This is a genomic window from Dendronalium sp. ChiSLP03b (genome assembly GCF_034531165.2).
GTDB lineage: Bacteria > Cyanobacteriota > Cyanobacteriia > Cyanobacteriales > Nostocaceae > Dendronalium > Dendronalium minutum.
On the sequence record NZ_JAVRBR020000036.1, the window covers coordinates 1 to 57,671 of the forward strand.

The window sequence follows — 57,671 nt, forward strand, 5'->3', positions numbered from 1 at the left end:
TAATCAAGCAATGAGTAATGACTATAAAACTAACGCTCTAATCATCATTTCTTCTACCCCTACACCCTTACACCCCCACACCCTTACACCCTAAAACCAGGGTTTTAGGAACAAAACGTAAAAAACCTACACCTGTCAGCCTACTTCCCCTGCCCCTCTGCTTTCCTACTCCCTCACTTCCCTAAATCCGCGAGTAACCGCCGAATCACCATTGCATCTTCAGCATCAGGAACTTTTGCTAGATAAGTTTGTAAGTCTTCAACAGCTTGCGGATAATGGCCAAGTTGATAATAAAGCAGACCGCGATCGCGCACTTCTAAGGACACGCCAGGAAACAGCAGCAAAATTCTTTCAACCGCTGCCAGAGTTTTTTCTAAATCTTGCTGTTTCAGGTAAATAAATTTTAAATTTGTCAGCATTCGTGCCAAAAATTGCCGTTTACTTACGGGTGCTAAATATTCTGGTTGTAAACTCACAGGTTGTTGAAACATTTGAGCAAGCCGTTCTTGGCAATCTTGGGCAAACATCACCTCACCGTGATTATATGCATCGACAAAAATCTCTACATCTGGAATATCCGGACGGATTAAGAAGTGTCCTGGCATTCCTATTCCCACCATAGGAAAATCGATTCTGTGGGCAACTTCTAGGTAAACCAACGCCAAGGTAATGGGAATCCCTAATCGGCGATCTATAACATCATTTAAAAAACTGTTGCGAGGGTCGTAGTAATCTGTTTTATTTCCAGCAAATCCCAAGTCATCGTAGAAATACTGGTTTAAACTTTGAATCAGCCGTAGAGGATACCTTGAGGAAGGTAAGCGTTCTTGAACTTCACCTGCCATTGTGTCAAAGGCATTGAGGTATTCCTCTGGCTCAAGGTATGGATATTCTTCCTGTGCAATATATAAAGCTGCCTTTGCTAAGTCGATATGCTCGTCAAGCTGATGAATCTCCTGATAAAAATATTGCCGTGCTGACGAGAATTTCATAAGCAATTGCTCAATAGAAATATAAAGATGAAGAGGATCAACTGACACATATTTTGTGTATCTATCTTTATTTTATAGTTATTAAGAGGATTTGCAAATTTAATTTTTGCAAAGGTTTCAGGATTTTTAAATCTACTAAAATATAGACTTATTGTAAAAGAAGTAAATAATTTTATCTCAAGATTAATTATATCTGCGATTGCAGTAGTAGGTTGAACTATAAATGTTATAAAAAAGCTTTGTTGACAATTTTATATTCGTATTTTTCAGGATTTAAAAGTATTTATAACAGCAACCGCATTTTGTAGAAAAGCGTTTCGTAACTATTTTAATAACTTTCCTATACCCACTTACAAGTCAGCCATTCACGAGAAAATCTTACAATCAATCATGAAAAAGGAATATCCCCTACTCCCCAGTGCCCATTTCCAAGTTAGGCTCCCACAGGCAATTGCCCACAACGAGGGCATGAAAATGTCTTTCTCTTACAACCCTACACCAATTTTCAAGACAGTGAATGGAGTGTCTTGCGATCGCCAAATATGGCATTCATTCCTGAGTAATTGATTCTTGGTGTAAATATACGTATAAACACTAGCCACATAACCAATTACCTAGTACTCTATATAAGTACAATAAAAAACGCGGTTAAAAATTCTGCTAATTCATTTACAAGGAAAATCGTCAGTATAATATGTATTATTTTTAACAAAAATTTATTTTCAGTATCTACTACAGGTTGAACTAAACCTGACGCACTTGAGGCGTGATGTGCAATTTCGCCGAAACGATTACCTTTATAAATTGGGATTATTTCCACTGTCAACATTCAGTTCTTGGGAGAAATTCAGTTACACGGCTATGTTTATCCAAAAATTAGGTTTAAAAATTGGTGTGGGATTGACTCTGGGTTTTTTACCCCTAACTCTGGCTACTAAACCAGCCGCAGCTGTGAATCTTGTTACCAATGGCAGTTTTGAAAGTCCAGATATACCTACAAAGAGTTATAGATTTTTGTCTTCCATCCCCGGATGGAGTTTGGTAACTGGCTCTAAGGGCCGTATTGAAGTACAAGATCGGGTAGCTGGAAGCCCATTTGATGGTTTCCAATTTGTAGAATTAGATAGCACAGCAGTTACTGGTATCTTTCAAGACTTGGCAACTACAGTTGGTCAAAAGTACGAATTAACATTTGCTTTTTCACCCCGTCCAACAGTAGCTCAGAATATCTTGAATATTAATTGGGGGGGAAACTTGGTTGATTCTTTCTCTGCCAGTGGAGTCGGATTCAGTAATACAAACTGGAATACTTATACTTATGAGCTAGTTGCAACAAGTGCAACAACTCGCCTGAGTTTCGACAACTTAAATGAGATATCCAATAGTTTTGGTACTTACATAGACTATGTTAGCGTCACTAGTGTAACTACTGTTCCCGAACCTGCTTCAATTATGGGAGTTCTGGCTTTAGGAACTGTTGGCGCTACTTCACTTTGCAAGCGCCAAAAACAGAAAGTATCAGCTAAGGCATAAATTCATAGCTAACCGACTTTGAACGCTGCTGTGTTTGCACTCGCCAAACACAGCAGTTTTGTATTTTAAGTGTTGTTTGGAGCATTGTTCTGACCTTAACTAAATAAACCAAGAGCGCGTGCAATCGAGAAATGCTCTAGTCTTCTGGCAATCTATTCTCTAAAAGCATAATATTTATTTATAGCCATATCCACGCATAAACACGTAGATAAATTTACCTTAAAGTAGCAGCTAATTTTTACAAAGTTTTATCAGGCGATTTATCGTAAACTTTGCCTACAACCTATATCGAATATCTAGTTTAGCTTTTAATTCATCGAATTTTAATTTAATTATTCTGTAAATATACGTATAAAGACTAGCAACAGAAGCAATTTCCTAGTAACTTATATAGATATTAAGAACGAGGAAACCCTGAGTCACAACCTCGCTGATACATAAAATACAACATAGAAGTTAAATGCTATAAGCATTTTCACTATATTTTTATCTGCGATATCTGCGATAGGCGAATTCATAGCCTGTTGCGATTGAGGCGTTGTGTGCGATCGCGCCTGAACTTTTGCACTCATCAATCGCGATCGCTTCCATCGTTAAATACACCTGCTTGGAGAAATGAGTTTTGTGACAACAGCAACTGTGGTTAAAAAGTTATCAATGGCGACTGTCGGGGCAATGTTTATTGCACTAGGAATACTAAACCCAGGACAGGCGAAGGCAGCTACCATCGGGTCGGATAGTTTTGGCTACAAAGCTACAGACGATATCCATTTCACCTTTGAAGATATTTCAACGACAGGGACATCAGTATTAGCTGGCACTGATGACACCTTGAGTTCAGCAAATATCGGTTTCGACTTCCACTTCTACGGCATCAACTATAACAACGTATCCTTCACCGCCAACGGACTTTTGACATTTGCAGGCACAAACGTTTTATTTACTAATAAAAACTTGACCACAACTGCCCCATTAGGTAACCATCCCAGTATCGCCGTTCTGTGGGACGACTGGAAGTTCTCTAGCTCAGGAAACAGTGCTGTCTATTATCAAACACTTGGCCAAACGGGTAATCGACGGTTCATCACCCAATGGAACGCTGCCTTAGGATACCCAACTTCACCCAGTCCTGTAACCTTCCAGTCAGTTCTTTTCGAGGGTAGCAATGATATTCTCTTATCTTATCTAGACGTAGATGCTGGAAATAACAAATCCTTTGGCGGCAATGCAACAGTAGGCATTCGTGACATCGATGGACAGCTGAATGGTCGCAATCTCCAGTGGTCATTCGATTCACCAGTTATCAAAGACAGTCAATCTATCCGCTTTTCCTATTATTCTCCAGTCATCAAAGACAGTCAGTCTAGCCGCGTACCCGAACCTGCTTCTCTGGTTGGCTTGCTGGCATTGGCTGCTTGCAGTACTAGTTCTTCACTCCTGAAACGCCAACACCAGATCAATACTTAATTCATCCCCAAAATCCTTGCTTTGACGATCGCTGTATCCACTGCTGTTATACACAGCAGTTTTTTATTGCTAGTTACCATCAAGCTGCTTTTTAAGGAATTACTAAGGGAGTTGTGTCCCCTTGCGGTGCTACAGTGAAAGATGACATTGCTTAATCTTATGTCTTCTACGACCCTATCTGAAATATAGCTTCAATCATTAGGCGCAGCATGGTCACAACCGCAGAAAAAACAAACATTGGTTACATTACCCAAATTATTGGTCCTGTTGTAGACGTTAAATTCCCTAGCGGAAAATTGCCGCAAATCTACAACGCTTTGACCATCAAAGGCACCAACGAAGCTGGACAAGAAATCAACCTTACCGTTGAAGTACAGCAATTGCTGGGCGACAATCAGGTGCGGGCTGTTGCTATGAGCACCACCGATGGCTTAGTGCGTGGTCTGGAAGTCGTTGATACTGGCGCTCCCATCAGCGTGCCAGTTGGTAAAGCCACCTTGGGTCGCATTTTCAACGTCCTTGGCGAACCCGTAGATAATCAGGGGCCTGTAAATGCTGAGGCAACCTTACCCATCCACCGCTCTGCTCCCAAATTCACTGAACTGGAAACTAAACCTTCCGTGTTCGAGACTGGGATTAAAGTTGTTGACCTTCTGACTCCCTATCGACGCGGCGGTAAGATTGGTCTGTTTGGCGGTGCTGGTGTCGGTAAGACCGTGATCATGATGGAGTTGATTAACAACATCGCCACCCAGCACGGTGGCGTGTCTGTTTTTGCTGGTGTGGGTGAGCGCACCCGTGAGGGAAATGACCTCTACAACGAAATGATTGAATCTGGGGTGATCAATAAAGACAACCTCAATGAGTCGAAGATTGCTCTAGTCTATGGTCAGATGAACGAGCCACCTGGAGCCAGAATGCGGGTTGGTCTGTCAGGGTTGACCGTAGCTGAGTACTTCCGGGATGTTAACAAGCAGGATGTGCTGCTGTTTATTGACAACATCTTCCGGTTCGTACAAGCAGGTTCGGAAGTATCAGCGCTACTGGGTCGGATGCCCTCAGCGGTAGGATACCAGCCCACTCTCGGAACCGACGTAGGTGAACTGCAAGAGCGAATTACCTCGACTACAGAGGGTTCGATTACCTCCATTCAGGCAGTATACGTACCCGCAGACGACCTCACCGACCCCGCACCTGCAACCACCTTTGCCCACTTGGACGGAACAACAGTGCTGTCTCGCGGTTTGGCAGCTAAGGGTATTTATCCAGCTGTGGATCCCCTTGGTTCGACTTCCACCATGCTACAGCCCAACATTGTGGGTGACGAACACTACAATACTGCGCGTGCCGTGCAGTCAACTCTGCAACGTTATAAAGAACTGCAAGACATTATTGCTATTCTCGGTCTGGATGAACTGTCTGAAGAAGACCGTCTGATCGTGGCGCGGGCGCGGAAGGTTGAGCGTTTCTTGTCTCAGCCGTTCTTCGTGGCAGAAGTGTTCACAGGCTCTCCTGGTAAGTATGTGAAGTTGGAAGACACCATCAAAGGGTTCCAGAAGATTCTGTCTGGTGAATTAGACGATCTACCAGAACAGGCCTTCTACTTGGTAGGCGATATTAACGAAGCGATCGCCAAAGCCCAAAAGCTCAAGGGTTAATTAGTTAGTAGTTAGTAGTCAGTAGTCAGTGGTTAAAAATACCTAACAACTGACAACTGGCAACTCACAACTCACAACTCACAACTCACAACTCACAAATGACATTAACCGTTCGTGTAATTTCCCCAGATAAAACAATTTGGGATGCCCCAGCTGATGAAGTAATTTTGCCCAGCACAACTGGTCAGCTAGGTATCCTGAGTGGACATGCGCCACTTTTGACTGCCTTAGATACAGGTGTTATGCGAGTACGCGCCAGTAAAAATCAGCCTTGGCAAGCGATCGCCCTTTTGGGTGGCTTTGCCGAAGTTGAGGAAAATGAAGTGACAATTCTAGTGAATGGCGCTGAACGCGGCGATAAAATAAACCTTGAAGAAGCTCGTGCTGCCTACAGCCAAGCAGAAGCACGTCTGAATCAAGTGCCACAAGGCGATCGCCAAGCCCAAATCCAGGCAACTCAAGCCTTCAAACGCGCCCGCGCTCGCTTTCAAGCAGCTGGTGGTTTGGTCTAAAATCTTAATTACTTCTTACTTTTACTTTGTGGGGTGGGCTGTTTGTCCACCCCATAGTATTTACAGTAGTTTTCAACTGTCTGCCATTATAAAAATGAGGAATTTTCTGTATTCTGAACGCCAGTTGCTCTACTTGGGGAAACCCCTACGTACCCGTCACTGGCTCCTCCTAACTCCTGACCGCGATATAAATTTTGCGAACGAAATTACACCAAGTTTAAGAAATCTCGCATAGCCAAAGTGAAGTGTTAACTTAGGTAATTAGTTGCCCAGAAGGGCACAAATTATGAAAAATTTTCCATCTTCCATTGGTAAGCGTAAACAAAATAAATTAACTTGTTTCGCAACATCTTTAATAGCAACATTGGCGCTAGCTAGCACTGTTAATTCTGCCAATGCTACTACTTTAAAAACAACTATTGTAAAAGAAATTAGCTCGGTATCGGTGCAACTGAGCCAGACAAAACCCAGCACTACTCAGTTACCAAATAGCAGGATTCAATATCAAGCAATGCAACTGTCACCGTGGGGACTTGTCCCCATTGCGGTGGTTGGCGGTTTTGTCATATTCGTCCCCCTGTTCTTTGGTGGGTTGGTAGTTATCGGTGAGCGTGAAGTCGGCATTGTAGTAAGAAAATTTACCCTTTCCGGGCGTGGCCTTCCAGCCGACAGACTTATTGCCCTCAACGGCGAAGCAGGCTTACAGGCAGACACTCTGGCTCCTGGTTGGCACTGGGGTTATTGGCCTTGGCAGTACTCGGTTCGGAAAGAGTCGGTAGTGGTTGTCCCCCAAGGTGAAATTGCCTTAATTGTTGCGGCAGATGGTGCATCTAACCCACCAGAGCGTATCCTGGGTAAAATTGTTGCTTGTGACAATTTCCAAGATGCTCGAAAATTCCTGACTCAAGGCGGCGAAAAAGGTCGGCAGATGGGTTTTCTCACAGCTGGTACTTACCGTATCAACACTGCCTTGTTTAAAGTTATCATGGCAGCCAATGCCACTGCTCATGGCATGAGTCCCGAACAGTTGCGAGTGTACAGCGTTGCATCTGACAAAGTTGGCGTAGTTACTACCCTAGATGGTGTGCCAATATCCGGTGGTGAAATTGCCGGATCTGTAATTGAAGGCCACGATAACTTCCAGAATGGTCAAAAATTTCTGGATGGACGTGGGCGACGAGGCTTGCAAGAGCAGATTTTGCTTTCTGGTTCTTGGAATCTAAATCCTTGGTTTGTCAGCATTGAGCAAGTGCCAATGACGGAAATTCCCATTGGGTATGTGGGCGTGGTAATTTCTTTTGTGGGTAAAGCTCAAGAAGATGTTAGTGGTGTGGCTTTCACCCACGGTAATTTAGTGAATCCTGGGCATAAGGGCGTGTGGGTTGAACCTTTGTATCCTGGTAAACACCCGCTGAACACGCGCATCATGAAAGTAGAATTGGTGCCAACCACTAATATAGTGTTGAACTGGTCAGGGCGTACTGAACGGCACAAATACGACGCTAATTTGGAAGCTTTGACAGTACGCTCTACAGATGGGTTTGCCTTTGATTTGGAAGTATCGCAAATCATCCATGTTGGTGCTTTGGATGCTCCGAAGGTGATTTCTCGCGTTGGCTCGATGCAAAATTTGGTTGATAACGTGCTGGAGCCAAGCATCGGTAATTATTTCCGTAACTCGGCTCAAGACTACACTGTACTAGACTTTTTGAATGCCCGCAGTGAACGTCAAACTGAAGCATCTGAGTATATTAAGGCGGCATTGCGGGCTTATGATGTGCAAGCGATTGACACCTTGATTGGTGATATTCAGCCGCCAGCATCGTTAATGCAGACACAGACAGACCGCAAAATCGCCGAAGAGCAACGCAAAACTTATGAAGTCCAGCAGATGGCTCAAACGCAACGGCAACAACTTGTCCGGGAAACAGCGCTGGCTGATATTCAACAAGAAATGGTGAAATCAGAGCAGAGTGTACATATTGCTGATTTGAAAGCGCAAGCGCAAATCAAGCAAGCGAATGGTGAAGCTGAGGGTATAAAACTGCGAGCAATTGGTGAGGCTGAAGGCATTCGTGCTACAGGTAATGCCAAAGCTGAAACTTACCGTGCTGGTGTGGAAGCTTTGGGGTCATCTGGTTATACAGCAATGCAAATAATGCAGATTATAGGCGATCGCAATGTCCGTCTCATCCCTGATGTTCTTGTCGGTGGCAGCAATGGCAGCACCAACGGCTTAGTAGATGGTCTACTATCGATGATTTTATGGAATCAAACAGCTAAGCCAGGTGAAATAACACCAACACCTTTGCATCCGCAACCGATAGTTCCCAAAACACCACCAGCCCCGCCAAACGGTGCTACTCCGCTAGTTGTAGAATTTCCTACGGATAAGTAACCTCATTGGCAATTAAATAGAATTTAGGAGCTAAGAGAAAAATGATTCTGGCTCCTCTTGACTCCCTTCTCTAAAGTAGAGAAATTTTGCTGTTACAAGAACGTTATCGTTTACTCAAACTAATTGGTAAAGGGGGATTCTGCAAAACCTTCCTCGCTGTAGATGAGGGACAGTTTCCTCCAGCTCCTTGTGTAATTCAAGAATTCTCTTTGCAAAACGAAAAGCCCGAATTATTTAAGCAAAAGGCACAGCTTTTAAAGGAATTAGGGAAGCATCCCCAAATTCCTAACTTACTAGTATATTTCCAGCAAAACCAGTATTTTTATTTAGTGCAAGAGTTTATCGAGGGTAGCAATTTAGCTCAAGCAGTTGAGGAAGAAGGTGCTTTCAATGAAACTCAGATTTGGCAACTTTTAGAGGATTTATTACCAGTTCTCAAATTTATTAGCGATCGCAAGATCGTCCACCGCGATATTAAACCCCAAAATATCCTTCGTTCGCGAAACCAAGAGAATTTAATCTTAGTTAATTTTGGTAATGCGAAAATTGTCACAGGGCTAGAACAGTTAACAGATGAAAACAGTATTGGTAGTCCAGAATATACTGCACCAGAGCAAACAAGGGGAAAAGCAGTTTTTGCAAGTGACCTTTATAGTTTGGGTGTAACTTGTATTTATCTGCTAACCCAGATTTCTCCTTTCGATTTATTTGATATTGCTAATAATTGTTGGGCTTGGCAAGAATATCTTACCAATAGAGTCAGCGATCGCTTGGCGCAAATACTTGACAAGCTGCTACAAAATGCTGTTAATCAGCGCTTTCAATCAGCTGCTGAAGTCATGCAAGCGATAGGTATAGAATTCAAAATCCAAAATCCAAAATCCAAAATTCAAAATACTCTGTGGAAATGCTTGCACACTCTCAGAGGACATTCTGATAATTTGAGTAGTGTTAATACCTTGTCCATAAGTCCCGACGGGAATCTTTTGACTAGTGGCAGTGATGACAAAATCATCAAATTGTGGGATTTAAATACTAAAAAAATAGTGGCTAATCTAGCCTCACATTCCCAAGCAGTAACATCAGTTGCTTTTAGTCCAAATGGTGAAATTCTGGCAACAGCTAGCGATGATAAAACTATCAAATTATGGCAACTTAATACATTGAGAAAGACATTTACTTTATGCGGTCATTCACACGCTGTAAAATCAGTTGCTTTTAGTCCTGATGGGCAGATTCTTGCTAGTGGCAGTTGGGATAAGAAAGTCAAACTCTGGCATGTAAACACTGGGACAGAAATTTGCACTTTAACGGGGCATCAATTACAAGTAAGTTCAGTAGCTTTTAGTCCCAAAGGACAGCTTTTAGCTAGTGCAAGTTTCGACAGAACGATTTGCTTGTGGCAGTTAATTACTATCGAAGCAGCGGGGACAGAACTGCAAAACCGCCCATGCTATGCCTTATTAGGCACCCTTTCGGGTCATACACGAGCGGTTTTGACAATCGCTTTTAGTCCAGATGGTAAAATTCTGGCAACAGCTAGCGATGATAACACTATTAAATTGTGGGAGGTCAACACTGGTCAGCTGATTAGTACAATGTCAGGCCATTCGTGGTCAGTAGTAGCAATCGCTTTCACTGCTGATGGCAAGACGCTGATAAGTGCAAGTTGGGACAAGACAGTTAAACTCTGGAGGGTAAGCACAGCAGAAGAAATTGCTAGTCTCTGTGGTCATGTAGACTCAGTATCTGCCGTTGCTGTTAGCCCTGTTGCACAACTGATTGCTAGTGGCAGCAGGGACAAGACCATTAGACTGTGGAAACTTGTAGAACAGCAAGGAAGCTAACTGTGCAATATCAAGCGCTACCCGTAAAGGCAACTTCCGGAAATTTTAACTGGGCTTCTGCCATCGGGCGGTTTCTGCCTTCTTCTTGCCAGTAGTTAATCACTTCGGTTGCCTTATTTAGCAACTCGACGCGATCTAGGTCAGTAATCCAGTGCTTGGATTCTAGTTCCTTTTTTAACTCTTCCCAGGCATCATTTCTGGGCCAGAAAAAGTACTTGGTTAAAGGACTAGTGCCTTTTCCTACAACTTGATCGACTGCTAGGGCAACGTTCTCGTCTAACCACAAAATTTTTAAAATGAACTTGGTCAATCACACCTCCGGGGAATAACCGGGCATTAGTTATTAAGATTGCGATCGCTTATTTTAACGCAATACCTCACCCGATGGCTAATGGCACTTTAAGAGCCTAACTCACAGATGATGGAGGTGAGGAGATCGGAGGAGCAGGGGGACAAGGGGGAGAATAATAACTTTTAACTCCTGCCTCCTGATACCATTTCACGAAAATAATGAAACAGATCTAACCCCTGAAAGCCGGACTAGGTAAGACTTTATTGATTACGAATTACGTTAGCGCAGCGTTAGCGACGCAGGAGCGTCACTACGAATTACGAATTGGTATGACAACTGATTCCTCACTTTAGTTGGTGGTTGGTTGTCGCTGACTGGGTATAGCTTCTGCAATTGCTTCTGCTAGAGGTGGACGCACACATAAATAAATCAAAGGGCCGAAGAGTGGAATTAAGGCTATTAACCAGAATAACTGCTGATTTTTCCAATCGCGACGCACCATATCATCTCCTAGCAATGTTGGAAACAATAGGCAAAGTAGGCAAAAATCTAAACTCATCACATGAATAAAGCGATTAGTTTGCCACTGTTGCACAAAATTTCCCCAGTCTCCTCCTTGTAAACCAAAGGCAACTAAGAGAACTGAGGCTAAAGTCAGAATAAAGCCAGTTACACGGGAATCTAGCAGCTTAAGAAAGGTATTCTTTTTACCAATAAACTGCTGATTTGGTTCTCTTAGCCCTAGGTACGGTAACAGAGCAAACGCACCAACTGCGAAAGAAGTGGTAGCAAATAGCCAAGCAGGTATTTTTTGTCCTCTGCCATCAATAAAAATTACTGCGCTGTATACTAGAGGCCAGATGCCCATAATGTTGAATAGTGCTATTACTAGCGGGTTAATGCCTTGCCACTGACCAATGGACAAGTTTTTAATCAACTCAAATGTACCGGGCTGTTCGGGAGGGGCAAAGAGAAAAGCATAGGCAATAAATCCCAGCCATATCACCCCAAAGGTAATTTTTCTCAGCATCAATAATTAAAAAATTTAAAAACAAATTTATTTTAACGTCCTATAGTCTTTAATAATTTCTTTGCTTTACCAATAGAATGACGATTGCGTTTATAGTGAAAATAAGACGACCCTTGAACTTTTGCAATCATAGTTTCTAAATAGCTACGAGCCGTTTGAGTATCGCCTTGTTGCGAAAGAATTTGTGCCAGTACAATATACGCTTCTGGATGACTCCAATTTTTTATATGTTTTGCTAAATGGAGTTTAGCGGTATCGAGTTCTTTTAAAGCAAAAAGTGTTTCTCCATAAGCTAGAGAAGCATCTCCATACTTGTAATTTGGGTCTTTGTTTAAAAGTGTTTGCAAATGCCGTTGGGCATTAACAAAGTTCTTTTTCTTAATATCAATCAATGCTGCACCCCAAAGGGCTTGAAAATTGTCCGCCTCCTTTTCTAAAGCCTGCTTGTAAGCCTCTTCTGCTTTATCAAACATTCCCATATCAGAAAGCAGATTTCCTAGAAGAACGTACTGATGAGCTTTGCCGATATTCCTAGCTTGTGACTCTGCTATCCATAGTTCGCGGCTACGTGTCCAGCGAGTGAAATAATTGGGAAGTGGGATATCTCCTCGCGGTATCCAGCGTGTCAAGAAGTAGATGAACGCGCCAGGAAAATTAATCAAAATTAAAATCCAAAGCCATAATTGCCTCTCTGGCTCGTTGCGAATACAGTCATAAATCATGAATAACCAAAATCCAGTCATCAAAAATCCTATAACTTCTATCATTGACTAAATATCCTTTTACCAAAGCTTAAAAGTTTAACTATCTCTTTGAGATAAATGATGCATTTCTTCTTTCTAGAAATACATTAGCTACAAAAAATTAGGGTATTATGGATGAATACCACATATGTTTCTAAAATATAAAGCTTTAAAGAAGAATCTCTATTTAAACTCAGTTTGAGCTAGTTCATCAAGGGGAATTCACACAGAGATAAATTCAATTACAGGAACTAGCAGTCGAGAGTTGTACCAATTCTCTCAAATGCGGCAACAGATTCAAGCCTGGAAACCCAGAGATAGACTTTCTTAATTACGAATTAGTATTAGGAATCAGAAGGGATACAAAGCTTTGGGTTTGTCAGAAATTAGGAAAACTCCACCCATCAAAGGACGGAGTTTGATTACAGAAAAAATTTTTACTAGTTTCGTCCCTAATAAATCGAGTCACAAACCAGTAATCATTTACCAGTCAGATAGAAACCCTCCTGTATCCAGTACGGGCGTTCCTTAGTGTTGCCGTACCCTTACGCAGAAGCAAGCTACGCGCAGGGAACCTATAAAAGAAGGGTATGGTTGTTCGTTCCTACTCAACTGAAAGCCTCCGAGAGATAATCAGCAGCAGCAGCTACAACTGCGATCGCACTTTCGTAGTCTAAGCGTGTTGGCCCCAAAACACCCACACTCCCGACTGGTACTGAACCTCGGCGATAAGTGGAAGAAATCAAGCTACAGGTACGTATCGGTTCTAGTGGGTTTTCTGCACCAATGCGAACTGTTACCCTTGGTTTACCCGCTTCTTCAGCCTCCGGCTCATCAAAGATTAATGGCCACAGTTGGTCTTGTTCTTCTTCTAACAGATGGATAAGCGTTTGCACTTGCTGTAATTGAGAAAATTCTGGCTGACGCAAAACCTCTGCCACACCCCGAACCATAATTTGTGTGGCAGCTGGTGCAATAGTCCTACGAGTTAATTCTGCAACTGAATTTTTCAAAAATTCGCCATAGCGTTGGAATTCCCGATCTAATTGACTCCAGTCTAGGCTGGCTAATTCCAACAAACTTCGCCCCCGCAAATGGCTATTCAAAAAGTTAGAAACAATCTGTAACTCGCGATCGATTACTTCTGGATCTGGTTGTTTTTCTTCCTGCACTGGCGGCAAATCCATCAATTTGGAATGGGTTTCATAACCATCTGTTACCACAATCAGCACAATCCGTCCCGCTTCAATTTGCACTAATTGCAGATGTCGCAAAATTGCTGTAGTGGTTTGCGGCATGGTAATCAAGCTAATACACCCACTCAAGGTTGCTAAGATTTGGGCAGCTCCTTGCAGCAGAGATTCCAAACTCCAATCTTCCCAATGTAGGCGCTGTTGTAGTGTCAGTTCCACCTCTTTTGCTAAAACTTCTGAAGGTGTAATCAGCTGGTTAACATAAATGCGATAACCTGAGTCTGAAGGTACTCGCCCAGCAGAGGTATGCGGTTGGTAAAGTAACCCAGATTTTTCTAATACGCCCATCACATTGCGAATTGTCGCTGAACTAACACCCAGGTTGTACTCCTCGACTAAAGCTTTTGAACCAACAGGCTCTGCCGTAGCGATATAGTGACGTACCGTTGCCCAAAGTATATGCTGTTGTCGATTTGTCAACTGGACTTCCATAAGGTATGTTTTGCTGTAGGCAAATTTTAATCAAACTTTGAAAAATTTGAGATTTGAAACCAAAATAGATTAATAATAGTTAATTAAAATAGCAGAATATTTAGTTATATATCTAGTTTCTATAATAAGGCTTAAATATTGCTATTTCATCAAGCTTGACTTGTGTCAGCAAAATCACTGCTGTCATTTACAAATTATTTAGTCTATACTTAAGTATTTTTGCATATTTATAAAATATTTTTGTATCTTAAAATACTAGTTTTTAGAACTGTTTGAGATATATACAGGGTAGAGAAATTCTCCATTTTAACTAAGTCGCAAACTTTTGCAGTGGGACTTTTACCTTTGCAATGTTGTATTAAGAGTAGCATTGTTCGGATGAAAGCGTCAGTCCCAAATGAACAATGCTGGGGTTTATGAGACAATGAGCTAATATTGGGGAACTGAAGGGTCAACTAATAGTGAATAGGCATCTATGCCGCCCGCAATATTCTTAACATTTGTAAATCCTTGAGCAACTAACCACTGACACATCTGGGCAGAACGGACACCGTGGTGACATAGCACAAGGGTTTCAGCATGAGGATTGAACATAGTCGGGACTTCATCGCCCCATTCGACAAATTCACTCAGAGGCAGGTTTACAAAGCGCTCAAGGCTGGCGATCGCCAATTCTTGTGGTTCTCGCACATCGACTAACTGAATACTTGCATCATTAGAAGCCAGCTTTTGTGCCAGTTCTTCTACACTAATCTGAGTAATGGGTGGATCGAAAGATTTCCCAGTCATAAGGTTTTTGTAGACAATCCTATATTATTTATGGTGGCAGAAAATCTGTACCATAGCATGAGCATTTATTAAAGATGACTAATGAATGTTGGTCTTGAGTTCATCTGTAACTTTTATGGCTGATAACTTATGAAGTACAAATTTTCAAACTTCATCCTTTATCCTTAATACTTTTTTCTAATATGTCTAATGTGAATAGGCAACGCTCATTCTTAGGTTTTGTGGTAGCTGGTGCGATCGCCCTACTAGTAATTGTTATCTTCGGCTTTTACTGGTTTTTCGTCAAAAGTCCAGTTAATTTGACTGCCTCTAATTCTCAATCTGGTGCTGCCATATTTGTATCGAAACTTGCGCCTGTGATGGTGTCATTGCTGACAAATCCCGACCGTTTGCAGGCTTTGGAACGTGAAGGAGAATTATCTAAACTCAAAACCAGTTTATTGGCTAAGAGTGGCATAGATTACAAACAAGATATTCAACCTTGGTTAGGAAATGAAATTACACTAGCTGTCACCACTTTAGACATAGATCGCGACTCGGAAAACGGCAAACAGCCAGGATATTTGATGGCGCTAGCAACCGATAAACCAGAGAAAAGCCGCGAATTTGTAGATTTGTTGTTTTCCAAGCGGGTGTTAGCTGGAGCCAATCTATCTGTGGAACAATACGAAGGAGCGAAACTGCTTTACGATAATTCTCAACCGCAACAAGATTCACTCGCTGGCGCAGTTGTTGATGGGTTTGTATTGTTTGCTAACGATCCGAAAGTGCTGCGAGACGCAATTAATAACGTCCAAGCGCCCGATCTTAATTTAACTAGTTCTCCCCAATACCAAAAAGCTACTCAAAAATTGCCCAAAGGCTCTGTAGCGGAGGCTTTTCTCAATCTCCCCACCGTGGCAAAATGGCAAGGATTAGAACTGCCAGAACCAAATTACGACAGCGAAATTATTTCCCTGTTATTAAACCCCAAAGGCGTTTTAGCAGAAACGAGCTTTTTGGCTTCATCGGCAATTGTTCCGCCATCACCGCTATTATCTAAACCTGTGGAGGCACTGAAATATATTCCAGCGTCGGCAGGTTTGGCAATTTCTGGTGCGAATTTGAGCGATTTGAGTAACAGCAATTTAGCTCAACTCTGGACACAAGTGAAAACAGCTATATCTAGTTCTTCTAGGACAGATGTAATTTCCAGATTGGTACAACCTTTAGCAGATATTCAAAAAAGCAAAGGCATTAACTTGCAACAGGATATCTTTAGCTGGGTAGAAGGGGAATACGCCGTAGCATTGTTACCCCGTGAGGATAAAATAACTCCCGATTGGCTTTTTGTCGTGGAAAAATTAGAGAGTGTACCAGAAGGCATTTCTCGTTTAGATGCGATCGCTTCCTCAAATGGACTTAGTACTAGTTCCTTGAATCTAGATAAGCAAAAAATCTTTGCTTGGACAGAGTTAATACCTACTAAACAAAGCGATACCAAAGACCGTTTATCATATAGTATCGAGGCAAAAGTACAGGGAGTGCATACAACTCTAGGCAATTATGAAATTTTCGCCTCAAACTTGGAAACACTAAATGAAGTTATTACAGTCAAAGAAAATTCTTTAAATAACAATCGTAGTTTCCGAAATAGTATCGCTGCTATTCCCCAACCCAACCAGGGATATCTTTATCTCGACTGGACGAAAAGTCAACCTCTGCTAGAGCGTCAACTACCTATTCTCAAGCTAGTAGAAGTAGTAGGCAAACCGTTTTTCAACAACCTGCGATCGCTAACAGTCAGTAGTTACGGTAGCGAACCAGAATCAATCAAAGGTGGACTTTTCTTTCAGTTCCATCAATAGTTATTGTGCTTTTTATGTTTGAAGAAGGGACATAGTGATAAGACAGCTAGGTTAATATTATTTAGCTCTTAATAAAACATAAAACTTATGTAGAGTGTAAAGGTTAAAGGTGACGCGCCATTCACATATGGCTCATTGCGTTACGGCTTCGCCGAAAACACCCTACATCATTTTTTGTAGTTGAACTACTTAGCATTATTAACCCAGACATCGTGTAAAAATCTAGTAAAGCAGAGGATTAAAATGTAAAAAATTTGCTTTTGCTTTCGCTTATCTTGCTTTCCAATTTATTAGCTGTGGCACATGATAATGTGGCACAAAAAATGACAATTTGTTGGAAAAGTTTTTACTAAAATATGTATATATCATTACTATTTTAACAGCCCGATGGAGGGCTATTATGAAATATTGTCGTCCCCGACTTTATTTTCGAGGCGGTTGGCTCTTAGCTATACTCGCTGTTGTCAATGCTACACCTGTAATAGCAGAGACATCAAATTTTGGTGCATTCAACCTGTCCCCAGGTTTTGAGCAAGGCAAGGGAAAAGTAGCGGGTTACACGGGTGGTTCTTACCCCTTGTCTGCTATGAGTAACCGCGATCGCGATCGGCAAGCTTGTATTGGCTTTGCCGATCCTAAACCAGACCACATCATGATTTTGGAGAAAGACTTTTCTCACCTAAAAGTATTAGTTAACAGCCGGGGCTACGATACTACTTTACTCATTCAAGGGCCAGACGAAAACAACATTCGCTGTGGTGATGACACTGGAAAGAAGAAAGACGCTAGCGTTGACGATGAAAACTGGAAAAAAGGAACCTATAGGATTTGGGTAGGAAGTTTTAACCCTGGAGTCGAACGTAAGTACACTTTGATTGTGCAGCAATAAAGATGGGGATTGGTGACTGGGGACTAGGAAAATCTTTTCCAATACCTAGTACCCAATACCCAGTACTCAATACCAGAGATAACACCTGGGACGATAAGATGAGAGAGTAGCTCGTTTTGCTTTCCGAGGGTACTATCTCGTGCTATCTACACTCCGTGCTGACTTTCGTATCATCTTTGAACGTGACCCAGCTGCTCGTAATTGGTTGGAGGTCTTGTTTTGTTACCCCGGTTTACAAGCCCTGCTATTCCATAGGCTAGCTCACTGGCTGTATGATATCGGTCTTCCCTTTATCCCCCGCTTGATTTCTCACATAGCTCGGTTTTTGACTGGAATTGAAATCCACCCAGGCGCAACAATTGGGTATGGTGTGTTCATTGACCACGGTATGGGTGTGGTCATTGGTGAAACTGCGATCGTGGGCGACTATGCACTGATTTATCAAGGTGTTACCCTTGGGGGGACTGGTAAAGAATGCGGCAAGCGCCATCCCACTTTGGGTGAAAATGTTGTAGTTGGGGCTGGAGCGAAGGTACTAGGAAATATCCAAATTGGCAACAATGTCCGTATCGGTGCAGGTTCAGTTGTGCTGAGAGATGTGCCTTCGAGTTGCACAGTAGTAGGTGTACCTGGTCGCATTATCTATCGTTCTGGAGTGCGGGTTGCCCCCCTAGAACACAACAACTTACCAGACTCGGAAGCTGAAGTAATTCGCGCTTTAGTTGACCGCATTGAGTTGCTAGAACAACAAATAGAAAATCTACAGCGCCTAAATTCTCATGAAAAAACTCCTGTATTAGTAGGTTCTATAGCTACTAAAGAAGGTGATTTATCACAAGAAGCTCCTGTGTGTAGTCTTAGGGATAAGGCAATACAGCAGTTTCTAGATGGTGCTGGTATTTAGCTGCGACAAATTCAGGGCAATGACAAAAGAGCCACCTAGTAAAACTCGTCAGAAAATAATAACTATCCTTCTGGTGCTGGTAAGTGGCTCTTTATTCTATTTGCTTTTAGTTCGACTAGGGTTGATAGTTTCACTGGGGCAAATACCTCAAGTGTTATGTACTCAAGATTGTCAGCTTGAACCACAGTTTCATACTCTCCTCGCTGGGAACCAATTATTGAATTACGACCAGCCTATTGAACAGTTAATTACAAAGGTTAACGATAAAAAGAAAATATCTCTTCTGATCGAGAAATCTAAACACAGGCTGACTCTGTACTATGACCGAAAACCTCTCAAGTCCTACCCAGTGGTTTTTGGCAATAACCCTGTAGGCGATAAGCAAGCAGAAGGGGACAGCAAAACTCCAGAGGGTATTCTGAGAATCAAAGACCTTTATCCCCACTCGCAATGGTCAAAGTTCCTGTGGCTTGATTATCCCAATACCCAATCTTGGCGAAAGTATTTTCAGGCTAAGACTAGTGGTAAGCTAGCTTGGCATCTTCCTATTGGCGGCCAAGTCGGTATACATGGTGTGCCTGTTGGCGCAGATCAGATAATTGACGATCGCAACAATTGGACTTTAGGTTGCCCTTCCCTGAAAAATAAAGATGTAGATGAACTATATCAATGGGTACAAAAAGGCACAGTTGTTGAGATTCTTCCTTAACTAAGGATTAATATCTTCACAAGACCACTGTTGATTTTCATCACGGTTGTAAACTCTTCTATTTTGTGGTTCGCCCCGTAATTCCAAACGATCTACCTGCACGGGATCGAGTAGCAGTAGGCAAAAATTTGCTACTGGTTGCATGGGGTCGGGTGCTAGTGGTGCAAAGGCTTCTGGTGCTTCGACTCTAGGTTTCCCAGGATGGGGCCAAGCAAATTGTAAACGACCTGCATCACTCAGTTCTTGCCAGCTTGTGATGCGCGCTGACTGTAGAGTAGGGTAATTATCACTTTCTACTAAAGTTAAATAGCCATTGATGCGGAATTGTTCTCGTGTATTGGGAAAGTACCAGCAAATCTCTGCCCAAGGTTGTTGCTGTATCTGGTCTGCTTTTTCGCTACGGCTGTCGGTGACAAATTTTAGCTGGTTGGTATCTTCCAGAAAGCCGCGAAAAACTACAGTCCGATTAGCAGGACGACCGTTTGGCCGTATTGTTGCCAGTTGTAGATAACGGGCATAAACAAGGCTGCGGTTGCGATGGAGGGCATGGGCGATCGCACTTCGCCAAGGGGCAAGAGACATATTAATTAAAAATTAAAAATTAAGAAAGTCAGATTAAATCTGGGTTTAAGAGGATGTTTTAAAAGTCCCGCGTGATGTATTGAATATTTTTAAATTCTCCTAAATCCCCCTTCAAAAGGGGGACTTTAAGAAGTTTCCCCCCTTTTTCAAGGGGGGTTAGGGGGGATCAATAAGTGCTTAAAATCACAGCCAAATACTTTTCAAACAACCTCTCAAGTTTGCGTCTGTTGTTTTATTTTAGACAATTGATACAACACAAAGTAAATAATTTAGAAATGCTTTTTTCTTCGCGTCTTTGCGCCTTTGCGTGAGATAAAAATACTGTATAAATTCGCAGATAACTTTATGGCAGAAATTCAAGTGGGAATTGAAGGTGAAGACGCACCAGCAGCAGCCGAGGCTTTGCTAGCAATTCCTGGAATATCGGGAAACTACGAAGTTCCGACGCAAAGAGAGGGAACTCTCGCCGCCATTGCTACCATTATCGGCATTGTTGGCGGTGTTGCTACTTTAGCTGAACAAATTCGCAAATGGTATCAAGAATGGCATAAATCCCATCCAGGGAAGCAATTTGATGTAGTAATTCTTGACCCTGATACAGGCAACAGGATTTTACTCGAAGAAGCTACTATAGAGGAAATCACGGAAATCCTCAAATCTCTCAGCAAATAAAGTGCAAACTATCCGCATTCAACTTCGGGAAAGTACGCAGGAAACAGTTGAACTCAGGTATTGGCTACCTCAAATAAAGGACTATGAATCACGTCGCCTGAAATTAGCAGAAATCGCTGATTTTCTCAAGCAAGGTGAACGAAATTACTATAAACTGCTGCCCAATTTGCTAGGAATCGGGCAGCAGTTATTTTTTTGGTTGGATGGGGATGGACGGTGGTTGAGTCGGGGAATTGCTAACTGTCGCGGTGAGGGGTTGGTAATTGCCATTGATACCGAGCAAAAACTGGCACATCTACCTTGGGAAGTGCTGCATGATGGTGAGGATTTTTTGGTCAAGCGGGTTAATCCAGTGGTGTTACCTCTGCGCTGGATTGAGAAAGAAACGGCAGGGTTTTCTGTGGAACCACGACAATTGCGAGTATTGTTTATGGCAACCGACCCGGAAGATGTGGAACCAAAGTTAGAGTTTGAACAAGAAGAGGCGAGAATTCTGGCAGATACGCGAGATTTTGCTGTAGATTTGCGGGTGGAAGAAAGCGGTTGCGTTAGCGAGTTGGGTAAGGTGTGGAGTCGCTATCTTGATGACTTTGATGTGTTTCACCTTACAGGACACGCCTCAATTAAAGATGAAGCACCTTACACGCCTTACTTTATCACTGAGACGGAAATTGGGGAACGCCACGAAACCACAGCCGCAGAACTGGCCGAAGTCTTCCGGTTTCGCTTTCCCAAGTTGGTGTTTTTATCTGGTTGTCGGACTGGACAAGCACCAGATAAAGGTGCTGTCCCTTCTATGGCTGAGGCGCTAATTGCCCAAGGGGCTAGGGCGGTTTTAAGTTGGGGGCGGCCTGTGGAAGATCGGACAGCCACAGCTGCCGCCGCGCACCTCTACGGCAAATTGGCAGCCGGATATCAATTAGCTGAAGCACTCGCTAGCACTTACCAGCAGTTGTTTAAACAGAAAGTGCGTGACTGGCATTTGTTGCGATTATATGTCCAGGGAGAATGTCCCGGTGCATTGGTGGAAGTGTGGGGAGATTTGCCACCCTCTGCGCCGGAACCTGCTTACGAACAGTTTTTAGACCCCGATACCCAACAGGTGCGGGTGGCGAAACCCTCTGAGTTTGTTGGCAGACGGCGGACTTTGCAACGTTGTCTCAAAGCTATTCGCACTTCATTAGGGGTACTAATTCACGGAATGGGGGGTGTGGGTAAGAGTACTGTGACGGCGCGACTTCTGGAAAGGATGGTTGGCTATCACAGGCTGGTGAACTTTCGGCAATTGGATGAGGACAAACTGCTCAAAACCCTTGCTGAACAATGTACCTCGGAACGGGGGCATGATATTCTCAATGGCAAGTTACCCTTGATGCAGCGCCTCACCAAGTTTTTCACTGAAGGACTGAATACCAAAGAACAGCGCTTTGTTTTTGTGCTGGATGATTTTGAGGCTAATTTGGAATTACGAAATGGGGTTTATGTCTTGCAACCACAAGTTGTGGATGTACTGCTGGCGTTGCTGAAGGCGATTCAAAATTCCCAACTTCCCCACAAGGTAATTATTACCTGTCGCTACGATTTTCAATTGTCGGAACTGAATCATCGTCTGTACTGCGAACCTCTGGCGGCTTTGGCTGGGGCAGATTTAATTAAAAAGTATAATCGTCTGGATTCGTTTAATGGCAGTTGGCAATTTCAGCCAGATTTGCCGGAACGTGCCAAACAAGCAGCAGATGGAAATCCTCGGCTGTTGGAATGGTTAGATAAGATTTTGCAAAATTCCCCGAAGTCGCCGGAAGCGGAGAGGGGAGTTGAGATGATTCTGCAAAAGATGGCAGATAAGGAAAAGGAATTTCGTGAGGATATTTTGGCTGAGGAATTGCTGAAGCAGCAAACTCCAGCTTTGCGTCAAATGCTGGGGAAGTTGTTGGTGTATGAGTTACCTGTTCCTCAAGCTGCTATTGACCCGATTTGTGAGGATATCTCAAGTTGGGAAAGTCATATTCAACGCGCTGAAATTTTGGGTTTGTTGGAAGTTACCCTTACCAACAACACAGAGAGGTTGTATCGTGTTCCCCGGATTTTGTCACCGTTGCTAGAGTTTCCAGAAAACCCCAAGGGTGAAGAGTTGTATAAACAAGCTGCACAAATTTTGTATCGCCTGTGGTGGGAAGAGGCGGAAGGTGCCACAGAAGCACAAAGTTTAGAAATTCATCGCTTGGGGATGCTGGGGAAGGATGAAAATATCGCGGGGAAAATGGGTAATTCATTGGCGGGACACTTGCGGAATAAAAGTCGATTTCGGGAAGCAATACATTTGTGCAAATCAACCTTAGAAATTACTAAAAACCATATTGTTCTGAGAGAGATTGCTTATTGTGAACACCAAATAGGTGAGGTTGATCGAGCATTAAACTATTATCAACAAGCTTTAAATCTTTGTCCCGCAGAAGACCAACAAGAATTAGCATCAATTTATCATTGTTTGGGGATAATGAAAGCTAACAAAGGGGAAGTAGATGATGCGATCGCACTCTACAATCAGTCTTTGGAAATAACTGAACGCATTGGTAATGTCAAAGGCAAAGCGGCGACGTTAAGCCAACTGGGAATTCTCTACGCCAACAAAGGGGAGGTGGAGCAAGCAATCGCACTCTACAACCAGTCTTTGGAAATAAAAGAACGCATTGGAGATGTCCAAGGCAAAGCAACGACGTTGCACTGTCTGGGAATTCTCTACGCCAACAAAGGGCAAGTGGATGAAGCGATTGCATTTTTCAATCAGTCTTTGGAAATAAATGAACGCATTGGTAATCTCCAAGGCAAAGCAATGACTCTGTGGTGGTTAGGAGGTTTGGCAGAACAGCAGGGTGAATACACTAAAGCGATATCCTAGTTTGCAACCAGCTTTAGAGATTTTGCAGCGATTGAAATCACCAGATGCTGAAAGTATGAGTGCAAGCCTTGATAGGGTAATTCGTAATTCGTAATTCAGGACAGAGAATCAGGATCTATGCCAAGCGATCTTAATCTTTGGGCTAATAATTGGGCGCGTTGCTTTGCTTGCTGCGCTTCTTGTTTAGCTTGCTGTGCCTCTTGTTGAGCAAGTTTTTTTTCTTCTTCTGGTGTTAAAAACCGTTGCCCTTCTTGGTTATACCAATACATCCACTCCCTTGGTATGCCTAGATAAGTTCCCTGTTCTATGCCAATTCCTAAACCAATCTCTGGTAGCCAAACAGGATTCCCATCATGTAATTCATAAACATTATTCACTAATTTGTAAACTTCTAAACGAGGCTTGCGGCGACGAAATGGGTTGTAAACCACATAATACAAAATTCCCAATCTTGAGTACTCTGCTTTTTTGGTGGAGTACTCACCGCGATATGTCTGAGATACTACCTCTAGCACTAATACTGGTAGTTTCTTTTCTTCCCAAAGCACGTAACTAGGGCGGAGGTTTTGATCATAAAATCGCTCTACGCCCAGACTCAAAAACCCATCTGGGACGATCGCTGGCAAATCTGGGTCATGATAAATCCCCATATCTATACCAAAAAACCAATCCATCCGTTCTGCCCAAACCATCGCTAAGATAACTTTGAGTAAACCGGGAATCAAATCTTGTAATTCGTTATCCACTGGGGTATCGTCAGAGTCTGGTAGTTCCTCAGATGAAGGCAAGCAAGCTAATGGATTGTACTCTAGCATGATGGGTTTACTCTTCCTCAGTTATTAGTACATCTTTATTTTATAAATGAATTTTGACAGCAATTCAGGTGAGAGAATCAGGATCTATGCCGAGCGATCGCTTTCTCAAAATTCTGAGTACAGAAGTGCGATCGCACTCTACAATCAGTCTTTGGAAATAACTCAACGCATTGGAAATGTTCAAGGCAAAGCGGCGACGTTGCACCAACGGGGAATTCTCTACGCCAACAAAGGGGAAGTGGATGAAGCGATCGCACTTTTCAATCAGTCTTTGTCAATAAAAGAACACATTGGTGATGTCCAAGGCAAAGCAATGACTCTGTGGTGGTTAGGACATTTGGCAGAACAGCAGGGTGAATACACTAAAGCGATATCCTATTTGCAACCAGCTTTAGAGATTTTGCAGCGATTGAAGTCACCGGATGCTGAAAGTGTGAGTGCAAGTCTTGATAGGGTAATTCGTAATTCCTGAAAGATTTTTGTCTCACGCAAAGGCGCAAAGGCGCAGAGAAGAAAGCAAGAGTGGGATTTAAGTAAATGAAAATTGCTGTAATGAGTCTTTTATACTCGTGGATGAGTCTTTGATACTCGCGGACGAGTCTTTGATACTCGCGGACGAGTCTTTGATACTCGTGAATGAGTCTTTGATACTCGTGAATGAGTCTTTGATACTCGCGAACGAGTCTTTGATACTCGCGCGAGAGTTTTTGATATTCGTGGATGAGTCTTTGATACTCGCGCGAGAGTTTTTGATATTCGCGGACGAGTCTTTAATATTCGCGGACGAGTCTTTGATACTCGCGCGAGAGTCTTTGATATTCGCGGACGAGTCTTTGATAAGTAGTCGAACAAAAATATTTACAGTCATTGCGAGCAAAGCGTTCGCGGAGCGTCTCGAAGAGAAGCAATCCCAGCCCCTGCTATGAGGCCTACGGTGTACACACAAGTATGACCAGCATAGGTTTCAACTCTTCTTAAGGCTTGCCACGCCAGTAGGGTGCGTTATGGACGTAAGTCCTAACGCACCGAACATCATTGACGGTGCGTTACGCTGGCGCGATAACGCACCCTACCAAAATCAAATCTTTTGTGGATAAGGTGTTTCCAACTTGTGTGTACACCGTAAGCTAGGAGGCAGAGTGACCCCACCCAAGACCGCGCAAAAGTGGAATGGGTAATACGTGCGCCTCTTGGTAGTACAGTCAAATTGCTAGCTCGTCACGAACGTGCTGGAGTTGTCCGCACTGAGTTGACTGTTGACCATTGATCGTTAACTATTTTGCCAAAAAATACAGTCTTTTTGTTGTTTTGAAAGATTCTTTGCTATTAATAGCAAATCATTATATGGCAGAGAAGAGTTGCAATAAAATAACTGTTTTTGTCGTCTAGAAGTGTAATCAAAAAAAATAGCAAATCTATCTGCAACTACAGGTGGCTTACCCCGATGAAAGATACTACTAGTAGCAGCAAAAATTACTGTGCCTGCAACTCCAGTACACGATTTATAGTTTGCTGGGGATACAACTCCTTGGAAAGTTTGGTCGCGAATGTAGCCAGATGTATATTTCAAAGATTGAACTAATTTTGCAGTTAAAGCCTGTGGAATATATTGAAAGGGGCCTTTATCTTCAGTAATATCATTTAAATAAACTATAATTTTTAGTACTTTGCGGTCTTCTTTGTCTATATGCCACAGCCTTGAGCCTTGCTCTATTTGATTGGCGATATCTCTACGAAAATATGCACCATGATAAGCTACTGATAGACCAAGATAATTTTCTACAATATTGAGTAAACGTTCTTCGAGTCCCCACAAAAAAATTTCTGGATACTCCATGATTTGCTGAGAACTAGCATGAATAGTAAAATCATTTTTACGAGCGGAAATACTTGGTGATATTTTTGGTATAAGATTTTCTGCTGCTTGAAATAATTTAGAATTAGAGGAGATTTTTAAGTTTTCTAATGAAGTAATTACGACCCCTTCATGTTTGATTTTATTGACTAAATCAAGGTCGCTTATTGAAATAATAGGCAGATTTGAAATATGTTTTTCTAATTCTGTTTGATAAGCAAGCTCAGCATAATATCGTATAAATGGGATTGTATCAATCTTTTTTGTGAGTTTGTTACGAGCTTTTTGCAGAATTTTATACATAAAATTTTGAATTAGAACTAATTAACCGGACTTAGTATAAATATTTCATTATCTAAAATCCAAAATAGTATTAGCCTTACTCAAAATAACTGTCTAAGGTAAGTTTAAATATCTTACTTTAGTTATAAATTTGCAGAAACGCTCGCAAGTTTTAACCACTGAGGCCAAGTTGCCAAAATCAGCAATTGGTTTGATTTAGATATGCCCTATGCCCAGACTACAACAAGTCAATGATAGAAAATTGCCGCTGGCGGTCTAGTTCTTGAAGTCGCAGTTTTTCGGCATAGAATGCTTGATAATATGATTGCCATCGTTCTGGTTCTACATCTGGATCGGTTTCCTGCCACAATTCTAGAAAGTGACGATAGCGCTTTTCACGCAACACTCGTTCCATGCAAGCGATCGCAGCTTGAATCACTTGCGGAGTGCGAAGTATTTCTTTTTTGCTTTTCTCATTCAGATGAAACAGATGAGAAACAAAGTCGATTTCCTCAGACAATTCTAAGTATCTGTCTTGCAGACTTGAGATTAAATCAACTTGCTCCCCCGTTGACTCTAAAATCTGTCGCCACAAATATCGATGGTGAGAAAGACTAAATTCCAAATCTCGCTCATCCAAAGTTGCCATAATAACTTGGCGCTGTTCGGGACAATGCAAATAAATCCGCAACAATAAAGCTTCTGCCAAATCTAAAAGGCCGCGATCGCCCTTGGCGTTGGCAAAGCCATCGCTAGTGGGGATTGAGGAGCCAGTCGCGTGCGGGGGTTCCCCCCGTTGAGCGAACTGGCGTGACTGGGAACGTCTTCCACCATTCCACTCTCTCCTACCTGGTAAAGGTTTTATGGAGATTGCCGCAGTTGGAGCAATTTGAGTGAGCAAATTTTCTACTCTTAGAGGTATCAGTCTGCTATCCCCTAAGCTGAGTATTTCGGCACAATAAGAAACGTAATAGTTACGCGTGTCGCTGTTGGTGATATTTTTAAGTAATTTGACTAACTGTTGAGTTACTTGCTGAAAATCAGTAGCCTGTCTTAAATCGCGGTCTTTAATGATTTGTTGAATCTGCCAATCAAGCCAAAGTGGGGCATTTGCCAACAATTCCCCGTAATCTTCTGGCGTATGGGTATGCAAGTATTCATCGGCATCTTTGCCATTGGGCAAGTTGAGAATCTTGAGTTGAACTTCGCCTTTGTATGCTAAATCAGCAATTTCGCTGATCGCACGTTCGGCAGCATTTGTCCCAGCTTTATCGGCATCAAAGTTGAGTATCAACTGCTTCGATTCGGTGTAGCGTAATACCAGCCGTACTTGTTCCAAACTGAGGGCAGTACCGAGAGAGGCGACAGCGTTAGTAATACCAGCAGCGTGGAGAGCGATCGCATCAAAATATCCCTCTACCACGATTGCTTGGTCGAGTTGAGAAATTCCTGTTTTGGCTAGATCGAGGGCAAATAAAGTTTTACCTTTACTAAAAAGTTCGGTTTCTGGTGAATTGAGATATTTGGGTTGTTCATCGGTGAGAGTTCTGCCCCCAAAACCAATGACGCGCCCTTGCACATCGCGGATGGGAATCATTAGGCGATCGCGGAACACATCATAATAACCGCCCCCTTCTTTGCGCGATTTAATCAATCCCGCTTTTTCTACCAGTTGCACCGGATAGTGTCTATCTTCCACTAAATAGCGGTAGAGAGTTTCCCAGCCTGTGGGGGCATAACCCAAGCCAAACTGCTGAATGGTTTCTTCTTTCAGTCGGCGGTTAGATCGCAAATAGTGGCTTGCCTTTTGTCCTTGGGATTGTCTGAGGGCATGTTGATAAAACTGTGCCGTTGAAGCGAGAACTTCATACAACTGTTCGCGCAAAGACAGCTGACGCTGCAATTCTTGCCGTTGTTCGGGTTCGAGAGTTTGCACGCTTACTTGGTAACGCCGCGCTAAGTCCAGCACCACTTCCGCAAAAGAGCGTTTCCCCAAGTCCATCAAAAACTTAATGGCATTTCCCCCGGCTTGACAGCCGAAGCAATAATACATTTGCTTTGTTTGGCTGACTGTAAAACTGGGGCTTTTTTCATCGTGAAAGGGGCATAACCCGACAAAATCTTTACCCCGTTTGCGTAAAAGGACGTGTTCTGATACCACATCTACGATATCAGCACGTTGTTTAATTTCCTCAATTGTGTCTGGGTGTAAGCGGGGAATTTGCATATTAGGAGGCAGAAGTAGAGACGCGATTAATCGCATCTGTACAAGAGTTATTATTTCTCACTTGTCTTCGTCATCTTCCTCTTCAATTTAGAGAAATAACAAAGGACAAATGATAAAGGACTTCCGATCGCTATTATATTGTTGTTGCTAAGCGACTAATTATGTATAGAATTGCTTACCCTTAATTTTATCAGAGGAAATACTGTAGATGGGGCGTATTTTTATTTCAGCGGCTCACGGAGGCAAAGAAGCAGGAGGAATTGACCCAGGCGCGATCGCGGGTGGTACAACCGAAGCGAGGGAGATGATTCTGCTACGGGATTTAATTGTGACGGAATTGAGGGCGCGGAGTTTTGAAATTTTAGCAGTTCCCGACGATCTAAGCGCCGCAGACACGCTCAATTGGATTAATTCTCGTGGTCGTCGGGGCGATGTAGCTTTAGAAATTCAGGCAGATGCAGCTAACAGTCCTTCTGTACGTGGGGCTGGTGTTTACTACATTGCTAATAACAGCGAACGCAAGAGTAATGGCGAACTGCTGCTAGTAGGGCTGTTGCGTCGCGTACCCCAATTGCCTAATCGGGGAGTCAAGCCAGATACAGATAGTGGATTAGGTCGTTTAGCATTCTGTCGCCAGACAACGCTACCTGCATTGGCGATGCAAGTCGGATTTCTCAGCAGTCCCGAGGATCGGTTTTTGCTGCAAACTCGTCGCCGGGATTTTGCTTTGGGTATTGCTGATGGTCTGGCCTCTTGGAGTCGTGTAATTGACCCCAATCCTGGAACTCCTGCGGAACCGAATTATCCGGCAATCAATATCAATATCAATGGGCAAAATTACTCGGAGCAAGGAGTCTTAGTTAATGGTAATGCTTACATCCCCATTGATTTAGTGGATCGCTTGCGGATTGACTTGTCAAAAGCGCCTAATGTCAATCGTATTACCTATCGGAAAGTAGTATATGTCAAAGCCGTGGAACTGCGGGATTTTAATGTTGCGATCGCCTGGGATGCTGCTACTCGCACTGTTAGCTTGCGATCTAATTTGGTAGTTTGTTCTGGTCAATTTGACCGAGTGATATCGAACGGTAATACTTCGGAAGTGCAGTTGCAACTATTTCTGAGAAACAACAATGAAAACGCTTTGGTAAAATTTCCTGACATCCCCAAACTTTATCGAGAAGAAGCCGCCACAGAGGGAGTGAACTATGACATTGCTTTTTGCCAAATGTGTGTAGAAACTGGATTTTTACGCTTTGGCGGCGATATTAGACCCGAACAAAATAACTTCGCAGGCTTAGGTGCAATTGGTGGCGGTTCTGAGGCTGCATCTTTTCAAAGTGCCAGAATTGGTGTGAGGGCGCACATTCAACACTTGAAAGCTTACGCGAGTCTAGAACCCTTGGTGAACGAAGTTGTAGATCCACGGTTTCGCTTCGTCACCCGTGGAATTGCCCCATTAATCGATCAGCTATCAGGGCGCTGGTCAGCAGATTTGGACTATGGTGCAAAGATTACAGCGATGGTTAAACGATTGTATGAGTCAGCAGGGCTATTATAGCGGTTCTCATTTGCATCACAAAAACCTCACCCCATCCTATCAAACACGCTTCTGTTTATGATTGGGCTGAGGTTTTGATATCGTGTCCGGTTAAAGACTTACAGCAGAATTCAGAATTCAGAAGTAAAACAGGCTTTATGCCTGGCTTTGAGACTTAGCTTGGTACTTCACTAACTTGAAATTTGCTGTAATTACTGTTGATGTGGTTTTTGTAGTCTAGATAACAAAATTCTTCACTTTTTGCAGCACAACTTTAAGTTGATTCTTAAGTTTGCGATCTTGAATCGACAAGATTGAGGTAAATGGCGAGACTTAATTTTAGCAGAATGAAAGTCGCTCTTAGGTTTACTGCTTTGAAGCCTGTGACTTTGAACTTTTACACAATTCTTAAAGGAAAGTGCTTTATGTTAACATTCTCTAAATTAAGTAATATTTACTTTATATATAAATTAAATAAAAATTTAATTTTTTTAAATTCAGTAGTAAGATTAACTTTTTTAACTTGTTTGTTTAAAAAAAGCTAATTTCTTTTTAATATTTGGATATTCAACTTAACATGCCAGAATAATTTACTTTGCATATGCGTATTGCACAATGTCTGAAAAAATCTCTTTACAAATTTGTGTGATAGATTATCTCTAAAATATATTTAAAATAAGAAGGTAATATTGATAACTTTGAAGTCGCCAGATTTTTTCTTTTCATAAAACACATGAGCTGACTAAGCAGTTTTTGAATTTTGTCAAACCTTAAGATCTCTTGGTAGTAATTTATTACTAGTTAAGCCAAATTGCTAATGATTGAAGATTGATTTCATCAACTATGAATGGTTTGCACACAAGTTTGTATTATGAAGAAATATCTGGTTTATTTGTTTTTTGCCACGTGTTTCATAACATCTGTATTAGTCGTGTCAATTAGTTTAAGCAGAGAAATAGCAAGGCTATATTGCATCAAAATTTTTCTATCTCTGGGGTGTCCGGGCTGTGATTCTTATCTTAATCTTACAACAATCATTTCTTAACCTTTAAGCGAATACGTTTGTAACTAGTACTTTAGATAGATACAAAATATGAGTAGTAGATTATGATGAGCTAGGAAGTTTTTTGACCAATTGTTACTGTATGATTTAATTAGAATAATGAGTAATTTTACAGTATTTAACAAAATTAAACTAAGTTATTTCTAAAATTAAATTTCCGCCTCTACTAGTTGCTCTTTTTGTAGTTGAAAATTTTGAATGTAGAGTTTGCCACCAACAAAATTGTGTAAATGACAGATGAAAACGAAAGAGTTCATATCGATGGAATTTTGAAGTTGCAATCTACTATAAGGTTCTGACTAAGGTTTTCGGATTAAAGTTATCTAAAAAAAAGGACTTGGGCACTTTTTAATTTTCTCTAGAAAAGGACTTGGGCACTTTGTGCCACTCTAAAAACCCAGACTGTGACTGTCTCACCGCTACGCTAAAACCACGGCGTTAGCTTTGGTTAACAGTTAGCAACTTCATATGAGTTCAACCCATTACCCTATCAATCCTTGTATGCCTCAATATCTAGAGCAAAAAACAAACATGTTAGTACTACCAGAGACGACTTTTGCTTCCTTTCCATCTTCATTTCCTTTGAATAAATCATCTATTGCAGATATCCAACCAAGTACGGCATTGGATACATCTTCTAGCAATAGCCAACAGTCAGCCCCGATTTCAGTGGCCTCTACAATTGTGAAAATGCTCGAAGACTTAGGAGTGGAATATGCGTTTGGTGTATCGGGAGGTGCGATCGCTCCGATATGGTACACACTACAACATAGTGCTATTAAGTTACGCCACTTTCGTCACGAAGCCGGCGCAGCTTTTGCAGCCACAGAAGCCTACTTTGCTAGCGATCGCCCCGTCGTCGTATTCACCACAACCGGGCCAGGAATCACCAACGCCCTCACCGGTTTACTGGCTGCACGCTGGGAAGATGCGAAAGTAATTTTTATCTCAGCTTCTACCTCAGCCCCGAAGCGGGGACGGTGGGCACTCCAAGAAACTAGCAATTACACCATGCCCAGTGCTGGAATTTTTACTTCGGAACCAATGTTCCATTACGCAACGACTCTCGAATCTAGTGAGGAACTACCAGAAGTCTATCGACGGTTAGCCAAAGGCTTAGCCAAACCAAATGGCTTTGTAGCCCACTTGAGTATACCTACCAACATCCAAACAAATTTAGTCGAGACATCTTTAACATCAGTAAATCTCTGTTTTACTCCACCAACAGCCAGCGAAGAAGCAATTTCCGAATGTGCAAAGCTGTTGTCAGAAGGGCCATTTGCCATCTGGGTTGGTTTTGGTGCCCGCTTGGCGGCTAAGGAAATTCGTCAGTTGGCTGAGAGGACGGGAGCAGGAGTCATGTGTTCGCCACGCGCTAAAGGTATTTTCCCAGAGGATCATCCTCAATTTGTGGGAGTTACCGGTTTTGCTGGACATGAGTCAGTTCTCAAGTATATGCAGGAGTCCCGTCCTTTACGGACATTAGTACTCGGAACGCGTCTTGGCGAATTTACCTCATTTTGGAACCCCGCAATGATCCCATCGCGGGGCTTTTTGCATGTAGACATCGATCCAGAAGTGCCAGGAACTGCATATCCATCTGCTGAAACACTCGCCATTCAATCGGAAGTGAGAATATTTCTCAAGGCTCTGCTCAAGCGCTTACCTAAGCGTCATCGGTCAAAAATCCAGTTTTTGACAAGACCTGAACGAAGTGCCATCAATCCCAATCAAGATAGCTTGGTGCGACCAGAAGTACTGATGAATCTCATGCAACGAGTCATCGTTGAAGGAAGTGATGCAATTGTCATGGCTGAGGGCGGGAACTCATTTGCTTGGGCAATTAATCTGTTGCGATTTACTAAACCGGGTCGTTTTCGGGTCAGCACTGGTTTCGGAGCTATGGGACATTTCGTTACCAGTGTCGTGGGTGCAGCACTAACACATCAAGGTAAGGCTGTGGCGATCGTCGGGGATGGGGCCATGCTGATGAACAATGAAGTCAGCACCGCTGTCAGCTACCAGATTCCTGCCGTTTGGATTGTGCTTAACGATGGACGCTACAACATGTGCCATCAAGGTTCACAGATGCAGGGTTACAAAGATATGGATGTAGACATTCCGCAAGCAGATTTCGTCATGCTCGCCCGCAGCATGGGAGCCGATGGCATCCGTGTGGAAAAAGAGTCTGACATCCAAGCAGCGTTAGAGCTAGCGATGGTTTCGACCAGGCCGTTTGTGGTTGACATAGTTATCGACCCAAGCAGACTTGCACCGATTGGAACTCGAATTTCTAGTTTGATTTCACAAGGCGCTAAGAATTAAAGGAGATTTTTATGGTGTGTTACCCAGTAGGCATTCGATCGCTAGCATTCAGCTTGCCGAGTATTAAGCGGACAAACGATTACTACAGAGAAAAATATCCCGAATTAATTGCTCAGTCCGAGCAAAAAAGTTTAGCAAAGTTGTTTTCAGTTGCTAACAGCCCCAGCAACGAATTTGATTTAAACATGTTGCCCTATCTTCAAGACCCTTTTCGTGGCACTGTCCAACGTTGGGTACTTGCTCCAGATGAATCGCCACTGATGCTACAAGAACGTGCGGCTCGTGAAGCTCTCAACGCAGCAAACCTAACTCCTCAAGAAGTTGATTTAATGCTCGTCGCCTCGATTTGGCCGGAAAAAATCGGATTTGGCGATGCTGCTTTTTTAGCCCGTCAGCTGGGCTTACAGGGTGCTGCTTGGAATCTTGATGCAGCCTGTGGGGTGACTCCAGTAGCGCTAGAAACTGCCTGTGCTTTGGTGCGATCGCAAGAATACCGCAATGTGTTAGTAGTCATTTCATGTTCCTACTCTCGCTTCTTTGATGAAGACGATACCCTCTCGTGGTTTATGAGTGACGGTGTTGGAGCTTTTGTGGTCAGTTCGCTCGCACCGAACCAAGGTATCCTCGGCACAAAGACCATTCATACTGCGGCTCTATGTGACATTTTTTTTGCGAAACTCACAGAAGACGAGCAGGGTAATCCAAGGGTACATATGCGGATGGACAAAAGTGCCAATAAAGCAATCCGCGAAACTGCTGTCGGACAACTGCGGATGTGTTGTGAGGGCGCAGTTACCGCCGCTGGTGTAACTATTGACCAAGTTGACTTTTTTATTTTTAATACATCTACTGCTTGGGCGGCACAATTTTGCACGCAAGTACTGGGCATTGACATAGAGCGCACAATCAATCTTTATCCCCAGTATGCAAACATCGGCCCAGTAATCACCGTAGCTAATCTGTACTATGCTGCTCAGTTGAACAAAATTCACGAAAACGACTTAGTTCTCATCTATGGCTTGGGGGCAGCAGGTGCTGCCTCTGCAAGTGTGATGCGTTGGGGCGATGTAGCGCTAGGTTCCGTTCCACATCTTGACCTTGACTCGATACTGACAAATTCCTCAGACCGTAGCTTCGCTCTTTGTTAAAACATCTCCAGTCTTTGAGTATGCAAAAACAAATTCTGGCAGCAGGATTTTTCCTGGTATCTTTGATGTTGCCGCTGAAAGTCTCAGCACAGAGTTATGATGATATTTATGTCTTTGGCGATAGCTTTTCTGATACTGGTAATGTATTCAATTTGACATCAGGCGCTATCCCCCCAAGTCCAACTTACTTCAATGGACGTTTTTCTGATGGCCCAGTTTGGGTAGAATATCTTGCCTCCGAGCTGAAATTAACTGTTAATCCTAACACTAACTTTGCTTTTGGTGGTGCTACCACGGGATTTGAGAACGTTGGACTTCCGATTTTTCCAGGGTTGCAGCAACAGATAAATGACTTTACAACAGCTCATCTGTCTGCCGACCCAAACGCCCTTTATATAGTGTGGGCTGGCATCAATGATTACCTTGATTACTTTTTCAATAACATTCCTAACCCAACTCAGTCAGTGGCAAATCTATCAGCAGCAATAACCTCCCTTGCTGCTGTTGGCGCTCAAGATATTATGGTGGTTAACTTACCAGATTTGGGAAAGTTTCCGGTTACGGGGGGTAATAGTCATTTCAGCTACCTCAGTAGTTTGATTAGTACACATAACTCCGGCTTGGCCGCGTCCCTTAACTATTTGAGCCAGAAGCTTAGCCCTGATATTAACATTATCCCTGTTGATGTTAATGACTTATTCGATCGGGCGATCGCTAATCCAGAAGAATTTGGTTTTACGAATGTGACCGACTCTTGCATCGGAGACTCACCAGTAGTACCTATCGACATTCCTACACAACCAATTAGATGTATCCCAGATAAGTTTTTGTTTTGGGATGAAGTCCATCCCACAACCGCCACCCATAAGCTAATAGAAGGATTTGCATTTTCAGCTCTCTTAAAAGCATCTGTCCCTGAACCTTCTGCTGTGTTGGGAGTCTTGGTATTTGGTGTAAGTGCAGTATTGCTACGGAAACGTAAACAGCAATCTTTAACCTACTAAATAAATCGCAGTTTAGTAGTTTAGTAGTGGCGTGTCAAGGCTAAAGTAGTGCAATAGAAAAATTCGATTATGTGTCTAAACTTCAATTTTTCAGAGATTTTTAATGCAACATTTTAGCCTTGCCATGCCAGTAGGGTGCGTTATAGCGAAGCGCAACGCACTAAAAGCATCTGAAATGTGCGTTAAGAAAATAGCTTTTGATTAAATCTAATTCCTGATGAAGACTCTATCCCCTATAAGGAGAATTTTGATGAATCAACACACTTGTGTAGACATTCAAAAACCAAAGACGGATGAAAAGCTACTTTGGGATATTATCTCTGGCAATATTGGATTTGGAACCTTCCTCGTAGCCTATGACCTTAAGCTCTTTCCACTTCTAGCTGAAAAACCACGGACTCTGACAGAAGTCTGTGAGATACTAAAAATTCATGAGCGTCCGGCTAAAGCCCTTTTGGCAATGAGCGTCTCTCTGGGACTTTTGCAAGTCCAAGATGACTATTATTCACTCACCTCGTTTGCAGAAGATTATCTTTTGGAAGGCAGCTCGACTTATTTAGGTGATTTCTTAGACTTGACAGTTGCTACCGCCTCTGTGTACTCCTTCGAGAACATCAAGAAAGCTGTACTTTCCAATTCCTCACAAATTTACTCTGGTGAAAAACTTTTCCAGACCCATGAAAAGCAGGCTGACTTGGCGCGTGCTTTTACCAATGCAATACATAGCCGTAATCTGGGGCCAGCGCAAGCTTGGCCAGAAGTCCTCGATCTATCAGCACACAGGCTCTTGCTAGACATCGGTGGCGGCTCTGGCGTTCACGCTATTAACGCAACTTTGAAATGGTCAAACTTACAAGCTCTGATTGTGGATCTCGATCCTATATGTGAAGTAGCACAAGAGTTTGTCATACGCCACGGCTTACAAAGTCGCATCAAAACCCAAGTGAGTGATATGTGGAGTCAGCCTTTTCCCACAGCCGATATCCACTTTTACTCTGATATCTACCATGATTGGCCGCTAGAAAAAGGCCGTTTTCTCACTCAAAAAAGCTTTGACAGTTTGGAGAGAGGAGGCCGCATCATTATTCATGAAATGCTTTACGACGACCAAAAACTCAATTCTTCTGCTGTTGCTGCTTATGACATTGCCATGCTCTTGTGGACAGAGGGTCAGCAATATTCAGCTCGTGAGTTATCAACAATGCTGATGGATGCAGGTTTTACTAATATTGAAGTTAAGCCGACTTTTGGATACTGGAGTATTGTCACTGGTTGTAAACCGTGAGAAGGGTTGGGAGAGATAAAATTTCTAACTCTTGCACAGACGCGATTAATCGCGTCTCTACTCAACACTCAATCGCCCCTAATGCTTTGAGAGTGGAGATAGTTGCAAAAGTTACACCTGTAACGCCATTGATGTTCATACCTTCGTAGTGTCTGGGGCTTTTGAGAGTTTCTAGACACTCACCACTTTTGACATCCCAAAGCTTAATTGTCGCATCCTCGCTAGCACTAACTAATGTTTGATTATCAGGACTAAAAGCAACTGACCAGACCCACTTAGTATGTCCTAACAAAGTTTTGATACAGTTGCCTGTGCTGACATCCCACAATTTCACTGTTTGATCCCCACTACCGCTAGCTAAGATGCAACCATCCGGACTGAAGACGACTGAGTACACACCTTGTTTATGTCCCTGCAAAGTTGCTAAACAATTACCATTACTGACATCCCACAGCTTCACCGTTTGATCCCCACTGCCACTAGCTAACGTGCGACCATCCGGACTGAAGCTAACTGACCATATCCAGTCAGTATGGTTGAGAGTATTAAGGCAGTTCTCAGTGCTAACATCCCAAAGCTTCACTGTTTGGTCATGAGAACCACTGGCCAGCAACTGACCATCCGGGCTAAAAGCAACAGACCACACTCGATGGGTGTGGTCTTGCAAGGTCTTGAAACATTGACCAGTGCTGATATCCCACAATCCGATCGTTTGGTCTTGAGAACCACTAGCCAGTGTCTTACCGTCTGGGCTAAAGGACACAGACCAGACCCGATGAGTGTGTCCGTGCAAAGTCTTAAAACATTGACTTGTGCTGATATCCCACAGCCTCACTGTTTGATCCTCACTGGCACTTGCAAGAACGCTACCATCTGGACTAATAGAAACTGATGTCACCCGACTACTGTGTCCGCGCCAAGTTTTCAGCCGTTGACCAGTATTGGCATCCCACAAACTCAATGTTTGGTCGTTACTGCCACTAGCAAATATGCAACCATTGGGACTGAAGGTGACTGACCAGATCCCACTGGTACGACCCTGTAAGACGCGAAGACATCGACCAGTGTTAATATCCCACAGCCTAACTGTTTGGTCATCACTTGCACTTGCCAGCACTTGTTTGTCTGGACTAAAGGCTACTGCCCACACCCTGGTGTCATGTCCGTGTAGAATCTTGAGGCATTGACTTGTGCTAACATCCCACAGCCTTACCGTTTGGTCATCACTGACACTTGCTAGGTTACAACCATCCATACTAAAGGCAACAGAATTTACCAAATCAGTATGACCCTGCAAAGTACTAAGGCATTTACCAGTATTAACATCCCATAGTTTCACTGTTTGGTCGTGAGAACTACTCGCTAACATTTCACCATTCGGACTGAAGGCAACAGACTGGACTCTACGGGTGTGTCCCTGTAAGGTCTTGAGGCATTGATTTGTACTGATATCCCATAGCTTTACGGTTTGGTCGTCATTTCCAGTGGCAAGTGTGCGATCGCCTGGACTAAAGGCTACTGTCCACACCTGGCTACCCATTCCTTGTAAAGTATGAAGGCAAGTAGCAGTGCCGACATCCCATAACCTTACTGTTGTATCTTCACTACTACTGGCCAGCGTCTGACCATCTGAACTGAAGGTGACTGACCAAATACCACCGCTATGACCCTGTAAAGTTGTCAGACATTGACCAGAGTTAACATCCCACAGTTTGACTGTTTTATCATCACCGCCGCTGGCGAGAACTTGACCATCGGGACTAAAGGTAACAGGCCAGACCCAACCCGTGTGTCCTTTGTAAGTGTGCAGTTGTTTTCCATCTACGACTTGATACAAGCGCACTTCTCCATTAGTATCCCCTGTAGCCAGGAGTTTCCCATCTGGGCTGAATGCCACCGAATGAATACCGCCGAGTGTTTCTGCAAAAACACTTTTAGCTAAATTAGCATTTGCGAAATTGGCATTGTGCAAATTCACATTCCGCAAGTCTGCTTGCCAAACAGTTAAATCAGAGAAATCATAACCACTTAGATCGGTTTCTAGATGGCAAAGCAGATTAAAAATATTTCCAGCCGTATAACTTTGTTCTAAGGGAGATGTTGCCCGTAGGATTGCTAAAATTTGAGTTAGCTGATTTTCTAGAGTTTTTTTACTTCTAAAGATAGCAAGCAGTCCTTCTATAACTGGTTGTAAGATGAGGTGAATTTCACTTTCTCTTACATAGTCTTTTGCAGTCGCTTTCATCAAAGCATGGCATCTGAAAATTTCGAGATTTTTAGTAAAAATTTCTTGACAAACTTGCTCTACTAATCGATTAATTACATATTCCATGACTACAGGTTGGAGAGTGAAGAGTGCTTCGCTGCGCTCAACTAGCGACCGCCTCCCCAAAGATTCCAAAATTTCTAGTAATTTTTGTAATGGTAGTGCTGATATAATATCTTTTTGTAATTCTGCAATAGAAATTGGCTCGTGATTAATTGCCAGCCAATATATGATTTCTTTCTCTAATTTTGATAAACGTTCAAACTGTTGTTCTAAGATATCCCAAATGTCACCGAAAACAACTGCATCTTGTTTTAAAAATTCTGAAATATTACCAGAGAATAAATCTTGAATAGTTGTTGCAACTACTTTTAGAGCTAAGGCATTACCTCCATATCGCTCAACTAATGTTCTCAGTTCATTATCAGCAGCAGATATCCCTTTAATTTTGAGAATTTCTTGACCATCATTTGCCAAAAGACCTTTTAGCATGAATGAACGAACGGATAACGCATATCCTTCCATTGATGCTATTTCTTTAGGTTTTTCTCTACTTGTTAGTATTAAACAGCTTTGATGCTCTGTTTCTCCTAACCGTGTTAAAAGTTCGCTATATCCTTCGTATCCCTCTCGATAACGTCCAGCCCGACTACCACTGCGTAAAATTGACTCTAGATTATCTAGAATCAGCAAACAACGATGTTGCTGTAAATAAGAAAGTAGTCGTGTGACTCTTTGACCTATACTTGCTGGTAGAATTGCTTCTGTTTCTCGTTCATCAGAAAGAAATTGAATTAAGCTAGCTAAAAGGGTATTTATTGGTGGAGCGTCTTGTAGCGATCGCCAAATTATATACTCAAAATTCTCCTTAATTTGTTCTACAAGCTTAACAGAAAGAGAAGTTTTACCAATCCCCCCCATACCTAAAATTGCCACTAGCTGACAGCGTTCTCTCAAAATCCACTGCTCTAACGTGGCGATTTCTTCTGTACGCCCATAAAAAACCGATGCACCAATTGCTTCACCCCAATCTAGGTGTCGAGTTTTGTCTGAATTTGTATAGTCAGCTTTATCTAACTGTAAATCAAAAGCTTGGAAAAAAAGCTCAAGTGACTTTTTATCAACTCCTTCTTCACGAGATAAAACCCTAGAAATAGTAACAGAATTTATGCCGACGCGATCGCTTAAATCTTCAAGGGTATATCTATTTCCGTAATTTTCCTTGTCTTCAAAGGCAATTTTCCCAAATTGCAGCTTTTGTAATCCTTCAGGTGTCAGAATAATACCGCGCTTGCGTTTTTGCTTTGTAAGCTGCGTCATTGCTACTAACCTAATTAATGTAACATAAGTAACTTAAATTACTAATACATGACTCACTATGAATCTAGCTATCTTTAAATTTGTAGCTGCAACTGAATTTAATGCTCTTTTGCAACGCCCGCTTGTCATCATGGGCGATCTATCAATAACTTTAGGTTAAGAAAAAGAGTTAAAAAGGTAAAGGTTTAAATTCAACCCTGACTTTTTGTCCTTAGCTTTTTACCAAACCACAAGAAAAGCCGTTAGTGCTAATCCGAAAAGTATTGATTAATAAACAGCAATAAACATCAACACCTAAAGTCTCCGTGTGGAGTATAGCAACGTAAAAAAGGACTTAAGTCCTTCAGATATATTCTGCAAAAACTCTTTAAAAAACTTAAATTTTTTAGATTTTTTGAGACAAAGAGATATCGAACTCTCGTATGTACTGAAACAAAATTAATTACACACTTATAGGGAGAGAACAGGAAATAGGGAATAGACTGTTGCTCGTTGTCTCTTGCCTGAATGTCGCGCTCGAAAGGTGAAACCCCTGCTGTGACTGGGTATAGGAGTGTAGGGGTAGGTCATAACAATTGTTGACTCGCTTGTATCTTGATTTCAAAGCCAATTCTTTCCCTTATACCCTTACACCCTGTCCTAGTAAGGGTTTCACCTTTACAAGCGTGCCATTCATCTCAGAATCTATTCTTTATCAGCCAGTTGTACCAGTCACGCGACCATATTGGCAGTTTTCGGACATGTCTGAGGGTGTCGTAAGTGTAGCCATACCTTCTAAGATTTAGAGTGTCTTTGGGCGTAACGATGTCATAGGATGCAAATTTTGGTAGCAGAGATTGTATATCTCCCGGGCCTATTTTTCCTGGTGTAGACTGTCCTCCATCCCAAGGCCACATAGGGTCGTTGAGATTATGTCCGTAAGGCTGGTTTGCTTTTGGATAAAAAGTCTTCTTAATGCGATCGCTCTCTTGCCATTGGGCCCAGAGGCGATCGACGTTAGCATGATGCAGCCAGAAAACTGGATCGTTGGGAGAACCAGGAACATTGCTCATAGTACCTAATCTTTGCAGCAAAAGAGGCGGAAACTGAGTCAAATCAGCAAGCACCCCACCGACCAATCCATGAAGGTAGTTATGAGTAAATACACCTGGAGTTTCATTACCGTTTTCATCTACGGTAATATCTCCTTCTATGGCAGGGCGAAACTGAAGATAGTCATTGATGTTGAGCAAATTATTAATTTCTGTTTGAGATATGGGGTAGTTGTTGGCAGGAGGTATTTGGAGAAAGCGGATCAGTGCCGTCCCCAGAGTTTCGTTTGTTGCTTGATTAATATGTAAGTTCTCGTTCAGAACCCAATTATCCGCCGGAGAAAAATTACCATACTGAACAGAACCCCCAAAAAAACTACCTGCACCTGGAACATTGATTGTTACTCCTGTGCCATTTACTCCTAAAAAGTCGGGTTTAAACATAACTTCAAGAGCTCTAGGATCTGTCCAATCCCAATAGGGGATAGTTATGTCGGGTTTGACTGACTGCAAAGCTTCTTCAAATCGTTTTAAATATTCACGATGCCAAGGCAGAAATGCTGCATTTCCATGAGCAGCATCAGTTCCTGCTGCTGGCCCAGAAGGAAGTGACATCATATTGTGCTGATTTGCATTCACGCCTCCCGTATGCGTTGAAGAGAACCCCATAGCTCCCACATGTACTGCAACAATTTGGTCATAGACACTGATGTTATTGCCTCTGGGGATTGTGTTTTTTAATGTCTTAATAGCATTAACAAAGTCTGCTTTTTCTTGTGGAGTCAGGTCAATAACGTTCTTTCTGACTAAGGTGGTGTTCATTGCTGGAGTTTTCACCATAGTCATGACAAGAATCATGCCAACAATTAACAAAATGATTGTTTGACGGAGAAGTTTTAAGGTATTTTTTCTCTGCTTGAAATGTTGTCTCCACTTTTGAACTTTTCTAGTGAGTGTACTAGTAAAAGTGTCGATTTTAGGTTTCATTTAAATTAGCCCCTCATGAGAGTAGTTATGCGATCGCATCTGAGTTAGGAGAGATGCGACGCCAGTCGCTACAACAGGGGTAACCCCCGCAACGCGCTGGCTCATTAATCGCGTCTGTACAAGAGTTAGTTATCAGTACCGCGTCTTTGCGTCTCCACGGCAGTTGATGCCAGTCCGCTTAAGTCGGGAGACCCGCCCACGCGGCTGGCTCCTCCACTTTGGGAAACCCCAAGACCCTTCGGGTGACACTCCTGCGTCGCTAACACTAGTCACCTGCGAAGGAAAACCCTCCCGTAGTGCTGGACTCACCGCACTACCTCCTCATCTTCCCTGAATGGTTGCTTAAAGTTCATAAAGGAGGTAAATCTGGTTACTAAATAATCTGCCATCAGCATCTGTACCAGACCTTCTGTGTTTTTGCAATACATCGGTTGCTGTTGACTGTCAGCCATAAACAGTCAATAGTCAATTGTTAACCAACTGTTAATAATTGGATTGGATTATGTATTTTGGAGTTACATATTTACGGGATAATTTGGCAATTAAAAAATTTCTTCCCCTGCTTCCCTAGCCTCCCCTACTTGCCTCAATTCATCCCACTGTTCTGCAAGTCGGTATTTTTTATTTGGAAGTCTCTAATAGCCTGTAGCGTTAGTTGCAGCTAAAATTTGAGAATATGATTTACGTAATCAACTATCGTTCCATCACTCTCAGCAAAAGAAAATAAGAAATCCTCGCAACACGAGGAGTCTGAAATAGGGTCTCGCATTCGATTCATCAATGCAATTAGTGTTAAAAAGCTAATAGATAAATTACTAAAAAGCAGACAGTTTGTATTGCTAGTATAGTCTTAAGTAAACTAAGAATTAAATCTTGTAATTCATTATCCACAGAGGTATTGTCAGAGTCAGGCAAGCTACCAGCTCGTACTCCAACATGATGCATTTACCGCTTCTCTGAATAATTCGATCGCAGATGTAGTTATTGGGTCTTGCCTCTCCACAAGCGATCGCGTTTGCATGAACTGATGTTCTAATTAAATCTCAGTATTTAGCTATGCTGAAGGGGAATCGACATTATACATCATAAAGTTTTGTTGCGGTTAATACCGCAGTAGAAGTAGCGCAAAGTGGAAAATTTTGCAATCTTTAATCCTAAATCTACTTAGCGTATAGTCATAATCTGTCCGCACGCAACAAGAACGTATATGGTTCGAGAGCTTGAAAGAAAACGCCAGAGTACACAGTTTCCAGAAACTGCACCGGCTGCCAATCCCGTATTTTTTAGAACTTACAGTCGCCGTACAAAGGCAGGACTGAGGGAAACATGGGATGAGGTATGCGATCGCACCGTCCAAGGTTTGATCGACTTGGGGAAGCTACGCCCAGAAGAAATTGCCACACTCAAGGACATGCAACAAAACCTAAAAGCTCTGCCCAGTGGGCGTTGGTTATGGGTTGGTGGCACAGAGTGGATAGCTAAACCAAAGAACTTTTCTGGGGCTTATAATTGCACCTCTACCAACCTAGAAGACTGGAGTGCTTTTGGGTTGATGATGGATCTGGCAATGATGGGCTGCGGTACTGGAGCCATCATAGAAGCAAAATATATTAATCAGTTACCCCCCATACGCAATTACCTGCACGTAACTGTAGAAGGTGAAATTGGTAGTACTCCTAAGCACCTGCGTCGTGAATATACTGAAACCCATATAGCAGGCAACAACGTCATTATTCACGTTGGAGATAGCCGTGAAGGTTGGGTTAAATCTTATCAAACCCTCTTAGAACTCTCCACTGATGAACGATTTGCCAAGGAAGTTCAAGTATTAGTTAATATCAGCGATGTCCGTAAAGCAGGAGAAACTCTCAACGGCTTTGGAGGAATGGCTAATCCTGTAAAATTGCCCGGACTTTATCAACGTTGTGCATCCATCCTGAATAAAGCTGTAGGAAGACAATTAAATTCAGTTGAATGTTGCCTTTTAATTGATGAAGCTGCGGTAACAATTGTTGCAGGTAATATCCGAAGGAGCGCGGGGATGCGTCAGTTTACAGCTGGCGATCGCTTGGGAGCAACAGCCAAAGATAACTTGTGGCAGCAAGATGAAGAAGGCAACTGGCGAATCGATCCAGAGCGCGATGCTCTGAGGATGGCAAACCATACCAGAGTTTTTCACCGTAAGCCGACATTAGAAGAATGTATTGATGCTGTTCGCAAACAATATTACAGCGGCGAGGGAGCAATTCAATGGGCTGGCGAAGCCGTAGCTAGAGCTAATTGTGATTTGCTACCAACACAAGCATTAAAAGTTGATTTCTTGAAAGCTTACGAACAAGGAACAGCAAAGCAGTGGTTGCAAGAACGCCATCCTCATCTTGATACTAATGAGCTAGAACATCGTTTGGCTCGCTATGGGCTAAATCCGTGTGGTAAGTAATTTTGCCTCACGTTAAACACCGGGGAAAATCGGTGAACCCTGCGATTGGGAATACCGAGGTAATCAAAGGAATTAAAGCATCTTTGACACCGTACAGACTAGAGAGTGAACCTTTTTAAATCATAAAGATCAAAGAAATACGCGATTTAAAAAGAATATAATCTGGGTTTTACCTCCGTTATTTACAACGGCTCCACGAGTCTCCGGCTACTAATATTATTTTGATTATTTAGTAGAAAATATAGTCGGATCTACGAGGAATCACGAACTCGTAGAACTAGAGGATAAAAAGCCTCTGGGATAACAAAAATGGAAATTATTGGTAGTAACTTTCACTGTAATTTATCAGAGGTTCATCTCAATCAAATTGACCCATATAACTACAAAGAACAAGAGGAGGCATTCACAGCTGGCGCGTTATCTGTAGCAGCACTTTTAAATCACAAATTTTTAGAACCCCGCTACCAAGAAAGCCGGGAATTAGACCCCATTGTGGGGGTTTCTTTCACAGGTTTATTTGATTTCTTTGTCCATGCTTTTGGTGTCGATTGGCTGCGCTGGTGGGCAGAAGGAAGACCTGCCACTGCACAAGGATTAGCATTTAAGCGCGAGGAAGAAAAATATCTAAGTTTCTGGAGAGAGACTGTACATCGAGTTGTTTGGGATTATTGCGATCGCCATCATCTCAAACGTCCCAATCGCTGCACAACAGTCCAACCTAGTGGTACTAAAGCTTTACTAACTGGTGCGAGTTCCGGATGGCATCCCCCCAAAGCACAAAGATTTATTCGGCGGATCACCTTCCGCAAAAATGACCCAGTAGCCTTGGCTTGTATTGACTACGGTTACAGCGTCATCCCCTCCCAATCTGACAAAGATGAACAGGGCAATTTGTTAAACGATCCCTTCGATCCCCGTGTCAGCGAATGGTTAGTGGAAATCCCCGTTTCCGTACCTTGGGCTGATTTAGCAGGTGCAGATCAAATAGATGTTTCTAAGTTTTCAGTTTTAGCCCAACTCGATTTTGTCCTGCAAGTTCAGCGACACTATGTGACACACAATACATCAGCGACTCTAGAATTGCGATCCGAGGAAGTAGAAGTTCTTGGGCAAAAGATTTACGAAGCGATCGCTAATGATGAAGGATATATCTCAGCAGCTCTTTTAGCCCGTTTTGACGATTTACAATCATTCCCGCGTTTGCCGTTTGAGCCAATAGATAAACCAGCATACGAACGTTTGAGTCAAGAGGTAAAAGCACGGCGCAAAACAGATGATTTTTGTGCGGTTCTCAGCCGCTATGATTCAGGTGAGATGACAGAGGCTGGCCCCAGTGGCTGTGACTCTGATAAATGTATGTTTCCAGATCAGCAACCAACTTCATAGGGACTGGGGATAAGAGAGCAGAGGAGGCAGTGCGGTCTTGGGGTCTCCCCAAGTGGAGGAGCCAGCCGCGTGGGCGGGTCTCCCGACTTAAGCGGACTGGCATCAACTGCCGTGGAGCAGGGGAGGCAGGGGGAGATGAAGGAGAAAAAATTAATACCTCAATCCTCAGTCGCCAATCCCCAATCCCCAATCCCCAAGTTACGATCGATTAAAAAGTGGTAATTTTTACGGCAGCGTTTGGAGATTGCTAATGTTCATTAATGAATTGTCACCAATATTTAAACAATTTACCCAGCACCCAGTCTCATTTTTGGGTGGGTTTGTCTCTGGTGTATTTCGACTCAACCTTGCAGACGATCCCGTTAAAAGCTGGTTAGATCGACAGGTTCATACCAGCGGTTATTCTGCTCTAAACACTCAAGTAAATAATGGCAAAGCTACAGGCCCTCAACCAATTTCGATAGAATAAGTTTTCGTTATAGAAATAGATTGGGTATTAAACAGTCAAAAGTTAAAACAAAAGAATCTTTGCCTCTTAACTTTTGACTTTTACCCTTCGGGTGACGCTTGTACCTCGCTACCGCTACGCTAACATCACGGCGCTACCTTCCCAACGGAATGTCTTGGGAACCGCAAGGAGACACTGCCTCACGAATTACGGGTTGGGGTACTAGTTGCTATTTGTCAGGAACTATCTATCTAACTACTTCAAAGTTGCGTCATTTTAACACGAAAATGTAAAAATTATTAAATGTATAAGATTGACTGATTTTGTGTTATTGGGGGTTTGTAAAATCCCATACTTTGAAAAATGTCACAATCAGTTATTATATGAGCGTATGCGTAAGTTCAGCCTCATGGTCAGTTTAGTTGAAGCTCATACCAGCATTATGGTTGCTGCCCTACAACATTCACCATCTGTAAATTAGGACAGATTATGCAATATTTGCAATTTTTTTAGATCTGTTTCACCGCTGAACTAATCGCTCTTTGTTGAAAATTACGTGATCCCACATGACTATTTACGTTGGAAACCTCTCCTACCGCGCTACTGAAGAAGACTTGAGAGCCGTGTTTGCAGATTACGGCGAAGTCAAAAGAGTTGTATTACCTACCGATCGCGAAACAGGGCGTATGCGTGGCTTTGCTTTTGTTGAGATGAATGAAGATGCCCAAGAAGATGCCGCTATTACCGAATTAGATGGGGCAGAATGGATGGGTCGTCAACTCAGAGTTAATAAAGCTAAACCGCGAGAGGATAATAACCGACGAGGCAATTGGGCGAAAAAACAAGATTATTAAAGAGGGTAGCTCTCTAGCATAGCAGATAGTTTTTTAGTTATGCAAGATACCCGATTTTGTTAATTACGAATTACCGAAGAATTCAGAAGCCAGAATTGAGTTGGGTATTCTGTACGGCTAGATGGAGAATCGAGGTTTAAAGCCTCCGATTTTAATTGTGGAGAAGAAAAAATTTTTGCTCACTGAAACCCCTGACTTCAGGCATAGGGTATTCTGAATTCTGTCTTCAACAGGACTTCTCATGAATTGGTATAAAACTTCCGACCAGTTGTGAGCGTTAGGCGATCGCAACTAGTCGGTTTTTCCTGTATGTGTGAAGATATAAAACCTGCATTTCTTTAGTTTATCTAAAATCATATCTAAGTTAGAGACTTAACTTTCTAAGATAGAGGCAGCAACCATAAGTTGCGACACACGACTTTACTAACCCAACTAACGGCTAGCCGCTAGGGAGAACACAAAAATGGCTAAAACGCCAGAGTCTTTAGAGTTGTCTATTAACGAAGCGACAGACATAGGCTTAGATCGTGATTGTACAACCTTATCTCGTCACGTTCTACAGCAGCTTCAAAGTTTTTCGCCAGATGCACAGGATTTGAGTGCGCTGATGAATCGTATCGCCCTTGCCGGTAAATTAGTTGCTCGCCGCCTCAGCCGTGCAGGGTTAATGGAAGGCGTTCTCGGATTTACTGGGGAAGTCAATGTGCAAGGAGAATCCGTCAAAAAGATGGATGTCTATGCCAATGATGTATTTATCTCGGTGTTTAAGCAAAGCGGCTTAGTTTGTCGCCTAGCTTCTGAAGAAATGGATGAACCCTACTACATACCCGAAAATTGCCCCATTGGTCGCTATACCTTGTTGTATGACCCAATTGATGGCTCATCAAATACCGATACCAACCTCAGTTTAGGTTCCATCTTTGCCATTCGCCAACAAGAAGGAACCGATAGTGATGGCAAAGCAACTGACCTACTCACCAACGGTCGCAAGCAAATTGCTGCCGGATACATCCTGTATGGTCCCAGCACTATGCTGGTCTATACTATAGGTAAAGGCGTTCATTCGTTTACCCTAGATCCCAGCTTAGGGGAGTTTATCCTCACAGAAGAAAACATCCAGATTCCCAACCACGGCCCTGTTTATAGCGTTAACGAGGGGAACTTTTGGCAGTGGGAAGAATCAATGCGGGAATACATCCGTTACGTTCATCGTACAGAAGGCTACAGTGCCCGTTATAGCGGAGCAATGGTGAGCGACATCCATAGAATTTTAGTTCAAGGCGGTGTGTTTCTCTATCCAGGCACAGTTGAAAAACCAGAAGGTAAATTGCGCTTGCTTTATGAAACTGCTCCTTTAGCGTTTTTGATAGAACAAGCAGGCGGTCGCGCTACTACAGGATTGGTAGATATCTTGGACGTAGTGCCAAAAAAACTGCATCAGCGCACACCTCTAATTATTGGTAGCAAAGAGGATGTGGCTAAGGTAGAGTCTTTTATTCAAAATGGTCATTAGATGAGGATGTATTGATCTGAGAAATTTGGGATTGGGGATGCAGAATAGCGCTTTGTGAATATGAATTAGAGATTATCTCAGCCGGCCGATGCGATAAGTGATTGGCAAAGTCAAAATTCAAAAGTCACCATTAAAATTCGATGGGTTTTGCCAACTTCACTGGGAAATATCTTTAACAGGAGTGAAATAACATAGCTATGGCAACCAATCATCTATTAGAGATAAAAAAATGCGGTCAAAGTATCTGGATGGATAATTTGAGCCGTGACATTATTCAATCAGGTGAACTAAAAAACCTGGTAGAAAATCAAGGAATAAGTGGGATTACCTCCAACCCTGCCATTTTTGAAAAAGCGATCGCAGGCAATGCGATTTATGATGCCGACATAGAAGCTGGAATCCGTGCAGGTTTACCAACCTACAAAATTTATGAATCGCTAATTTTTGCAGATATCCGCAATGCCTGTGATATCCTACGACCTGTATATGAAGCCTCGAATAGACTTGATGGTTATGTGAGTATCGAAGTACCACCAACCATCGCCCATGATACGCAAGCCACAATCAACGAAGCCCGTCGCTATTTCCAAGAAATTGGGCGGGAAAATTTGATGATTAAAATTCCTGGCACAGAATCTGGTTTGCCAGCAGTAGAACAGGCAATAGCCGACGGTATTAACGTTAATATCACACTGCTGTTTTCTGTAGAAAGTTACATTAACACAGCTTGGGCTTATATTCGCGGCTTAGAAAAACGCTTAGCTGAGGGTAAAGACATCAGCAAAATTGCTTCAGTCGCTAGCTTCTTCCTTAGCCGAATTGATAGCAACATCGATGCCAAAATTGATGCTAAGTTAGCCAAAGGCGTTGATGATATTTCCCAAGAAGCAAAGCTAAAAGCTGTTAAAGGTAAAGTAGCGATCGCTAATGCCAAGATTGCATATCAAGAATACAAGAAAATTATTGAAAGCGTTAGCGAAGCTGCCCCGCAAGGAGGTCGCTGGCAAGCCTTAGCAGCAAAAGGAGCAAAAGTACAGCGGTTACTTTGGGCCAGCACCAGCACCAAAGACCCCAACTACAGCGACGTGATGTATGTCGATGAGTTGATAGGCCCCGATACCGTTAACACCCTACCACCATCGACAATTAAAGCTTGCGCTGACCACTGCGATGTAGCTAATCGCGTGGAAACAAACGTCGAAGAAGCTTACCAGCTCATCGAAAGCCTGAAAGACCCCGACATCAATATCAACATTGATGCCGTAATGGACGAACTATTAGTGGAAGGAATTGACAAATTTGTCCAGCCCTTCCAGTCCTTGATGAACTCTTTAGAAGAGAAAGTCAAGGTATTGTCGCCAGTATAAGGATTAGGGACTAGGGACTAGAGGCTAGGAAAATCTCTTCCTAATACCCATTCCCCAGTACCCAATCCCCAGTACCCAATCCCCAGTACCCAATCTAAAATCCAAAACTTCTATGGTTAGTCTGCTAGAAAATCCTCTGCGCGTTGGTCTACAACAGCAAGGGATGCCCGAACCTCAGATTATAGTCATATTTGGCGCTTCTGGTGACCTTACTTGGCGCAAACTAGTGCCAGCACTATATAAATTGCGACGAGAACGGCGCATTCCACCAGAAACTACCATTGTCGGTGTAGCACGACGAGAGTGGAGCCATGACTACTTCCGCGAACAGATGCAGAAGGGCATGGAAGAGGCTCATGCTGATGTTGATTTGGGGGAACTCTGGCAAGACTTCTCTCAAGGTCTGTTTTACTGCCCTGGGGACATAGACAATCCTGATAGCTACCAAAAACTGAAAAGCTTATTAAGTGAATTAGATGAAAAACGGGGAACACGAGGGAACCGCATGTTCTACCTCTCTGTTGCCCCGTCATTCTTTCCTGAAGCAATTAGGCAGCTAGGAAGTGCGGGGATGCTAGAAGATCCCTACAAACATCGTCTAGTAATTGAAAAACCCTTTGGTCGGGACTTGGCTTCTGCCCAGAGTCTTAACCAAGTCGTGCAGAAATATTGCAAAGAAAATCAAGTCTACCGGATTGACCACTACTTAGGTAAAGAAACAGTCCAGAATTTGTTGGTGTTTCGCTTTGCTAATGCGATTTTTGAGCCATTGTGGAATCGTCAATTTGTTGACCACGTGCAAATTACCGTGGCAGAAACAGTAGGCGTGGAAGACCGGGCTGGTTACTATGAAAGCGCTGGTGCATTACGGGATATGTTACAAAACCACCTGATGCAACTTTACTGCCTAACAGCGATGGAAGCGCCTAACTCAATGGATGCTGACAGTATCCGTACGGAAAAAGTGAAGGTGCTTCAAGCTACACGCTTAGCTAATGTTCACAATCTGTCGCGTTCAGCAGTGCGCGGTCAATATAGTGCTGGCTGGATGAAAGGACAACCAGTACCAGGGTATCGCACAGAACCAGGCGTTAATCCTAACTCCACAACACCCACTTATGTAGCGATGAAGTTTGTCGTTGACAACTGGCGCTGGCAAGGTGTTCCCTTCTATTTGCGTACAGGCAAGCGGATGCCGAAAAAAGTCAGTGAAATTTCCATTCACTTCCGCGACGTTCCTTCACGGATGTTTCAATCCGCCGCCCAACAAAGAAATGCCAACGTTTTGGCAATGCGGATTCAGCCGAATGAAGGAATTTCCCTGCGTTTTGATGTCAAAATGCCAGGGGCAGAATTTCGCACCCGTTCTGTAGACATGGACTTTAGTTACGGTTCCTTTGGGATCGAAGCAACTTCCGATGCCTATGACCGTCTATTCCTTGATTGTATGATGGGCGATCAAACATTGTTCACGCGGGCAGATGAAGTAGAAGCAGCTTGGCAAATAGTAACTCCAGCCCTTTCCGTTTGGGACGTGCCGGCAGACCCAACCTCCATTCCCCAATATGAAGCCGGTACATGGGAACCAGCGGAAGCAGAATTTTTGATTAACCAGGATGGTCGTCGCTGGCGCAGACTTTAAAAAGTTAGGAGTTAAGAGTTGACAGTTATGAATTAACAGCGATCGGTGATTAGTTCTAAATTAAGAGTTATGAGTTAATAATTTTTATCTTCTTACTCCTAACTCCTGTACAGACGCGATTAATCGCGTCTCTACTCTCAACTCCTAACTTATTCAAAAAAACAAGCTGACTACTCAAAACTACTATGACTCCCCAAGCTCCTACAATTTTTTCACTCCAAGCACCCAAGGATATTTCGCTTACAGAAATAGAAGGGGAACTGAATCAAATTTGGCAAAGTTACGGCATTACTGGCGAGGATGGTGGGCTTCCTGCTGCTACTCGAGCTACTACATTTACTTTAGTAGTTTACGAACCAGAAGAAACCCAATATCTATTGGCTACGTTGGGATTTTACAACGGCCCAATTGATGGAATATTAGGGCCTCAGATGGATGTAGCGCTGCGACAAGTACAAAAAAAATATGGACTGACGGAAACAGGAACAGCAACACCTGAAACCCTCGCAGCATTGCGTGAAGAATTTGCCAAACGTCAAGGAAACGGCGCTGCGGGAGACAATAGTTCTGGTAATTCCTACCACTTGAATGCTGCAAGTCCCAGGATTGCAGATGAAATCGCTCTCCGTAACCCCTGTCGCATCATTGCCCTGTTTCCGATTGCTGGTGAAGATGAAGGGGTCAAGGCTCAAGTTTCTGCCTATTGCCCCATTCAAAAACAATCTTCCAGTACACTCATTTGCTGCGAATACATAACTCTCAGCGGCACTACTGCTGCTTTAGAACGGGTGGGAGGAATGATTCCAGCATTGTTGATTGGTGGACTACCGAAGTTTCTCTGGTGGAAGGCAACACCAGACCCCAACAATTCTTTATTCAAGCGTTTGGCAGCAGTTTGCAATAACGTCATTGTTGATTCTTGCAACTTTAACAAGCCAGAAACTGATTTACTTAGCCTCCAAGAGTTAGTAGAAACTGGCGTACCTTTAGCTGACTTGAACTGGCGTAGGCTGTCAGCATGGCAAGAGTTGACAGCCGAAGCCTACGACCCACCTCACCGTCGCGCCGCTTTGACAGAAATTGATAGAGTAACTATTGATTACGAAAAAGGCAACCCCGCACAAGCGTTACTGTTTTTGGGTTGGTTGGCGAGTCGACTGGAATGGCTACCAGTTTCCTATCAACATGACAGCGGAGATTATGATATCACTCGGATTCATTTCGTTGCCCAAGACCAGCGGCAAGTAGAGGCCGAGTTAGCAGGAGTCCCAGTTGCTGATGTGGGTGAAATTATTGGCGACTTAATTGCTTTGCGCTTAAGTTCGACAAATCCGCAGGCAGATTGTGGTACAGTAATCTGCTCAGAAACTGGTGGTTGTATGCGGATGGAAACACACGGTGGTGCCCAAGCCGCAGGACTGTTTCAACAGGTGAGTTCACTTTCTGAACAGAAGGCAGAAGCATTGCTGAGTCAGCAAGTGCAACGCTGGGGCCGCGAATCACTTTTTGAAGAGAGTCTGACACTCATAGCGCAAATATTGAAGTTAGGAGTAAATTAGGTTAATTTTATTTGATTTGTAAAAATCACAAGGTTCAGATTCCCGACTTTTCAAAGGAAGTCGGGAATTTTGTTGTTTACCCAAATTTCGAGGTATTTTTGTGTTCATCTTTGGGTATTTAAAAATTGGGCAAAACGAAAAATTTTTCGCCATTCCCTATTCCCTACTCCCGATTCCCTGACTTTACGCTGTAATTTGGGGTTGCTCAAGTACTAGGCGGATGAGGGCGATCGCTCATACATTTAGAAAGAAGAGCCTTTTGCATAGGTAGATCTCAGCATGAAACGAACCAGGAAGTCTCTGCTGCTAGCTTTGAATTGGGTATTGCTGTCAATTGGTACGACGATTTTAATTATCTTGACGCAACCAACCCCCGTTCCAGCACAAGCACCTGCTTCTAGCACCATTGAAACTACAAGTACACCTAAAACAGAAACCTCTAAAGCCCAACAGCTAGAGGATGCGCTGCAACGTTCGGCAACCCCAGAAGCAACAGCAGCGCCACAACCATCGCCTAACCCAGAAGCGACTGAGCAAAGTAAACCTACAGAGACACAACCTACACCCAGCCCAGAAAACAACGATCCCAACAAGCCATCGGCGGAGGAACCCGCACCCACGCCAGAAGAAGTCGCCCGTCAGCTAAAATTTATCGAAGCGGATAGGCTGTATCTAGCAGGACAAATTCCAGAGGCCGAAAAACTATATCGCGAGATTAAACAACCGTTTACCAAAATAATTAAACCTCAAGAGCTCAAACCAGCCATACTTGACCCCGCACAACTATCCCCAGCAGGTAAAGTTTACTGGCGGGAAGCAGAGGCGGGGATAGCCAGTAAATTGCAAACCAGAACTTTAGTACCGCTGAAACTATTAGTTGAACAGTATCCAGAATTTATCCTTGGTAATATTCGCTATGCCGAAGTATTAAAACAATACGATCGCCCCAAAGAAGCGTTAGATGTATTAGAACGGGCATCTTCGCTTTATCCCGACCAACCAGAATTGACTAAAGTTAGAATTGCAGCCCTCGCCAAAGAAAAAAAATGGATGGAAGCATCTTTGGCGGCGCGTCAATTCGCCATTCTCAACCCTAATCACCCACAAGCACCTGAATTCACAAATTTAGCAGAAGAAAATCTTAAACGCTACAAATCTTATATCAGAGGAGAAATTAGAGGCAATGCGATCGCTAACATTATTACGGGTACTCTAGGTTACGCCGTGACTGGCAGTCTGCTCGGACCGTTTTCTGCTCTTGACTCCACCATTATGCTACTACGGGGTGAAGAATCCATCGGTGAGTCGGTAGCAAAGCAAGCTAAAAAACAGTTGGATTTAATTAAAGACGAAACAGTTGTCGGCTACGTTAATGAAATTGGACAGAAATTGGCAAAAGTTGCAGGACGCAATGAATTTAAATACGAATTCTTTGTCATCCCAGAGGAAAGCCTGAATGCCTTTGCCCTGCCTGGAGGTAAAATTTTTGTGAATGCGGGTGCGATCGCGAAAACAAACTCAGAAGCCGAATTAGCCGGATTAATTGGTCATGAATTATCTCACGTAGTTTTATCTCATGGCTTTCAATTAGTCACCCAAGGCAACCTCATCTCTAACGTCACCCAATATCTCCCCTTTGGCGGTACTGTCGGCCAACTTTTCGCATTCAGTTACAGTCGCGATATGGAACGTCAAGCTGATACTCTTGGCACACGTCTGATTGTTGCCACTGGCTACGCGGCTGACGGTTTGCGTAACTTAATGGCAACGCTAGAAAAACAACAGAAAAACGCTCCTCCCACTTGGTTATCTTCTCACCCAGGCGGTAAAGAGCGAGTTAGTTATTTAGAAGAACTGATTTCACGCAGTAAATACAATCGCTACGCTTATGAAGGAGTAGGGCGACATACTGAGATTAAAGCGAAGGTGAAACAACTGCTGAAAGAGAAAAAAGAACGAAAAGAAAAAAAGCAGGATTCTTAATGAATCAAAAAACAAAATTATTCGTCACTTGATGTATAAGAGAACTCCAACAAATAAATTATCCCCCTGGAAGTTCTTGACACTCAACAGTCAACAATTACAATGGGATATTTTTTGATTTGAAAGTCTCTAAATTCCTCACAATATTTCCACTGGAGAAGATTTATGTCATCACAACCGCTTAAATTCATCTTTTTAAGCAGTCTGGGTTTATCTTTGTTTATGGGCAATGCGGCATTTGCCCAATATGATGACCCTAACGGTGATGTTGTTGTACCAACAATACCGTCTGGTTCCTCGACATCGACAGGTACACCAATACCAATAAACACATCAACAGGTACACCTACTTCACCTACGGTTGTCAGCGGTACTCGGTTTGTCTGTCAGCCTTACAATGGACAGTACACCGTGATGTATCAGCCACAAAGTCAATCGGGTCAGTACTTTCCTTGGGCGACTCCTGCGGCTTTGGGTGGTGGTTGGGATCCACAAAGTCGTTGTACAGCAATTGCCAGTCGTTTGGAATCCTATCGTCCAGATGGTTTACAAGAACTCCAGACAGGTACATTAAATAATCAGAACATTGTCTGCGTGACAACTGAGGCTGACCCTTCTTGTCGAATTGTGCTAACAGTACCACCTAACAGAGATCCCTACACTGTACGCAATAACGTTTTCCAAAACTTAGTTTCTGCTGACAGCGGACAGCAAACTGTAGGAGTTAATACTTATGGTAGCCGTAGTGGGGGAGGAGTAAACGACTTATACAACTTAGGTCGCACACTTCTTGGCAGTGGCAATAATCGGGTTAGTTCATACAGAGGTGGCATCAATCTCAAACCTTTCCTCGACCCCAAAGATGGCGGTACCGCTAGAAGCTTGCGGAATGGAGTAGGACTTCGTCCCCAGTCTCAACCTTCTCAAGTCCCAACTCGCTTAAATCCTGGGAATTTCCGCTAATTCATGGTTGATTTTTTAACTTAAAATGTCCTTGATACCAAAGGTTGTGAGGAGAGTGCAAAACCTAATAGGCATAGCACTTTTCCAGTGACCAAAATAGTAAAATACAAATTTACACTAGGGTGGGCTGTTTGCTCACCCTACTTAATTTAACCTACTGGCGTGTCAAGGCTAAAATGTTGCATTAGAATCGCCTGTTTCATCGGTTTCAAAAATTGGATAAAGATGTTTAAGTTTGACACGCGCGTCTTCAGTAGTAAAACGCCAAATTACTTTACTGGCGGTACAGTTGCGTTGTTGTTGCCAAGCAGCCAACTCAGTAGAAAGTTTTTCTACACAAGGAATACGTTGGTCTAGACACTGTTGGCTCAAGACACTTAGTTCAATCTCGGCAACATTGAGCCCTTCGGGTTCGCCAGTTGCTTCAAGTCGGCAAAGCCGCCCAACGCACTGGCTCACCAACTACCATTACGAGGAGTATGATGAATCTCTAGTCGTCGTGCTAAACGATGGGCTTCATCTGCCGGAAATGCTTCGTACAGAGAAGCAATATTATGGGTATTGAGATTATCACTAAGTAATTTGACTTTGGTTGCTTGGGGGTAGTCCTCATCTAATAACTGACGTACTTCTTCGGCCCAGTCTACACGAGTCCGATGATCTCGATTGCTTACACGTCGCCAGCCTCGATTCGGGTCAAAAAACATAAATAAAGCTTGGACTCCTTCACGAGTGTAGTGATAATCTTCCTTTGCATCATGACCAGGGGTAATGGGAATCGACTCATAAACATGTCCAGTTAACTGTATAGAAGCCTCATCCATACAGATCAGGGGTTCATCTGGACTATGCTCTTGACTGTAAAGGTCTAAAACTACTTCCATTTGGGAAACAAAACGAGCTAAGTCTCGTTCCGGGAT

Annotated in this window: 43 protein-coding genes and 3 pseudogenes (1 of these 46 running past the window's edge); 30 read left to right on the forward strand and 16 right to left on the reverse strand. The window is 42.9% G+C overall.

Annotation, left to right across the window (positions count from 1 at the left end; translation table 11 throughout):
- Positions 1 to 173 precede the first annotated feature (173 nt).
- On the reverse strand, positions 174 to 992 hold the full coding sequence (locus RMY31_RS08365; protein ID WP_409877715.1) for a SirB1 family protein: 819 nt from the start codon (positions 990 to 992) through the stop codon (positions 174 to 176).
- Between the two features lie 390 nt (positions 993 to 1,382).
- Between RMY31_RS08365 and RMY31_RS08370 the strand changes: the two genes are divergently transcribed.
- The 7 genes from RMY31_RS08370 (at position 1,383) to RMY31_RS08400 (ending at position 10,407) form a co-directional block, all read left to right on the forward strand.
- Positions 1,383 to 1,559, forward strand: coding sequence for a hypothetical protein (locus RMY31_RS08370; protein ID WP_409877717.1), 177 nt, complete (start codon positions 1,383 to 1,385; stop codon positions 1,557 to 1,559).
- Between the two features lie 204 nt (positions 1,560 to 1,763).
- Entirely contained in the window at positions 1,764 to 2,525 is a 762-nt protein-coding gene (locus RMY31_RS08375) for a DUF642 domain-containing protein (RefSeq protein ID WP_409877719.1), read from the forward strand.
- 624 nt (positions 2,526 to 3,149) lie between these two features.
- The gene (locus tag RMY31_RS08380; protein ID WP_409877721.1) at positions 3,150 to 3,992 is read left to right on the forward strand and encodes a PEP-CTERM sorting domain-containing protein; all 843 of its coding nucleotides are present in this window, start codon (positions 3,150 to 3,152) and stop codon (positions 3,990 to 3,992) included.
- Positions 3,993 to 4,201: 209 nt separating this feature from the next.
- The gene (atpD, locus tag RMY31_RS08385) at positions 4,202 to 5,650 is read left to right on the forward strand and encodes a F0F1 ATP synthase subunit beta (protein WP_409877723.1); all 1,449 of its coding nucleotides are present in this window, start codon (positions 4,202 to 4,204) and stop codon (positions 5,648 to 5,650) included.
- Positions 5,651 to 5,748: 98 nt separating this feature from the next.
- Positions 5,749 to 6,162: an ATP synthase F1 subunit epsilon gene (atpC, locus tag RMY31_RS08390; protein ID WP_409877725.1), complete on the forward strand. Its 414-nt coding sequence runs from the start codon at positions 5,749 to 5,751 to the stop codon at positions 6,160 to 6,162.
- Between the two features lie 286 nt (positions 6,163 to 6,448).
- On the forward strand, positions 6,449 to 8,560 hold the full coding sequence (locus RMY31_RS08395) for an SPFH domain-containing protein (RefSeq protein WP_409877727.1): 2,112 nt from the start codon (positions 6,449 to 6,451) through the stop codon (positions 8,558 to 8,560).
- Positions 8,561 to 8,646: 86 nt separating this feature from the next.
- Positions 8,647 to 10,407 carry a protein kinase domain-containing protein gene (locus tag RMY31_RS08400; protein WP_409877729.1) on the forward strand — a complete coding sequence of 587 codons (1,761 nt, stop codon included), beginning with the start codon at positions 8,647 to 8,649 and terminating at the stop codon, positions 10,405 to 10,407.
- Positions 10,408 to 10,417: 10 nt separating this feature from the next.
- Here the strand turns inward: RMY31_RS08400 and RMY31_RS08405 are convergent, their stop codons facing one another.
- The 5 genes from RMY31_RS08405 to RMY31_RS08425 all read right to left on the reverse strand — a co-directional run bounded on the left by RMY31_RS08405 (position 10,418) and on the right by RMY31_RS08425 (position 14,946).
- Positions 10,418 to 10,717, reverse strand: a complete 300-nt coding sequence (locus tag RMY31_RS08405; protein ID WP_094333099.1) for a 30S ribosomal protein PSRP-3 — start codon at positions 10,715 to 10,717, stop codon at positions 10,418 to 10,420.
- Positions 10,718 to 11,048: 331 nt separating this feature from the next.
- A complete protein-coding gene (locus RMY31_RS08410; protein ID WP_409877732.1) occupies positions 11,049 to 11,729 on the reverse strand; it encodes a DUF2834 domain-containing protein in 681 nt (226 codons plus the stop codon).
- 32 nt (positions 11,730 to 11,761) lie between these two features.
- Positions 11,762 to 12,496: a tetratricopeptide repeat protein gene (locus RMY31_RS08415; protein WP_409877734.1), complete on the reverse strand. Its 735-nt coding sequence runs from the start codon at positions 12,494 to 12,496 to the stop codon at positions 11,762 to 11,764.
- Positions 12,497 to 13,080: 584 nt separating this feature from the next.
- A complete protein-coding gene (hrcA, locus tag RMY31_RS08420) occupies positions 13,081 to 14,157 on the reverse strand; it encodes an HrcA family transcriptional regulator (protein ID WP_409877736.1) in 1,077 nt (358 codons plus the stop codon).
- 429 nt (positions 14,158 to 14,586) lie between these two features.
- Positions 14,587 to 14,946 carry a rhodanese-like domain-containing protein gene (locus RMY31_RS08425; protein ID WP_409877738.1) on the reverse strand — a complete coding sequence of 120 codons (360 nt, stop codon included), beginning with the start codon at positions 14,944 to 14,946 and terminating at the stop codon, positions 14,587 to 14,589.
- Between the two features lie 182 nt (positions 14,947 to 15,128).
- On the opposite strand from RMY31_RS08425, the gene RMY31_RS08430 reads away from it, so the two are divergent.
- The 4 genes from RMY31_RS08430 (at position 15,129) to RMY31_RS08445 (ending at position 19,295) form a co-directional block, all read left to right on the forward strand.
- A complete protein-coding gene (locus RMY31_RS08430) occupies positions 15,129 to 16,793 on the forward strand; it encodes a DUF3352 domain-containing protein (protein WP_409877740.1) in 1,665 nt (554 codons plus the stop codon).
- A 400-nt stretch (positions 16,794 to 17,193) separates the two neighbouring features.
- A complete protein-coding gene (locus tag RMY31_RS08435; protein WP_409877742.1) occupies positions 17,194 to 17,682 on the forward strand; it encodes a hypothetical protein in 489 nt (162 codons plus the stop codon).
- Between the two features lie 139 nt (positions 17,683 to 17,821).
- A complete protein-coding gene (gene cysE, locus RMY31_RS08440) occupies positions 17,822 to 18,586 on the forward strand; it encodes a serine O-acetyltransferase (RefSeq protein WP_409877744.1) in 765 nt (254 codons plus the stop codon).
- A 19-nt stretch (positions 18,587 to 18,605) separates the two neighbouring features.
- On the forward strand, positions 18,606 to 19,295 hold the full coding sequence (locus RMY31_RS08445) for a murein L,D-transpeptidase family protein (RefSeq protein WP_409877747.1): 690 nt from the start codon (positions 18,606 to 18,608) through the stop codon (positions 19,293 to 19,295).
- On the opposite strand, the gene RMY31_RS08450 is transcribed toward RMY31_RS08445, so the two are convergent.
- The gene (locus RMY31_RS08450) at positions 19,296 to 19,877 is read right to left on the reverse strand and encodes an Npun_F5749 family FMN-dependent PPOX-type flavoprotein (protein WP_409877749.1); all 582 of its coding nucleotides are present in this window, start codon (positions 19,875 to 19,877) and stop codon (positions 19,296 to 19,298) included. It lies immediately after the preceding gene.
- Between the two features lie 345 nt (positions 19,878 to 20,222).
- Here RMY31_RS08450 and RMY31_RS08455 point away from each other — a divergent pair, with 345 nt between their 5' ends.
- Both RMY31_RS08455 and RMY31_RS08460 read left to right on the forward strand, forming a co-directional pair.
- Positions 20,223 to 20,549: a hypothetical protein gene (locus RMY31_RS08455; protein ID WP_409877751.1), complete on the forward strand. Its 327-nt coding sequence runs from the start codon at positions 20,223 to 20,225 to the stop codon at positions 20,547 to 20,549.
- 1 nt (position 20,550) lies between these two features.
- Positions 20,551 to 23,448: a tetratricopeptide repeat protein gene (locus RMY31_RS08460; RefSeq protein WP_409877753.1), complete on the forward strand. Its 2,898-nt coding sequence runs from the start codon at positions 20,551 to 20,553 to the stop codon at positions 23,446 to 23,448.
- A gap of 95 nt (positions 23,449 to 23,543) precedes the next feature.
- Here the strand turns inward: RMY31_RS08460 and RMY31_RS08465 are convergent, their stop codons facing one another.
- Complete coding sequence (locus RMY31_RS08465) at positions 23,544 to 24,263, reverse strand: Uma2 family endonuclease (protein WP_409877755.1); 720 nt, start codon at positions 24,261 to 24,263, stop codon at positions 23,544 to 23,546.
- A 46-nt stretch (positions 24,264 to 24,309) separates the two neighbouring features.
- On the opposite strand from RMY31_RS08465, the gene RMY31_RS08470 reads away from it, so the two are divergent.
- Positions 24,310 to 24,735 carry a tetratricopeptide repeat protein gene (locus tag RMY31_RS08470; RefSeq protein ID WP_409877757.1) on the forward strand — a complete coding sequence of 142 codons (426 nt, stop codon included), beginning with the start codon at positions 24,310 to 24,312 and terminating at the stop codon, positions 24,733 to 24,735.
- 798 nt (positions 24,736 to 25,533) lie between these two features.
- Here RMY31_RS08470 and RMY31_RS08475 read toward each other — a convergent pair.
- Positions 25,534 to 26,421 (reverse strand): 2OG-Fe(II) oxygenase, encoded by an 888-nt coding sequence (locus tag RMY31_RS08475; protein ID WP_409877759.1) that lies wholly within the window; start codon positions 26,419 to 26,421, stop codon positions 25,534 to 25,536.
- 217 nt (positions 26,422 to 26,638) lie between these two features.
- On the reverse strand, positions 26,639 to 28,627 hold the full coding sequence (gene dnaG / locus RMY31_RS08480) for a DNA primase (protein ID WP_409877794.1): 1,989 nt from the start codon (positions 28,625 to 28,627) through the stop codon (positions 26,639 to 26,641).
- A 208-nt stretch (positions 28,628 to 28,835) separates the two neighbouring features.
- Here dnaG and RMY31_RS08485 point away from each other — a divergent pair, with 208 nt between their 5' ends.
- The 5 genes from RMY31_RS08485 (at position 28,836) to RMY31_RS08505 (ending at position 36,992) form a co-directional block, all read left to right on the forward strand.
- On the forward strand, positions 28,836 to 30,188 hold the full coding sequence (locus tag RMY31_RS08485; protein WP_409877761.1) for an N-acetylmuramoyl-L-alanine amidase: 1,353 nt from the start codon (positions 28,836 to 28,838) through the stop codon (positions 30,186 to 30,188).
- A gap of 1,573 nt (positions 30,189 to 31,761) precedes the next feature.
- On the forward strand, positions 31,762 to 33,555 hold the full coding sequence (locus tag RMY31_RS08490) for a ScyA-related TPP-binding enzyme (RefSeq protein ID WP_409877795.1): 1,794 nt from the start codon (positions 31,762 to 31,764) through the stop codon (positions 33,553 to 33,555).
- A gap of 11 nt (positions 33,556 to 33,566) precedes the next feature.
- Positions 33,567 to 34,703: a 3-oxoacyl-ACP synthase III family protein gene (locus RMY31_RS08495; RefSeq protein ID WP_409877763.1), complete on the forward strand. Its 1,137-nt coding sequence runs from the start codon at positions 33,567 to 33,569 to the stop codon at positions 34,701 to 34,703.
- 20 nt (positions 34,704 to 34,723) lie between these two features.
- Complete coding sequence (locus RMY31_RS08500; protein WP_409877765.1) at positions 34,724 to 35,707, forward strand: SGNH/GDSL hydrolase family protein; 984 nt, start codon at positions 34,724 to 34,726, stop codon at positions 35,705 to 35,707.
- A 250-nt stretch (positions 35,708 to 35,957) separates the two neighbouring features.
- Positions 35,958 to 36,992: a methyltransferase gene (locus RMY31_RS08505; RefSeq protein WP_409877767.1), complete on the forward strand. Its 1,035-nt coding sequence runs from the start codon at positions 35,958 to 35,960 to the stop codon at positions 36,990 to 36,992.
- 61 nt (positions 36,993 to 37,053) lie between these two features.
- Here RMY31_RS08505 and RMY31_RS08510 read toward each other — a convergent pair whose 3' ends face one another.
- The 5 genes from RMY31_RS08510 to RMY31_RS08530 form a co-directional block, all read right to left on the reverse strand.
- Positions 37,054 to 40,578, reverse strand: coding sequence for an NB-ARC domain-containing protein (locus RMY31_RS08510; RefSeq protein ID WP_409877769.1), 3,525 nt, complete (start codon positions 40,576 to 40,578; stop codon positions 37,054 to 37,056).
- 677 nt (positions 40,579 to 41,255) lie between these two features.
- Complete coding sequence (locus RMY31_RS08515; RefSeq protein ID WP_409877771.1) at positions 41,256 to 42,596, reverse strand: tyrosinase family protein; 1,341 nt, start codon at positions 42,594 to 42,596, stop codon at positions 41,256 to 41,258.
- A 125-nt stretch (positions 42,597 to 42,721) separates the two neighbouring features.
- Positions 42,722 to 42,862, reverse strand: a complete 141-nt coding sequence (locus RMY31_RS08520) for a hypothetical protein (protein ID WP_409877773.1) — start codon at positions 42,860 to 42,862, stop codon at positions 42,722 to 42,724.
- A gap of 39 nt (positions 42,863 to 42,901) precedes the next feature.
- On the reverse strand, positions 42,902 to 43,048 hold the full coding sequence (locus RMY31_RS08525) for a hypothetical protein (protein WP_409877775.1): 147 nt from the start codon (positions 43,046 to 43,048) through the stop codon (positions 42,902 to 42,904).
- A gap of 340 nt (positions 43,049 to 43,388) precedes the next feature.
- Positions 43,389 to 43,541 carry a hypothetical protein gene (locus RMY31_RS08530; RefSeq protein WP_409877796.1) on the reverse strand — a complete coding sequence of 51 codons (153 nt, stop codon included), beginning with the start codon at positions 43,539 to 43,541 and terminating at the stop codon, positions 43,389 to 43,391.
- A 262-nt stretch (positions 43,542 to 43,803) separates the two neighbouring features.
- Between RMY31_RS08530 and nrdJ (RMY31_RS08535) the strand changes: the two are divergent.
- The 11 genes and pseudogenes from nrdJ (RMY31_RS08535) to RMY31_RS08585 all read left to right on the forward strand — a co-directional run.
- Positions 43,804 to 45,033: pseudogene (gene nrdJ / locus RMY31_RS08535) on the forward strand (ribonucleoside-triphosphate reductase, adenosylcobalamin-dependent); the annotation flags it as partial.
- Between the two features lie 315 nt (positions 45,034 to 45,348).
- Positions 45,349 to 46,422: pseudogene (gene nrdJ, locus RMY31_RS08540) on the forward strand (ribonucleoside-triphosphate reductase, adenosylcobalamin-dependent); the annotation flags it as partial.
- 29 nt (positions 46,423 to 46,451) lie between these two features.
- Positions 46,452 to 46,634 carry a hypothetical protein gene (locus RMY31_RS08545; protein ID WP_409877777.1) on the forward strand — a complete coding sequence of 61 codons (183 nt, stop codon included), beginning with the start codon at positions 46,452 to 46,454 and terminating at the stop codon, positions 46,632 to 46,634.
- A 38-nt stretch (positions 46,635 to 46,672) separates the two neighbouring features.
- Positions 46,673 to 46,891 (forward strand): hypothetical protein, encoded by a 219-nt coding sequence (locus tag RMY31_RS08550; RefSeq protein ID WP_409877779.1) that lies wholly within the window; start codon positions 46,673 to 46,675, stop codon positions 46,889 to 46,891.
- Between the two features lie 545 nt (positions 46,892 to 47,436).
- Positions 47,437 to 47,724 (forward strand): RNA recognition motif domain-containing protein, encoded by a 288-nt coding sequence (locus RMY31_RS08555; protein WP_409877780.1) that lies wholly within the window; start codon positions 47,437 to 47,439, stop codon positions 47,722 to 47,724.
- A gap of 463 nt (positions 47,725 to 48,187) precedes the next feature.
- Entirely contained in the window at positions 48,188 to 49,237 is a 1,050-nt protein-coding gene (gene fbp / locus RMY31_RS08560; protein WP_409877781.1) for a class 1 fructose-bisphosphatase, read from the forward strand.
- Between the two features lie 197 nt (positions 49,238 to 49,434).
- The gene (tal, locus tag RMY31_RS08565; RefSeq protein WP_409877782.1) at positions 49,435 to 50,604 is read left to right on the forward strand and encodes a transaldolase; all 1,170 of its coding nucleotides are present in this window, start codon (positions 49,435 to 49,437) and stop codon (positions 50,602 to 50,604) included.
- Positions 50,605 to 50,716: 112 nt separating this feature from the next.
- Positions 50,717 to 52,246: a glucose-6-phosphate dehydrogenase gene (zwf, locus tag RMY31_RS08570; RefSeq protein WP_409877783.1), complete on the forward strand. Its 1,530-nt coding sequence runs from the start codon at positions 50,717 to 50,719 to the stop codon at positions 52,244 to 52,246.
- A 185-nt stretch (positions 52,247 to 52,431) separates the two neighbouring features.
- Positions 52,432 to 53,805 carry a glucose-6-phosphate dehydrogenase assembly protein OpcA gene (opcA, locus tag RMY31_RS08575; protein ID WP_409877784.1) on the forward strand — a complete coding sequence of 458 codons (1,374 nt, stop codon included), beginning with the start codon at positions 52,432 to 52,434 and terminating at the stop codon, positions 53,803 to 53,805.
- Between the two features lie 279 nt (positions 53,806 to 54,084).
- The gene (locus tag RMY31_RS08580) at positions 54,085 to 55,788 is read left to right on the forward strand and encodes a M48 family metalloprotease (protein ID WP_409877785.1); all 1,704 of its coding nucleotides are present in this window, start codon (positions 54,085 to 54,087) and stop codon (positions 55,786 to 55,788) included.
- Positions 55,789 to 55,953: 165 nt separating this feature from the next.
- A complete protein-coding gene (locus RMY31_RS08585; protein WP_409877786.1) occupies positions 55,954 to 56,751 on the forward strand; it encodes a COP23 domain-containing protein in 798 nt (265 codons plus the stop codon).
- A 171-nt stretch (positions 56,752 to 56,922) separates the two neighbouring features.
- Here RMY31_RS08585 and RMY31_RS08590 read toward each other — a convergent pair.
- Positions 56,923 to 57,671: pseudogene (locus RMY31_RS08590) on the reverse strand (IS630 family transposase) (it continues 485 nt past the right edge of the window).

Coding starts and splice junctions, on each gene's coding strand:
- RMY31_RS08365 (WP_409877715.1), bottom strand. CDS start 992: ATGAAATTCTCGTCAGCACGGCAATATTTTTATCAGGAGATTCATCAG.
- RMY31_RS08370 (WP_409877717.1), top strand. CDS start 1,383: ATGAAAAAGGAATATCCCCTACTCCCCAGTGCCCATTTCCAAGTTAGG.
- atpD (WP_409877723.1), top strand. CDS start 4,202: ATGGTCACAACCGCAGAAAAAACAAACATTGGTTACATTACCCAAATT.
- atpC (WP_409877725.1), top strand. CDS start 5,749: ATGACATTAACCGTTCGTGTAATTTCCCCAGATAAAACAATTTGGGAT.
- RMY31_RS08395 (WP_409877727.1), top strand. CDS start 6,449: ATGAAAAATTTTCCATCTTCCATTGGTAAGCGTAAACAAAATAAATTA.
- RMY31_RS08410 (WP_409877732.1), bottom strand. CDS start 11,729: ATGCTGAGAAAAATTACCTTTGGGGTGATATGGCTGGGATTTATTGCC.
- RMY31_RS08415 (WP_409877734.1), bottom strand. CDS start 12,496: ATGATAGAAGTTATAGGATTTTTGATGACTGGATTTTGGTTATTCATG.
- hrcA (WP_409877736.1), bottom strand. CDS start 14,157: ATGGAAGTCCAGTTGACAAATCGACAACAGCATATACTTTGGGCAACG.
- RMY31_RS08425 (WP_409877738.1), bottom strand. CDS start 14,946: ATGACTGGGAAATCTTTCGATCCACCCATTACTCAGATTAGTGTAGAA.
- RMY31_RS08430 (WP_409877740.1), top strand. CDS start 15,129: ATGTCTAATGTGAATAGGCAACGCTCATTCTTAGGTTTTGTGGTAGCT.
- RMY31_RS08435 (WP_409877742.1), top strand. CDS start 17,194: ATGAAATATTGTCGTCCCCGACTTTATTTTCGAGGCGGTTGGCTCTTA.
- RMY31_RS08445 (WP_409877747.1), top strand. CDS start 18,606: ATGACAAAAGAGCCACCTAGTAAAACTCGTCAGAAAATAATAACTATC.
- RMY31_RS08450 (WP_409877749.1), bottom strand. CDS start 19,877: ATGTCTCTTGCCCCTTGGCGAAGTGCGATCGCCCATGCCCTCCATCGC.
- RMY31_RS08455 (WP_409877751.1), top strand. CDS start 20,223: ATGGCAGAAATTCAAGTGGGAATTGAAGGTGAAGACGCACCAGCAGCA.
- RMY31_RS08465 (WP_409877755.1), bottom strand. CDS start 24,263: ATGCTAGAGTACAATCCATTAGCTTGCTTGCCTTCATCTGAGGAACTA.
- RMY31_RS08470 (WP_409877757.1), top strand. CDS start 24,310: ATGAATTTTGACAGCAATTCAGGTGAGAGAATCAGGATCTATGCCGAG.
- RMY31_RS08475 (WP_409877759.1), bottom strand. CDS start 26,421: ATGTATAAAATTCTGCAAAAAGCTCGTAACAAACTCACAAAAAAGATT.
- dnaG (WP_409877794.1), bottom strand. CDS start 28,627: ATGCAAATTCCCCGCTTACACCCAGACACAATTGAGGAAATTAAACAA.
- RMY31_RS08485 (WP_409877761.1), top strand. CDS start 28,836: ATGGGGCGTATTTTTATTTCAGCGGCTCACGGAGGCAAAGAAGCAGGA.
- RMY31_RS08490 (WP_409877795.1), top strand. CDS start 31,762: ATGTTAGTACTACCAGAGACGACTTTTGCTTCCTTTCCATCTTCATTT.
- RMY31_RS08495 (WP_409877763.1), top strand. CDS start 33,567: ATGGTGTGTTACCCAGTAGGCATTCGATCGCTAGCATTCAGCTTGCCG.
- RMY31_RS08500 (WP_409877765.1), top strand. CDS start 34,724: ATGCAAAAACAAATTCTGGCAGCAGGATTTTTCCTGGTATCTTTGATG.
- RMY31_RS08505 (WP_409877767.1), top strand. CDS start 35,958: ATGAATCAACACACTTGTGTAGACATTCAAAAACCAAAGACGGATGAA.
- RMY31_RS08510 (WP_409877769.1), bottom strand. CDS start 40,578: ATGACGCAGCTTACAAAGCAAAAACGCAAGCGCGGTATTATTCTGACA.
- RMY31_RS08515 (WP_409877771.1), bottom strand. CDS start 42,596: ATGAAACCTAAAATCGACACTTTTACTAGTACACTCACTAGAAAAGTT.
- RMY31_RS08525 (WP_409877775.1), bottom strand. CDS start 43,048: ATGGCTGACAGTCAACAGCAACCGATGTATTGCAAAAACACAGAAGGT.
- RMY31_RS08530 (WP_409877796.1), bottom strand. CDS start 43,541: ATGCATCATGTTGGAGTACGAGCTGGTAGCTTGCCTGACTCTGACAAT.
- RMY31_RS08550 (WP_409877779.1), top strand. CDS start 46,673: ATGTTCATTAATGAATTGTCACCAATATTTAAACAATTTACCCAGCAC.
- RMY31_RS08555 (WP_409877780.1), top strand. CDS start 47,437: ATGACTATTTACGTTGGAAACCTCTCCTACCGCGCTACTGAAGAAGAC.
- fbp (WP_409877781.1), top strand. CDS start 48,188: ATGGCTAAAACGCCAGAGTCTTTAGAGTTGTCTATTAACGAAGCGACA.
- tal (WP_409877782.1), top strand. CDS start 49,435: ATGGCAACCAATCATCTATTAGAGATAAAAAAATGCGGTCAAAGTATC.
- zwf (WP_409877783.1), top strand. CDS start 50,717: ATGGTTAGTCTGCTAGAAAATCCTCTGCGCGTTGGTCTACAACAGCAA.
- opcA (WP_409877784.1), top strand. CDS start 52,432: ATGACTCCCCAAGCTCCTACAATTTTTTCACTCCAAGCACCCAAGGAT.
- RMY31_RS08580 (WP_409877785.1), top strand. CDS start 54,085: ATGAAACGAACCAGGAAGTCTCTGCTGCTAGCTTTGAATTGGGTATTG.
- RMY31_RS08585 (WP_409877786.1), top strand. CDS start 55,954: ATGTCATCACAACCGCTTAAATTCATCTTTTTAAGCAGTCTGGGTTTA.